Below are 55,962 nucleotides of genomic sequence, written 5' to 3'. Positions count from 1 at the left end.
AGATTCACCGAATCCGATTGCCGTCTTCGATAAAGAGAAGAAGGATGTCGTCTATGTCGGTGACGGTCAAGCTTCGAACTACGAAGGCAAAGATGTCAAAGGGAAAGTCGTTTTCGTCGTTCGGACGGGTGATTTTAACTATGGCATGATTCAAGCAGAAGCTCAAAAACAAGGCGCAGCAGGTGTCATCGTCCGTGGTAAAGTCGATCACGGGGATTACGTCAGCATGGCGCTCAATAACCCAACGATTCCACTCGTCACACTCAGCATCGAAGACGGAAACAACCTCGAAGCAAAAGCAAAAGAAGGCAAAGCAATCGCTGTCACGTTCGACGGAAAAGCAGTCTCAGCCGATAACCCGGTCGCAGGACAAATGTCTGACTTCACGTCATGGGGTGTCACACCAAGTCTTGACTTCAAGCCAGAAATCACGGCACCAGGTGGAAAAATCTACTCGACGCTCAACGATAACGAGTATGGCGTCATGAGTGGGACATCGATGGCGGCACCACACGTCGCTGGTGGAACGGCACTCGTCATGCAACGGATCGCGAAGGACTTCAAAGTCGACGGTGCGACACGCGTCAAACTCGCGAAGAACATCTTGATGAACACGTCGCGTCCACAACTCGATCAAGGAAAATACAATGCGCAGCTAAAAACAGGCAACTTCTACTCCCCACGTCGTGAGGGAGCTGGACTGATGGATCTTCGTGCTGCCATGAAGACGCCAGTCGTCGTCACAGAGACGAAGTCGGGTGAAGGTAAGGCATCCTTGAAGGAAGTCGGCGAGAAGTTCACGTTCACACTTGATTTGAAAAACTACAGCAGTGAAAAAGTGACGTATAAGTTAGCCGGAACGGTTCAATCGGATCTCGGCGCAGAAGGATCGAACTTCCTCGAAGCAAACGGAATCTTTAAAAAGGGAACGATCGGTACGGTGGACGCGAACAAGGGCACATATCCGATCTCATTCGCAGTTGGCTCGAAGAAAGCAAGCTCGGTCTCGATTAATCCGAAGAGTTCAACGAAAGTCAGTGTATCGGTCGATCTAAAGGATACAACGGACTGGGCAAACGAACTTCCGCTCGAACAAGTCTTTGAGAACGGCTACTTCGTCGAAGGATTCGTCCGTTTGATCGATACGAAGAGTAAGAATCCAGAATTGACGGTTCCTTACGTTGGCTTCAAAGGGAAATGGGATCAAGCGCCGATTCTAGACGCACCATTGTACGATGAAGACAACACGTTCTATGGTTTGACAGGTCTAGCGACAGAAGTGAAGGATAACTTCGAATTCCTCGGCGCAAACGCTGCTGGCGATGTCGTCGCGAACAAAGTATCGTTCTCACCAAACAACGATGGTAGCGCAGATGAAGCATTCCCGATCATCTCGTTCCTCCGTAATGCGAAAAAAGTCGAGTACTCGATTCTTGACCGTAACAAAGCAACGCTTCAGAAGCTCGATACGCAAACGGACGTCGTCAAGAACTACTACGATAGCGGTTCAGAGGACGGATACACACCAGTCACAAGCGCTGCTTGGGACGGAACGATCAACGGGAAACCGGTCAAGGATGGTCTTTACTACTACAAAGTCAAATCCGTGATCGATTATCCGAATGCAAAATGGCAGTCGAATCTCTTCCCAGTCTATATCGATACGAAAAAACCAGCTGCAACTGTGAAGTGGGATGCGTCGAAATCAACGCTCTCGTGGACAGCAGGTGACCAAGGAACAGGTGTCGCGTCATACGATATCCTCGTCAATGGTAAGAGTGTCTTGAAACAACCACTTGCAGCAACAGAAAAAGCGTACACGTTGACGGATCTTCCAGAGCGCGCGAAGATTGCCTTTGTTGTGAAGGATTATGCTGGAAACAGTGTGAAAAAAGACGTCAACACGACAGGTGTCGATAAAGCGGTACCGAACGTTCAAATCGATACACCAGTTGCACTTGGTCTTGCGACATCAAAAGTCATCAACATCGCGGGTCATGTCTCTGATGAATCAGGCATCAAATCGTTCAAGATCAACGGAAAATCCGTTAAATTAAGTTTCGATGCAGCCCAGCAAAACTATGCCTTCAGCCACGACGTGACGTACACGACGGATGGCGTCAAGTCATTCAAAGTCGAGGCGTACGATGGTAAAGGAAACCGTGTGGCGTTCAGTCGCCAAGTCATCATCGACACAGAATTACCGACGATTCGCGTCACTGCACCAAAAACCGTTTCAAGCAAAACAAAAACAGCCGAGATGAAGATCGTTCTTCGCGATAACTACAGCGAATTACGCTTTGACTTCAATGGTAGCGCGGAATACCGCCGGACGTTCAAAGAGCCGTACGAGATGAAAGCCTTCAAAAAGACAATCACGAAAAAAGTGACGCTCAAGAAGGGGAAAAACACGTACAACTTGAAACTGAAGGACCTCGGTGGACACGTTGTTACGAAAACAGTCGTCATCACGAAAAAATAAGTAACTATAGACTAAAGTCAGGCGGGTATCCGTCTGGCTTTTCTTGCGTGCCGAAGCGCCTTGAAGGGTTTATGAGACGAGAAGAGGGGGAAATTTAAGAACAGAAACAAGTCAGAGGGGGAACAACCATGAATCCGTTCACGACCTTAATCGCCTTCATCGTAGGGTGTCTCGTCTTATATCTTGGTATCCGTGACAAAAACGGCTGGCTGATCGGTGTCGCGATGATACCGCTCGCGATTGTTGCCTATAGCGTCATCTATCTGATCATCCAGGTCAGTGCGTAGTCTTCATGGAAGATGTCTTACCCTAAGCGGTAGGACACCTTTTTTTTGAAATTCGTACTACAGATGAAACCGATCCAGTAAAATGTAAGTATATAACAGTATAGAGAGGTGGATGACCATGGAACACGTACATACACAAACGGATGCCTTAGCGACGCTATACGAAGAGATGCACCAAAAGACACAGACCGGCATGTGGGTCATGCTTGCGGCATTCTTAGCGCTCAGTAACACACTCGAGAAACCGATCTACGCGATGATCGTCCCGTTATTGTATTTTGGCTACGACATGTTCGTACAACGCAAGCGGTTCGCGCTTGTTGCGGAATATACATCAGAGACTTCTGCAAGACGGCTTTATCACGTGCATGTGTTGATCGGTATCTTACAATACGGAGCACTCGCTGGTCTGATCGTTTGGGCAGTCGATCGCCCGAATACATCTTTCTTGATCGGTCTCGTCATCGTCGTCATTCCGTTCTACTGGATCTGCCGAAAAACGTTAGAGTTCGTCTCACGAAAGATTGATCCAACGTATATCACGGAAAAAGAAATTCACAAAGCCCGCTAAAGGAGAAGGTACTATGCAAACGGCTCGTGAAGAACGTCTACAAAAACTTGCGCTCGCGTACCGGGATGTCGAGTGGCTCGGCACACGCTGGTACTGGAACGTGCTTCTATTCATAACAGTTGGTATCTTGATCGAGTGGACCGATATCCCCTTGTTGATTTTGACGATTCCAGCCCTTTTTCTCGGCTCCGATTTTCGCTATCAACTAAAAAACGAAAAATTTTAGACGGCTATATCTCAAAAGCTCAGATCCGTCGACAATTTTTACTACGCATCGGTAGTCACGTCCTGCTGTACGCGATCTTGACGATCGTCATCATCCAGACGATCGAGGAACCGTTCTGGCAGATGCTTGTGGCAATTTTTGCGATTTTAACACCGCTTTACTTCATCAGCGAATGGATCATCCGACGCGACGGGGCGCGTGACCCGGATTATATCAGTGACGTTGAGGTAGCCCGCTTCGTCAGACAGAAAGGAACATCGAAGTGGAACACCTATTCGAGCGACAAGCACGTCTGAATGTAATGAAACGACCGGTGCGTATCGTCACCTATGTCTTTTTAATCCCTGGATTGATTGTCGCTGTACTTGCTTGGTTTTTACCAGCGGTTGAATCCGTTTTTGGACAAACCTTGTTTTTCTGTCTTTGCGGGATTGGAGTCGTTCGGGAAATCGTTCGGCTACGACTCATGAAGTCCTATTTAACGCAAAGTATCTATCAACAGACTGTTCGGAAGGTCGCTCGTCTGACGATCATCGGTTATGTCGTGGCGTGGCTCATCGCCTTCGTCATGCTGTCGATTCCAAATGTTCCCGGTTATTTATTCGTTCTCTTACTTGTCTGGAACGGCGGAGTCGGTCTTGGCGTCACTCGAATGAACCGGTTGGCCAAACAAATCGATCCAGCGTACGTGACGATGGGGGAAATCGAACGTGCATGGTGGAAACGGTAAAACAAAAATCCGCATCAATCAGTGAAAGTGAACTGCTCCCTGTCAAGTAGACAGGACAAATAATAAAAATCCTTCAAACGGCTTGCGCTCTGTATTCTAATGGAGCCAAGCCGTTTAATCGTTGTTGATATCGTTCTTCATTGTAGAAGTAAATATATTTCTGAATCGCGAGTCGGAGTTCGTCGAACTCCACAAACTTATGTAGATAATAACTTTCGCACTTCAACGCTCCCCCAAAAGACTCCATCGGACCGTTATCAATACATTTACCAACCCGAGACATACTTTGTGTGATGCCTGCCACGCGTGTCATGTGACGAAACGTATGCGACGTATATTGGAATCCTCGATCACTATGAAGCAAGGGACGACTTTCGGGTGCACCTTGAAGGGCGAGTTCGAGTGTATCGAATACGAGTTGATTATTGTTTGAGTGCCTAAGAACGAAGGCGCGGATGGATCCATCATATAGGTCCAGAATAGCGCTCAAATATGCCTTCTGAGAGGCGCCGTACTTCAATTCCGTGACATCCGTCACCCATTTTTGATTCAGCTCTGCTGCGTTGAAATCACGGTTCAGAATGTTCTCTGCGGTCTGTTGAGGACGATTACGAATATACAAAGGACGTTTCCGACGTATGACACAGTGAATACCAGCGACATGCATCAGGCGACGGACACGCTTTGCGTTAACGTTTCTTCCGAAACGACGTTTCAGGTTCAATGTCATTCGGCGATAGCCATAGATTCCTTTCACCGAAAGGTGGATCTCGTTCATCTCTTCGATGATTTTCATATTCTCAGTCTCACGTTTCTGCGGTATACCAATCCGACGTAACCACTTGTAATAGGCAGCGCGCGAGACACTTGCGAGGTGACATAGGACGATGATTGGATAACCGAATTGCTCGACCGATGATTGGATGGCTTCATATTTATCTTGAAGACGAATTTGACTTAACGTGACCTCCTCTCGATCTCCTCTAACTTTTTTAAGAAATCGTTCTCCATGCGTAGACGCTCATTTTCTTTCTCGAGTCGTTTCAGATCCAACGCCAAACGGTCTGTATCCGTCAATTCTTCTACTGGCTTCTGACGTCCGCGGCGGTCCATCAGTGCGTCGATTCCGTCCTTCTCGAACTTTCTTACCCAGCTATAAATTTGTTGGTACGAGATCCGATGGGTCTTCATGATGCTTTGATAGTCTTTTCTGTTCTGTATACAGTCCATGACTGCCTGGACACGCTCTTCGAATGTAGTGGTTCTACCTTTAGTCATAGTGGATCGCTCCTTCAATGGTTTCCCTTGAGTACTATGACTAGTATACTTCTCTATCCACTTCGCAAGTAGGCTTTTATCCGAGATATCAAACCGTGCCGTAGCGCTAATAAGCGATTCCTTTTGGTCGAGTACTGCACGTATAGCCTTCATTTTCAGTTCTTCCGGATAACGCGTCCACTCTGTTCGATTACGAAGTGCCATGGAGCCGCCCGTACGATATTTTGTCCTCCATCTATTTAAGGTGCTGACTGAAAGCTCGAAGAGCGAGGCAATCGATTTGATTGAGTCGATTCCATCCTCACACATCTTAATGATTCGTAGTTTTTCATCTGACGAAAACTTAGATTTAGTCATAGAAAAAGCTCCCTTCAAAAAAAAGTAGACAGTTTTTGTTATTTCAACTGTCTACTTTTTGGGGAGCATATCAGATTTTTGATTATTTCTTCAACAGTAGATAGATGAAGTACGGTGCTCCAATCAAGGCGACGACGATTCCAGCCGGTACACCGTCTGGTCCCGCGATGTTGCGCCCGATCGTATCAGCGAACGCAAGCAACCAGCCACCGAGCAAGAGGGCAATTGGCAGGAAGAATTGATGCCGTGGTCCGACGAGCGCGCGGGCGATATGCGGCGCCATCAGACCGATGAAGGAAATTCCACCGGTGACAGAGACGGCAGCAGCAGCGAGCGCGACGGCTGTCAACAAGAGTTGGATCCGTTCTTTTTCAATCGCGACGCCAACACCAATCGCGACAGGTTCATTCAAGGCAAGCAGATTGAGCTTATTCGCTTTATAGAACGTCAGCGGAATCAAGACGAGCAACCACGGCAAGAGCGAGTAGACGAAGATCCAGTCTGTTCCCCAGATGTTACCGGCGAGCCATTTGGCAATGAAGTCGACCTTTTCACGACGCGTCGATGAAATCAGGATGACCATGATTCCAGACAGCGCCATCGAGAAGCCGACGCCGGTTAAAATCAAGCGAATCGGTTGAAGTCCTTGCACACGGTCGTATGAGAACAGGTAGATCGCTGTCGCAGTGACGAGTGCACCGAGGAAAGCAGCGATTGGTAACAGATAGATGAATGATCCGACATCAGTCGGGAAGTACAGGAAGAACAAGGCGACAGCGACGCCAGCTCCCGTGTTGATGCCGATGATACCAGGGTCAGCGAGTTCATTGCGTGTGATTCCTTGTAAGATGGCGCCGGATAGGGCGAGCGCCATTCCTGCCATGACGGTGATGAGCAGTCGGGGCAAGCGGAGCGAATAGAGGACGAATTCCTCTTTGAACGATCCGTTTCCAAGTAACGTCGGCAATAGACGATCATACGACAGGGAAGCAGGTCCAAGACCGATGCTGACGACGAGTGTTGCGATCAATAGTGCCAGTAACGTCCAAAACGTCAGTTGCTGGCGACGGCGTAAACGAGATTCCATCATGAGAAAGCACGCCCTCCTTTTCGAACGATTAAGAGGAAGAATGGTAGCCCGAGCATCGAGACGATTGCGATGACCGGAGTCTCATAGGGTGCGTACAGCGTCCGTCCGATCGTATCGGCAAGCAACATGAACGTCGCACCGAAGATTGCGGTCATCGGCAGGATGAACCGATAGTCCGTCCCGACGATCGCACGGACGATATGCGGAATCATCAGCCCGATGAATGCCATGTTACCGACGAGTGCTACGGCAGCGCCAGCAAGCAGGATGACGACGACGTAGAGGACCGCTTTGATCCGCTGGATGTTCTGTCCGAGACCGAGTGCGACTTCTTCCGATAGACTGAGAATCGTCAATTGTCGTGAGAAAATGAACGCAATCACGATTCCAATTGCGATGACTGGCGCGATGACTTGCAGTTGTCCCCATGTCGACCCGACGAGTCCCCCAGACGTCCACTGTGAGACATCTTGGGCAATCTTGAAGTAGATACCGATCCCTTCCGCAATCGCGTATAGAAAAGCTGAGATCGCGGAACCGGCAAGGACGATCCGGAGCGGTGAGAAGCCGCCTTTTTTCGAAGCCCCGATTCCAAAGACAAGTGCTGCCCCGAGTGCTGCTCCGACGAAACACGCGATCATGATTCCGAAGTAGTCAACTTTCGGGAACAGGACGATGACGAGCGCAAGTGCCGCATTCGCCCCTGCCGTCAGACCAAGCAGACCGGGATCGGCGAGGGGATTGCGTGTCATCGCCTGCATGATGGCACCCGAGACACCGAGTGCCGCTCCGACGAGGATCGCTGCCAGTTCCCGTGGCAAGCGGATTTCCTGGACGATTTTTGCTTTTTCATTCAACGGTCCGAACGTCAAAGCGTTCCAGACTTCGCGCGTCGTCGTATCGGCGGCACCGAACGTCATCGCGATCCAGAACATCCCGAAAAAGAGGACGAGACCGAGTGTGATTTTAATGCCGAACGGAATTCGACCAGCTGACATGAATGTCGCCTCCATTTCTGATTCAGTGAGTGAGCCACAAAAAAAGGAAGGGATCCCGCAGGTTCCCTCCCTTATTCATTATGCGCCAAGGAAACTTTTCTTGAAGAACTCGAGTTGACGTTCGAGTGTGAGCGGATCGTTGAAGTAGAACTCCTTCGAATCGACTTCGAAGACACGATCGTTTTTGACGGCTGGAATGTTTTTGAACGTATCCGTTTTCGTGAATGAGTTGTCCGCTTCCGCACTCTTACTGAAGACGAGGTAGTCGCCTGCGTATTCAGGAAGGACTTCTGGTGACAACGCGTAGTATCCGTCTTTTAATGCCATCTTCGTGACTTTATCCGGCATTTTCAATTTCATTTCCTGATAGAGAATCTCTGTTCCACGACCCCAGTTATCGCCGAAGACGTAGAGTTGTTTATCGAAGCTTTCGATGACAGAAACAGTAGCATCTTCACCGATTTTTGCTTTGATGTCTTTACCGGCAGCAGCAGCGCGTGTTTTGAAGTCTTTGACCCAGTCGCGTGCTTCTTGCTCTTTGTTGAGCAATTTACCGATTTCGATATGTTGCGTCAAGTAGTCGACTTTTCCGTATGTGTACGTGACCGTCGGAGCAATCTTTTTAATTTTATCGAGGTTTTTCGTTGTTGAGTAGCCGATGATCAAATCGGGTTCGAGTTCGATGATTTTTTCAACGTTCTCTTCCGATACTTCCGTGACATCTTTGAGTTTGTCGAACTTCGGATTCGCTTTTGACCACGAATCGACACCAACGACAGGAACGTCGAGTGCCATGACGTTACCAGCGAACCCAGCGAGGACGACGACACGTTTTGGATTAGCCGGAACTTTGACGTCGCCATTCTCCGATTTATACGTGATCGTCTCGTTTTTCGACCCAGATGCTGCATCGTCCTTCTTCTCTGTATTGCCACACGCTGCGATGACGAGCGTGAGAATGAGTAAAACCGGTAAAAGTAGTTTCTTCATGATTTAATCTCCCTTAATTAAGTTGTAGGTGATACACATCGGCTTGTTCGTACGCGGATCGCGTCCGATTTCAGCATCGATATGGAATACTTCTTGTAAGACGTTTTTTGCGATGACTTCCTCACACGTCCCGGCTTTGACGACTTCGCCGTTTTTCATGGCGATGATATAGTCGGCGAACCGTGCCGCTTGATTCAAATCATGCAGGACCATGACGATCGTCCGTCCTTCGGTCCGGTTGAGATGCTCGAGCAGTTCGAGCACCTCGAGTTGGTGGGCGAGATCAAGATAAGTCGTCGGTTCATCGAGGAAGATGATATCCGTCTCTTGGGCGAGTGCCATTGCAATCCAGACCCGTTGACGTTGACCACCCGACAGCGCATCGACCGGACGGTGTTTGAATGCCATCGTATCCGTTGCTTCGAGTGCCCAATCGATGATCTCGTAATCGTGTTTCGTCAAGCGTCCGAATCCTTTTTGGTACGGGAAACGACCGTATGAGACGAGCTCTGCGACCGTCAGACCACTTGCGCTCTCTGGAGTTTGTGGCAGAATAGCCATTTTCCGGGCAAGTAGCTTCGTGCTTTCCTTGGCGATATCGAGACCATCGAGCAATGCACGTCCTGATTGATGAGGAATGATCCGTGTCATCGCTTTCAATAAAGTCGATTTGCCACATCCGTTCGCCCCAATGATCGTCGTGATTTGTCGATCGGGAATTTGGACGGACAAATCTTTGACGATGGGACGATCACCGTAGCCGATATTGATTTCTTCTGTTGCTAGACGTACCATACGCGACGACTCCTTCGTTGTTCTCTCCGTTTCAATGATAATGATTATCACTATCGTCTCATTAACCATACCAGTCCTATAAAAACGCTGTCAACATTTTTTCTTGTGTTCAAGAGATGTTCACGTTATCATGAGGGAGTGAGAATGATAATCAATCGTAATCAAAGACGAGGAGTGAGTGAGATGAGGGAACAGGAGTTGTTCGACGTAACGATCATCGGCGGAGGACCTGCAGGGTTATATTCGACGTTCTATAGTGGTCTTCGGGGCATGAAGACGAAATTGATCGAGTATCAAGCAGAACTCGGAGGAAAATTGCACGTCTATCCGGAAAAGATGATCTGGGACGTCGGCGGACAGCCACCGATCACTGGTGAAAAACTCATGGCTCAACTCGTCGAACAAGGACTGACGTTCCAACCGACTGTTCAATTGAATGAAAAGATCATCTCGATCGCAAAAGACGTCTTCGGCAACTTCGTCTTAGAAGCAGAATCGGGTCGGATCCATTATTCGAAGACGGTCATCGTCGCGGTAGGCGGCGGCATCCTCAATCCACAAAAATTAAAAGTCGAAGGTGCGGAACGCTTTGAAGTGTCGAACTTGAACTATACGGTCAAATCGATTGAACGCTTTAAAGGAAAGACCGTCATCGTCTCAGGTGGTGGAAACTCTGCGATCGACTGGGCGAACGAGCTCGAACCGGTCGCAAAAAAAGTCTACGTCACGTATCGCCGGGATTGTTTCTCGGGGCACGAGGCGCAAGTCGACCAGCTCGTCAAAAGTTCTGCTGTCTGTCTCCTTAATACGACGATTCACAAGCTGATTGCAAGTCCCGATCACCAGCGGATTGCATCGGTCGAATTGATCGACTGTCAAACAGACGAAATCGTCGAGATTCCAATTGATGAAGTCATTATCAATCATGGGTATGAACAGGATGCGGCACTGCTTGACGCGTGTGATCTCGATATCGCACGGGTCGATGACTTCTATATCGCGGGTAACGCGGCGAGCGAATCGAGTGTACCGGGTCTATATGCTGCCGGAGATATTCTTTCGCACGACGGGAAGGTCCACTTGATCTCAGGTGCCTTCCAAGATGCGGCGAACGCCGTCAACCGGGCGAAACGCTTCATCGAGCCGGAAGCGCCAAAAGTGGCGATGGTCTCGTCACACAACGAAGTCTTCAAAAAACGCAATCGGGCGTTGATTGAGGAACGCGTTAATCAACAATCTTGAATAATGTTTAAACGTCCAAAATGCTTGGAAACAAGCGGATTTTGGACGTTTTTTTGTATGAATTTCATTTTTGTACTATAACAGAACGATTTGACAACGTACTGTATTTAGGATAAAATTCTACTTATGTTCCACTACATGTAGGATACAAGTAAGACGGATGTATAAGGAGGAAGGGTATGACAACTACGAAACGTAAGCCAATTGGCCTTGCCTGGCAAATTTTAATCGGCTTGATTCTCGGGATCACAGTCGGTGGTGTATTTTATGGGAATCCCCATGTCGCGGAGTGGCTTAAGCCAATCGGTGACATCTTTATCCGAATGATGAAAATGATCGTCGTTCCGATCGTCTTCACGACGATCGTTCTCGGTGTCTCATCAGTCGGTAGTCCGAAAAGTCTCGGACGTCTTGGCGTCAAGACACTCGGTTACTTCACGATCGTGACGATGATCGCGATTTTCACGGGGCTGTTCGCAGCCAATCTCGTTGAACCGGGTGCTGGTATTAACATGTCGACACTCGATAAAACGGACATCTCGACGTATGTCGAAACGGAAGAGACGACACAAGACGCAGGACTCGTCGACAAGATCGTCAACATCGTCCCGACGAATATCTTGGACGCGATGGTCCGCGGTGACATGCTTGCAATCATTTTCTTCTCGGTCTTATTCGGACTCGGTGTCGGTTTTGCAGGAGAGAAGGGCCAACCGGTCGTTCGTTTCTTTGAAGGCGTCGCAGCAGCGATGTTCAATCTCGTCAATATCGTCATGAAATTCGCGCCGATTGGTGTCTTCGCCTTGATCGGTGTAACGGTCTCGACGTTCGGGATTGAATCGCTCGGTTCATTGTTTAAACTGATTGCGACATTATACGTCACAGCGCTTCTTTTCATGGTCATCGTCTTCGGTGCCATCGTGAAGTGGGTCGGCATTCGTGTTTCTGATTTCACGCGTATCTTCAAGGACGAGTTATTGCTGACGTATTCGACGGCGTCGTCTGAGACGGTACTGCCACGGATCATGGAAAAACTCGAGAAGATGGGTGTTCCGAAATCAATCGTTAGCTTCGTCGTACCGACGGGTTATTCGTTTAACCTTGATGGATCTGCGCTTTATCAAGCGCTCGCAGCCTTGTTCATCGCACAGATGTACGGGATTGATCTCTCGATCGGAACACAGCTGACGCTTGTCTTCTCTTAATGCTGACATCAAAAGGGATGGCTGCCGTTCCTGGCGTCTCCTTCGTCGTTTTACTCGCAACACTCGGTACGGTCGGTATCCCGGCAGAAGGACTTGCCTTCATCGCGGGGATTGACCGAATCATGGATATGATGCGCTCGGTCGTCAACGTCACAGGAAACACGCTCGCTTCACTCGTCATCGCGAAGTGGGAAGGTGTTCTGGACGAAGACCAACTCGAGACATTCATGTCGACCGAAGGTAAAAAAGACGACGTCCGCAGTGCATGATTGTCGTAAATATAAGGAAGGACTGAATCGTCAGTCCTTCCTTTTTTTCGTCCTTGAAAATAGATTAAAGTCGATTGTTTTTAAAGAAGACTTCTAATTTTTGATTATAGTTAAAATAATGTTGAATATTATTAATTATAAAGTTAATATTATTTATATAATCATAGGGGAGAGGCGATAGGATGGAAACGGTAGGAATCGTCATTGGTATTGTCGCAGTCTGTATCTTACAATTTTACTTAGCAAGGCGTGGGAGAGTCTGGAGTCTCATCATTCCAGCCATCATTATCGGCCTCGGAATTTACTGGTATTACGGAACAGGACCACACACATCGGATCGGGAGTCAGTGATCCGAATCGGTACGTGTGTGGGGTTGTCCATGATGATCTCAATGGCTGAGATGGGCGTCGACTCGCGCCGCAAGCAACTAAAGCGTGAAAAAGAACGAATGGAGATTCAAGATTTTTGACACTCCCACGATTAAAACCGTGGGATTCTGAAGTGCTTATGTGAGCGCAGTCCATTTCTGTTTTGCTCAAGCCTTCAGATAAGGGTGTGCCATCACCCCTCCTGAGACAGACCGTATAGGTTCTCAGGCTGGTGGACTGTTACCATCCACCACAGGTCGTTGCAGGTGTGTCCATCTGATGTTTTAGCGTCTTTTGCATGACGACAGGCATCGTTTTACCGGTCACATGTTTTCATGACCGAACCGTATACGATTTTCAAGGGGCGATGGACGCAGGTGTTTTAGAGACTTGTACTTGTCTATGGGATAGATATACCCGAACGTCGGATGGAAAAACATCCGAACTCACTTTCATCCCATGCCTAAAGGCTGGCTATGCCCGATATGGGCTTTCCCGTTTGTAAAATCTGTAAGAGAAGTGAGGGAACACGATGGAACGACAAGACGTGCCCGCTTGGGTACTGGCACTCGAACAGGAACATCTCGAGTTCATCCGGAAGTTCGTCTTGAGCTCTGGTTCGTTGAAGGATATGGCAACTGCCTATCAAGTATCCTACCCGACCGTCCGGGCGAAGTTGAACCAGTTGATCGAGCGGATTGATTCGGTGCAGCAGGAAGATGTCGAATTCGTCAATATGATCAAGAACTTGGTCTTAGATGAACGGTTGAGTCTCGATGTGGCGAAGACGATCATCGATTCCTACCGCAAGGGTCAAGCGAAAGAATAAACCAAAAAACGAGATTTCCGCCTGACGGAAATCTCGTTTTTTTATTGCTTGTCGTTCTTTTTGTCCTGTTCCTTCTTGATCATCTTCTTTGCTGCTGCGCGGAAGCGGAAGATCAAGTAGAGACGGTAGAAGTCGATCGCAGCGAACAACGTCAACAGGATCGTCCAGAAGTTAAAGACCGTTCCTGCCTCGACTGAATTGTTGTAAGCAAGGAACATGAAGAGAATACCGAATATGGCATAGAACACTGCCATGAAGTTCGAGCTTTGACGCATGAAAACACGACCTTTCGTAAATTAAGACATCGCGTAGATGGCGAGTACGACGATTCCGTTGTTAAAGACATGGATGGCGATCGGAGCAATGATCCGGCGCGTCTTGACGAAGACGAGCGAGAAGACGAAACTCATCGCGACATAGATTAAAAATTTGTTGTCTTGGTGAATCAGTCCGAACAAGGCACCCGTCAAGATGAAGCTGAAGAAGAAACCGAGCTTCGATGAGAGATTGCCGAACAGGATATGCCGGAACAAGAACTCTTCCATGATCGGTCCAAGCAAGACGACCATGACTTGCAGGAGTGGGATGACTTGGATCGCTTGGATGATCTGATCCGTATTTTGCGATTTCGCGACATTTTCGATCCCGCCTGCCATCCAGGCATCAATCAAATTGACGCTGATCAAGAGCGCATACAAGAGCACGATCCCGATTCCGATCCATTTCAACGTATCCATCGGATCGGTTTGACGTCCCTCTGCCTTCCACTTCTGCCAATCGGGACGCAGACAGTAGTAGGAGACGATGACGGCGACCGTAAAGCCGATCGCAAGCCACCAACCGGCGACGTCAGCAATGACGTTCTTCGGAAGGAAATACTGGAACGAACCCGGAACCAATTGGACGATCAGATAGATGATGATCGGGATGACATGACGCTTTTGCCACTTCTCCGCCATCAGGAAAGGCAGACTGATTGGATTTTTCATCGTACAGGACACAACTCCTTTGTAATGAAGGTACTGTCCCGATTGTAACAAACAAACGGTCTTGGCGCACGATTGACGATGATTCAAAGGTGTCGATTTCGGGAAAACGGATAAAGGTTCAGGCTTGAATTCAGAAGAGAAAGCGTATAAGATAAAAATATGTTAGCACTCAACTAAAGTGAGTGCTAAAAAACAGTCATTTTCAAGGAGGATGTTTCGCATGTTAAAACCACTTGGTGATCGCATCGTGATCGAAGTCGTTAAAAAAGAAGAAACAACACTCGGAGGAATCGTTCTTCCTGGGTCAGCGAAAGAAAAACCACAAGAGGGTAAAGTCGTCGCTGTCGGTACAGGCCGTGTGACAGAGCAAGGCGTACGTGTACCACTTGAAGTGAGTGTCGGAGATCACGTCATCTATGCACAATATGCCGGTTCGGAAGTCAAAGTCGACGGCAATGAATACTTAATTTTACGCGAAAGCGATATTTTGGCAGTAGCCGAGTAATTCAGTCAATCATCTATAAGGGGGATTTCAGTCATGGCAAAAGAGATTTTATTCAGTGAAGAAGCACGTCGGGCAATGCTCCGCGGGGTCGACGCATTAGCGGATGCAGTCAAAGTCACGATCGGACCAAAAGGACGCAACGTCGTCCTCGAGCGGAAGTTCGGTTCACCGCTCATCACGAATGATGGTGTAACGATCGCAAAAGAAATCGAACTCGAAGATCACTTCGAGAACATGGGTGCAAAACTCGTCGCAGAAGTTGCCTCGAAAACGAATGAGATCGCAGGGGATGGTACGACAACAGCGACAGTCCTAGCACAAGCGATGATTCGCGAAGGTCTTAAAAACGTCACAGCGGGCGCAAACCCGATGGTCATTCGTAAAGGAATCGAAAAAGCAGTCCGTCGTGCCGTTGAAGAGCTGCACACGATCGCTAAACCGATTGAGGGTAAAGAAGCAATCGCCCAAGTCGCAGCGATCTCAGCAGCAGACGAAGAAGTTGGTCAATTGATCGCAGAAGCGATGGAACGTGTCGGTCAAGATGGTGTCATCACGATCGAAGAATCACGCGGCTTCACGACAGAACTCGACGTCGTCGAAGGGATGCAGTTCGACCGTGGTTACGCGTCACCATACATGATCACGGATTCAGACAAGATGGAAGCGGTCCTTGAGAACCCATACATCCTCGTCACGGACAAAAAGATCTCAAACATCCAAGAGATTCTTCCGGTCCTCGAGCAAGTCGTTCAACAAAACAAACCACTCCTTATTATCGCAGAAGACGTTGAAGGCGAAGCACTTGCGACACTCGTCGTCAACAAACTCCGTGGTACGTTCAACGCGGTAGCAGTCAAAGCACCAGGCTTCGGTGACCGCCGGAAAGCGATGCTTGAGGATATCTCGATCGTCACAGGTGCAGAATTGATCACAGAAGACCTCGGTCTTGATCTGAAAGAAACACAAATCACGCAACTTGGTCGCGCGTCGAAAGTCGTCGTCTCAAAAGACAACACGACAATCGTCGAAGGTCACGGACACGGGGATTCGATCGAAGCACGTGTCGGTACGATCCGTGCGCAAATCGAAGAGACGACAAGCGACTTCGACCGTGAGAAATTACAAGAGCGTCTTGCGAAACTCGCAGGCGGCGTAGCAGTCGTCAAAGTCGGGGCAGCAACCGAGACAGAACTCAAAGAACGTAAGCTCCGGATTGAAGATGCGCTCAACGCGACACGCGCAGCCGTCGAAGAAGGAATCGTAGCAGGTGGGGGAACAGCTCTCATTCACGTCACGAAAGCCGTCGAATCGATTCTGTCGGTCTCAACAGGTGACGAAGCAACAGGTGTCAACATCGTTCTTCGTGCACTTGAAGCACCGCTTCGTCAAATCGCGGAAAACGCAGGTCAAGAAGGTTCGGTCATCGTCGAGCGTCTCAAGCATGAAGCGCCAGGAATGGGCTACAATGCGGCAACGGACGAGTATGTCGACATGATCGAGACAGGAATCGTCGATCCAGCGAAAGTAACGCGTTCAGCACTTCAAAACGCAGCGTCCGTTTCAGCGATGTTCTTGACGACGGAAGCCGTCATCGCCGATAAACCAGAACCAGCTGGATCTGCTCCTGCAATGCCTGATATGGGCGGCATGGGTGGAATGGGCGGAATGATGTAAGCTATTTCATCTGTAAGTACCGAATCCTAATAAATAGGGTTCGGTACTTTTTATTTACGATAGTATACTTAATAGTTGAAAGAATTACATAAGCACCACTCATCAGTTTAGAAATAAAGATAATGAAAGAGGAGACGTCAAGTGAATGAAATTTTAAAAGGCATAGTAACATCAGGTACGCTTATCGTCGCAATCGGTGCTCAAAACGCTTTTGTCCTTAAACAAGGCTTATTAAGGAATAATATTTTCTGGGTAGCGCTAGTTTGTTTTTTATGCGATGTGTTGTTGATGTGCATGGGCGTACTAGGGATTGGTACCGTCATTAAGAATAATACGTTTGCAAATGTTGGTCTTGCGAGTGTTGGAGGACTATTTCTACTCCTATACGGATTCAAATCTTTTCGTAGTGCATTTTCGTCATCACACACAATGGATGTTTCAACAGCTCCTAAAGTCATGACCATTCCCAAAACAATCTTACTCACATTAGCGATTACACTTTTAAATCCACATGTGTATTTAGATACGGTCGTCATCATCGGTGGTATAGCTGGGACTTTGACATTTGATCAAAAAGTCAATTTCTTGATCGGAGCTTTGATTGCCTCCTTTGTCTGGTTTTTTGGTTTAGGATACGGGGCGAGATGGTTAATGCCTGTATTTAAAAAACCGATGGCTTGGAAAGTATTAGATTTTGGAATCGGTTGTTTGATGTTTTGGCTCTCGTATCAATTGATTCAGTTTGCACTAGAAGCAATTTAAAAAGACTTGAAGATTAATAATGAAACACAAATAGACCAACAAGCTTGACTCCTCAAGAGACGTGAAAAAAGTCAGGCTTGTTGGCTTTTTAGAAAATTAGACACGATGCGATTACTTCAGCTCATTCTCTTCAATAATCTTATCCGATATCTTTAATTGTTCGCTCACATCTTTCACCTGATTGCGACAGAGCTTCATCTCGGTTTTTTTCTCAGTCGACACGTCATAACAGGTGCCTTCACCGGAGGCTTTCGTCAAATCCGCTTCATAGTAATAGTCCTTGTAGCGGAACGAACCATCGCGGAAGCCCGTCAGATTCGGTTTGTCGTCGACGAGGGATTGTCCCATCATATAGGACGTCTTGAGATTCAATAAGTCAATGATCGTTGGTGCGATATCAATTTGTCCGCCATTCTCTTTCATGATCCGACCGGTTTGCTGGTCGGGTTTTTTGATGAAGAGCGGGATGCGGCGCTCGAGTTCAAAGGCAGCAACCGGAGACGAGACATCCGCTTTTTTGCGCATCTCACTGTCTTCATTGACGAGTCCGCTATCGTGATCGCCATAAAAGATGACGAGGGATTGATCCCAAAGATCCCGTTGTTTCAATTCGTCAATCATCTTCCCGATACCGGTATCGACGTAATGGACAGTCTGATAATATCGTTTCAGCATTGGATCCTCATAACCGGACAGATCAAGCGTCTGGTCTTCCTTGTCGATCTCATACGGAGTATGACTCGTCAACGCAACTAAAAACGAGAAGAACGGTTCTTGCAGCGTCTCCATGTGATCAATCGATTCGAGGAAGAACTGCTGATCGTTCAGCGCCATTCCGATTTTCTTCTCTTTTGAATAATCCTTTTGGCTGAAGAAGTGCTTAAAACCGATGTTCTTGTAGACATCGTCACGATTCCAAAAACCTTTTTCGTAGGCATGCATCGCTGCCGTATCGTATCCGTTTTTCTCAAGTAATGCAGGGAGCGGCTCGAATTCATTCGTCGGGTATTGCGTATAGACGGAGCCTGATTTTAATGGATAAAGTGAGGTGTTCGTAATGAACTCGGCGTCCGAAGTTCGTCCTTCATGCGTCTGGTGGTAGAGCGACGAGAAGTAGAGCGATTCCTTTTTCAACTGATTCAGGTTCGGCGTCACTTCTTCGCCGTTGATGGTTTGGTCGATGACTGAAGCTTGGAACGACTCGAGCTGCACCAGAATGATATTCGGTGTTTGCTTCGGACCCGTCGGATTCGTCTGTTCCTTTTGATTGATGCGCTGTTGCTCCTGTGCCGTCAGTCCGTCACTCGGTCGTCCGGTCACGCCTTTGAACACATCCCACCCGTGATAACCCCAAAAGCCGAATAGGTAATAGTCACGCATATCGGAGATCGTTGCCGTCGGTTGACGATCTTCCGTTAGCGTCCGGTAGGTCAGCAGTGAGGCAGACAAAATGATGCCACTGACTGCAAGGATTCCAGACGTCCGGCGGCGTGCTTTTGCCGTCGTCACTTCCGGTCGTTTGCGGAAAATAAAGAGCAGTAGGACGAAAATCAAACTATCGGCGAACAAAAGGAAGTCTTGCGGTACGATCAAAGCGGTGAAGCCGCTACTGACGTCACTCATCTGCGTCATCTGTGAGAGGAGCGAGACAGAGAGGAAGTCCTCGAAGTAACGGTAGTACCACATGTCGGAAGCAAGTAGAAAACTGTGCGCCAGCAGTAGACCGAGCCAGACCCAGCGGCGTTTATTCCACGGGATCAGTAACGTCCAGCTCGACAGGATCAGCATACCGGCAAGGTTCATCAGTGTTAAATGGAGCGAAAGGTCAGTTTTTGTAAAATAACTAAACAGCATGAACTTCAGCATGCCGAGTAACAGATAAAGGGTGTAGCGAATTGCCATGGTCAGTACTCCTTACGTGTGTCGTCACACAGTCTTTACCCTAAACATTTGATGGTGGAACGCTCAGATGTGGACAGCCATGTGAGCTCGTTCCATGATGTAGTCGAAAATAGGTCTATATTTTCTCTTGAATTCAAACAATTGACGTTAATTTGCTTGGAAAGCGGGAATAGAAAGCGTGTACGTTCATTGTCCGTCACTGTCTTTTAAAAAAGGAGCGAAGTCATGTCAAACGTGAAACTAGCGGTCATCTATTACAGCGCAACCGGAACGAACCATCAACTTGCCTCATGGGCAAAAGAAGCGGGAGAAGCAGCAGGAGCAGAAGTCCGCCTTGCGAAAATTAAGGAGACAGCACCAGCAGAAGCGATCGCTTCGAACCCGTTGTGGCAAAAGCATGCGGATGCCACACGTGATATTGAAGAAGCGACACCAGATCTACTCGACTGGGCAGATGCAATCATCTTCAGTGTCCCAACACGTTACGGTCATGTTCCGGGTCAATTCCAACAGTTCCTCGACACGACAGGCGGACTGTGGGCACAAGGCAAACTCGTCAATAAAGTCGTCAGTGCGATGTCGTCGGCACAGAATCCGCATGGCGGTCAGGAAGCGACTGTTCTCGCAGTCTATACGACGATGTTCCACTGGGGTGCGATCGTTGCGGCACCAGGTTATTCGGATCCTGTCTTGTTCGCAGCCGGCGGAAATCCATATGGTACATCAGTCACTGTCGACCAAGACGGCAACATGGTCGAATCGGTCGAACCGGCTGTACGCCATCAAGCGAAACGGACGGTTGAAGTGGCAAGCCGTCTCAACTCATAACATTACCTAACTCAAAAAGCGCCGGAATGCTGATTCGCATTCCGGCGCTTTTTCGTATGCATCATGTCGTTTGCGTAAGCGGTAGTTCGACCGTGAATGTCGATCCTTGTCCTTCAATCGATTCGACGTGAATCTCTCCGTCGTGTCCTCGGGCAATTTCGCGACAGATCGAGAGTCCAAGTCCGGTACCACCGATTTGGCGGGTATCCGAGTTGTCGACGCGATAGAATTTTTGGAATAGATTACTCATTGCGGAAGCAGGGATCCCGATTCCGTTATCTTGAATCGCAACCGTGACGCGTGTCTCTTGTCGCGTCAGCTGAATCTGGATCGTCCCACCAGCCGGTGAGTATTTGATTGCATTGTTGATCAAGTTACTGAACAGTTGGCGAATCTTCTTCGCATCTCCTTCGACGATCAACGGTTCGACGTTTCGTGAAATCTGAATCGCGTGTGATGACGACGACAGGCTGTGCAACTGTTTCAAATCGCGAATCATCGCAACGATATCGAATGGCGCCATCTCGTATTCCTGACGGTTCGCTTCCATTCGTTGCAAGTCGAGGAAGTCGTTGATCAACAGCGATAAACGTTCTGTTTCCGAGTGGACAGCCTCTAAATACTTCTTCTGGCGTTTCGGAGGTAAATCTCGTTGGATCATCAGTTCAGTAAAGCCATAGATCGACGAGAGCGGTGTCCGGAGTTCATGAGAAATCGTCGAGACGAGTTCGTTTTTGATCCGGTCAATTTCGACTTCGTTCGTCACGTCACGTAAAACGAGCAGAATGCCGCGGAACTGTCCGCCATAATGGATACTCTCTGAGTATGTCTTGATGAAGCGGCGCTCGTGATCAATCGAGAAGGTGATCCCTTCGCCGATTTCCCGCTGAACGAATGTCTTTTTCAAGTAACGTTCGAATTCCGGTAGTTGATCCACGCGATGTTTGAGTTGAACGACAGACGGTGTGATGTTCATCAGTCCGTTCTCATCGATGCTCTCATCAATTGGATGATCAAACAGATCGAGGAGCGGTCGGTTGATCAACTGAATGTCACCGTCTGGTTCGATATACACGATCGATTCACGAATCGAGTTCAGCAGTCGCGCCGTTTTCTCTCGTTCGCGTTCAATCTCATCAAACGTCCGCATCCGTAGGAGCGACAATGCCAGTTGTCGCGCAAAGGCAGCTAATTCTTCCTGCTCGTAACGATCAAACGGAGCTTGATCACGAGATAAGAAAATATAGGCGATGATCTCGTTTTGACTCGGATCCAGAACCGGTGTGACGGCGCGTGCGACTTCGTGTTCGAATTGTGTATGCGGTCGTTTATCCTGTCGTGCTTCACGTAGTAAAGGTTCGATCGTCGGCATCCAGTCTTCGGTCGCGAGATTCGTCTTTGGATAAAAGACGATGTCGATCACTTTCGTACCATCCTTGAAAATCAAGGCACCTTGCGTCGCATTCGTAATCTCGACCATCTTTTGGATGACCGCAGGGTAAGCGCTGATGCTATCACGTGATGCGAGTGTTTCCGTCAATTGGTTCCGTAGACGCAAGTGGGATTCGTTCCGTTGCGTCAATTTCAAGGCATCTTCCAAATTGACGTTCGTTGACATCAATTGGTGTTTGTTTTCGATCAACGCGGTCGCCATTTGATGGAATGATTTACTCAGTTCTCCAATTTCATCGGCACGGTTGAGTGGAATCAATGGTAACGTATGTTCACCACTCGCAAGCAGTTTACTTTCCTTGCTGAGGAGATGAATTTGTCGCGTCGTCCGTTCGATGAACGGGCGGACGATCAACAAGATGACAAGGAACAGAACGAGTAGATTGACGAGCCAGATCCACTCCGCATACTTCGTCTGCGTGACGAGTTGCTCTTTCGCACCGAGTTCTTTCGCGCGGAGACTACTTCGGTAGCTTGTGAATGTACTCTCCATCGTGTTGACGCTTTTACGCATCGTCTCACTGTTCGAGGCATTCATCTTGAATTTCCGATTGGGATCGCGTGGTGCTTCAGGCATCATCGCCTTCAGACTCGGCATCTGCAAAAACGTTTCGTCGATCGTCCCAGCTTGTTTCGCTTGGACGTATTTAATCAAGCTTGGCATCACGAAGTTCGCGTAGGAATTATAGAGCGACCGAATATCCGACGCATAGACTTCATCGGCTTTGTACAGACGATTTTTCTCGAACCAAGCGGTCTGTTGTTCAAGTGACGCTTTTTTCTCATCGATGACGTCAAGTACCGCGTCATCTCCGAAGACGATATAACCGCGCATTTCGTACTGGAGGGACTGCCAATCATCCCAAAGTTTTGTCGCCCGGTCTTCGCGCACACTAATCGCATCGAGTTCTTGTTTCGCCTGTGCGACCTGATGATTCGTATAAAAATAGGCGGTGATGGATGAGATGGATAGGGCAATGAGAATCAGGTAAAACGAAGACATGATCTGTCGGCTGATCTTTTGATTGAACCATTTTCGCATATGGATTATGGATGCTCCTTTGTGTATGTGTGGAAAGCGTCGATTAGATGTATTACGTTGGAATATTTGTTACCGTAATCGTACATTTTTTAGACGGATAAATATAGTCATAATGCTTAAAATATCTTCAAAGTAAGAGATTCATGTTCACAAAGAACGACAAAAAACAGGATGGGAGTCTAGTCCCGTCCTGTTTTAATTCATTTAATGATGTTCGACGACGATTTTCCCAATCGTTTTTCCGCTCTCGACGAGACGATGTGCTTCTTTTAGATTTTCGGCGTTCATGCCGATCAATGTCTGTGTCACAGTCGTCTCGAGCGTATGCTCTTCAATCCAAGCTGCGACTTGTGTTAGGATTTCATGTTGACGAATCATGTCCTCTGTCTTAAACAGCGGACGGGTGAACATGAACTCCCAGACGAACGTTGCACTCTTTTGTTGAAGTGCACTCAAATCGAGTTTTTGGTCTGTCTCGACGATGCTGCAGATTTTCCCTTGCGGTGCAATCACATCGACCATCGTCTCGAAATGTTGGTCTGTCGCATTCAAGCAGAAAATGTAGTCGACGTACTGATAACCGAGTGCTTCGAGCTGTGGACGGAATGCCTCATGGTGATTGATCGTATGATGTGCACCGTGTTCTTTCGCCCAATCAATCGTCTCGTCGCGTGACGCCGTTCCGATGACGGTCAATCCAGCATGATTCGCGAGTTGCGTCGCGATTGAACCGACACCCCCAGCGGCTCCGATAATGAGGATCGTCTTCTCGAGGTTCGACTTAGCATCAAACGTCAATCCGAGACGATCAGTCAATGCTTCATAGGCAGTCAGCGTCGTTAATGGCAGAGCAGCTGCTTCGCTAAAGGTCAACCGTTCCGGTTTTTTAGCGACGATGCGTTCATCGACGAGTTGGAAGTCACTGTTTGAACCGGGGCGCTGGATTGCACCGGCGTAATAAACTTCATCACCGACTTGGAAGAGGGAGGCATCATCGCCGACTTCAACGACGACTCCGGCTGCATCGTAACCGATAACCTTCGGGGCGTCTTCGTCTTTCCCGTGAGCACGGACTTTCGTATCGACCGGGTTGACGGAGACAGCTTTGATCTCAACTAAGAGATCGTGTCCCGTTGCTTCCGGGCGTGGTAGTTCCAGGTCAATCAGACTTTCGTGTTCCGTCAGTGGTAAGTGTCGGTGGAAACCGACGGCGGACATATTCGACATCGACAATCATCCTTTCCAGATAGGAATCGTTTCTCTCCATCTGTTCCACGCTCGCTTCGTCTTAAAACCAGTTGCGAAACTTTGAAAACGGATTCCCCTTCTGTCGTCAACGAAAGAATGCTGGATAGATATGGTAGCATATGAGAGTAGCTATCAATTTCGAGAAGGAGCGATTTTGTATGTATGACGTCATCTCTCTACCGGCAGGACCGACTCAAGTCACGATTGAACGTTACCTCGTCCATGCCCACCCGCACCCCCGTCCGTATAGACCCGCGCGTTTGATTGCCTTACGTCAAAGTGGTGGCGTCATGCATCGACTGTATCGCACGGAGCGGGAAATCGTGCTCTCTCCGCACGAGGCACTCGCCCCACAAGTCCAGCGGCTCTCGTTCTCGCAACAGGAGCGTGTCCTAGCGTATATCGAAGAACGTCGCGCGAGCTTCGGTTTTGATGAAGGGGAGGAATACAAATTTTACTTACTCGAAGTGGCATACGAGCTCCGTCATCTGCCACGAACGGATCGACCGATTCGGGCGCATACGTACTATCAACTGGATGAGCTGTTGTCGGGTCGACCGCTCGTTTTGCGTGCTAGAAGTCAAGAGCGCTCCACATGAGACAGAAAAACGGAACATGAAAAAGCAGTCCGCCTTTCCTTACGTTCATCGCGAGGAGGGCGGACTGTTTATTAAAGTGCTGGCGTTGGCGTCGGTGTGACACCGGTCTTTTTATAAGCTTGATCGATGGCAGTCCGGATTTTCTTGACGGAGCTACCTTTTTGATAAGCGACAATTGACTGTGCTGCGATATCGAGACACGTGCCGCACGTGATGCCGTGCGTCGTCCAGGTCGTGGAACTAGCAGTCTGCTCTTCGATGAAGCAGTCATAGTTGCTTGTATGACCAGCAGATTCACCGCAACCACAATAACAAGGCATCTTCTTCAAGAGATCAGGATGTTTAGCGACGGAGCGGTAAATCGTCTGGATCGACTCATCCTGTTCGTTCAGAAAAGCGGGTAACGTGTCTGGTCCCGCGGTCTTCTCGAGTTGATCACCAACACCGTGGCTGGCATGGTCAGCATGATCTCCGTGATTCGTTTGTTCTGTCTTCGGAGCACCCGTTTGATCAGCTGTTCCGCATGCAGCGAGCAACAGGCTGATACTGAGGGGAAAGGCGTAACGATATAGTCGTGTTTGCATAATGTGCCTCTCTTTCATCGTCTTGCCTTCATTATAAGGAAAGACGTATCCAGAAGGCGTGACGATTTGTTGACGCTTACTTGGCGAGTGCTTCCGTGATCGTCTCGATGTTTGCTTGCATCATGCTGTAGTAGGTGTCGCCATCCTTACCCGGTGCACCGAGTGAGTCAGTGAAGAGAGTACCACCGATCGGAACACCAGTCTCCCTTGAGACGGTTTCCATGCTCCGCCGATCGACGCTCGTTTCGACGAACAGGACAGGGATATCTTGCTCCTTGATCGTATCGACGATCCGGCGGACTTGAGCCGGAGTCCCTTGATTATCTGAGTTGATCTCCCAAATATAATCCGCTTTGACGTCATAGGCAGTTCCGAAGTATTTGAAGGCTCCTTCGCTCGTGACGAGATGACGTTCTGCTTTCGGAATAGCGGCAAACTGCTTTTTCGCTTCCTGATCAAGCGTCTGCAATTTTTTGATATAGGCATCGGCATTTTTTTCGTAGTCGGCTTTGTGCTTCGGATCTTCCTTGATTAATGCCTGCTTGACGTTTTCGACGTAGCGAATCCCATTGCTTATATCGAGCCACGCATGCGGATCAGTCTCCGATTCTTTGCCCTTCGTCGTCAGGTATTTCGGTTCGACGCCTTTGCTTAAACGATAGACTGGCGCGTCAGACGCGTCTTTGCCAGTCGTTGCCCGGAGTTTATCGAACCACGCACCGCCGGCTTCCAGGTTCAACCCGTTGTAGAAGACGACGTCAGCATCTGCCATCGCTTGTACGTCTGCCGGAAGTGGATCATACTCGTGCGGGTTTGCCCCGATCTTGACCATGCTGTGGACATCGACATGTTCACCACCGACCTCACGTGCGAGGTCAGCGAGAATCGAATACGTCGCAACGACCTTCAGCTTCCCGTTATCTTCTGCTGGTGTCGAACAAGCAGCAAGTAAGACCGTGCTGAGGAGGACGAACAGAAAAAGTTTTACTTTCATACAGTAGACTCCTTTCGTTTCCGGTGACGCATCAGACCGTGACGTGGTGAGAAGACGAAGACGAGTGCGAACAACGTCGTCGCGACGAGGACGATCGACGCACCGGAAGATAGATTATAGGTGAAGCTGAAATACAGTCCGACGATGGCGGACAGCGTACCGAATCCTGCCGCTAGGAACAGCATCCGTGAGAGGCGGTTCGTCAGTAAATACGCGGTCGCTGCTGGTGTGATCAGCATCGCGACGACGAGGATGATGCCGACGGTCTGAAGTGAAGCGACGGTGACGAGTGTTAGTAACGTCATCAGTCCGTAATGAATCCAACGCGTCGATAGTCCATAGGCTTGCGCCATCGTCGGATCAAACGAGCTGATCAGCAACTCTTTGTAGAACAAGAAGATTCCACCGAGGACGATCAATCCGATGATGACGGTCATCCACATGTCGCTCGGACGGACCGCGAGGACGTTACCAAACAGAATGTGATAGAGATCACTACTGCTACGCAAGAACGAGATCAGGATGATCCCGAGGGCGAAGGCGGATGTGAACATGATTCCGATTGCCGTATCGTTCTTGATGCGACTGTTCTGGCTAACGAAACCGATTCCGAGCGCTGTCACGAGACCCGTCACGACAGCACCGATCAGGAAGTTGATCCCGAGTAGGTAGGAAATCGCAACACCGGGTAAAACGGCGTGCGAGATTGCATCCCCCATCAACGACATCCCGCGAAGGATGATGAAACAGCCGATCACACCACAGATGATGCCGACCATGATGGCGGTGATCATCGCTTTTTGTAAGAACTCATACTGAAGTAATGCCTCGATGAACGTCATCCTTGTCCCTCCTTGCGTCGTTCGAATAGGGGTAAGCCATACGCTGGTTCGAGCCATTCCGGCGTCAAGATATCAGCCGGTGGACCGACAGCGATCAATTGTTTGTTCAACAGCATCAATGTGTCGAAGTAGTCCTCTGCTTTATGCAAATCATGGTGGACGACGACGATCGTCCGTCCTTCGGCTCGGAGGGTCCGTAAGAGTTCGATGATCATCTGCTCACTCGCAACATCGATGCCGACGAACGGTTCGTCCAGCAATAGTAGCTCTGCTTCTTGGGCAAGGGCACGCGCCAGAAAGACCCGTTGTTGCTGTCCGCCTGACAGTTCACCGATTTGGCGTTCGGCATGATCAGACATACCGACGCGCTCGAGACACTCCATGGCGAACACTTTTTGTGCTTTCGATGGTCGTTTGAATAAGCTGAGCTTCGGATAACAGCCCATCAGCACGACGTCCTGCACACGAACCGGGAAGTCCCAATCAATTGCACTTCGTTGCGGTACGTAAGCGACGCGTGACCGAACGTCTTCGAGTGATTGGTCAAGCACGCGTAACTGCTCGATGCGAGCCGGGATCAAACCGAGGACGGCTTTTAAGAATGTGGATTTACCAGCGCCGTTCGGTCCGATGATGCCAATCAACGAAGCGACCGGGAGACGAACGGACACTCCGTCGAGTGCATGGGTATCAAAATAAGAGACAGTGAGACGATCAACGTCAAGGGCGTACATGAATAATCACTCCTTTGATTTTGTGGTATATAGAAGGAAAGTTTCCTTAGGGCAAAAAATAAGATAAAAATTTTAACTCCAATCACTGGAAAAGATTCGGTCTACAAATAATGTTTCCTTAAGGCAAACTTTAAAGCCATAGGAAACAGATGTCAACTGTTTTTCGATATCGATCGCGAATCAACTCGTGCTAAGATGAAAAGGCAGAATACAGGGGGTGAGGAGATTGCGTCAGACAGCAGAACAACAATGGAAGTGGCTATTGCTCGATGCTCTCGCGAAAGAAAAACGGGAGCAAGCACAGCAAATCATCGAAGAGGTCTATCCGTATGATATCGCGCAAGTGTATGAAGAGTTGGGCGAAGACGATCAGGCACGACTCCTCGACTATCTGGATCACGAGCGATTGGCGGATGTACTTGAGGAGCTCGAAGGGGAGCAACGTCTCGCCGTCTTACGTCGTTTAGACGTCGAGCGTGCCGGGCACGTCCTCGATTTAATGGAGAACGATGATGTCGCGGATGTACTTGAGGAACTGGGACCGGAAGAGACCGACCGCTTGCTTGGCAGCATGCGGACGGACGAGGCTCTGATCGTCCGCAATCTCTTGACGTATCCACCGGAAACGGCAGGGCGCTTGATGACGAACCGGTTCATCTGGGTCGGAGAAGATTTCACGGTCGGTGAGACGGTCGAGAAGATGCGCGACTACATCGAATACTCGGAGACGATCAACTACGTCTACGTCGTCAATCAACTCAGTGAACTCGTTGGTGTCATCTCATACCGGGATGTCATCTTAGCTGAAAATACGGAACGGATCAGTGACGTCATGGAGACGAAGGTGATTCGGGTCGCGGCGGAGACCGATCAGGAAGAAGTCGCGCAACTGTTCGAACGCTATGATCTTGTCTCGTTACCCGTCGTCGAGGGCGACATTCTCGTCGGACTGATCACGGTCGATGATGCGCTTGACGTCTTACGGGAAGAAGCGAACGAAGACATCGAGAAACTCTCGGCGTCCGGTAAATCAATTGATTTCGAGACGAAGCCGTGGATTGCTGCGACCCGTCGTTTACCGTGGCTCGTCTTGCTACTGTTCATCGGGCTCGTCTCCGGATCAATCATCAGTCAGTTCGAAGAGACGCTCTCAAAAGTCGTCGCGCTCGCCTTCTTCATGCCGATGATCGCTGGAATGACCGGAAACACCGGCACCCAATCACTGGCGGTCGTCGTTCGGGGATTGATCACTCGTGAAGTCGATAAGCGGGTCGCGACTCGGTTGATTCTGAGAGAACTTTGGGTCGGTCTAATCATTGGTGTCATTTGTGGTATCTTAATCGCGATCATTGCCTACGTCTGGCAAGGTAGTGCCGTCTTAGGTCTTGTCGTCGGAAGTTCGCTCGTCATTACGTTGATTTTCGGAACGTTAGCTGGAACGATCATTCCGCTCATCTTACATCGCTTAAAGATTGACCCGGCGATTGCATCCGGACCACTGATCACGACCTTAAACGATATCTTATCACTCCTTGTCTACTTCGGAATCGCGACCGCATTCATTAGTCGCTTGATGTAAAAAAACCGAACCGATTTCCTTCTTCTTGGCGAAGGCGAATCAGTTCGGTTTTTTTCATGCGTGATCATCTGTCGTGCGAATCCAAACGGCGAGTGGACCAACGTCGTCAAAGCCAGCTTCGAGCGCCGTGATCAAATGATCACCATATTCATACCCGACAAGCGGTTGACCGGGGAAGTGTGCTGAACTCAAGCGCGCAACGTCATCCCACAATCGTTCGTCAAGATAATCAGAACTGACGTATGTTAAACCAGTCGTCATCTGGTTCGAATAGGCGATGCAACTCGCTTGTTGGGCTTCGGAATAGAAGAACCGGACGTCGGGGTGTTGCCAGAGGGTATCTGGTAATTCCGCTGTCGCTTGGATGGCTTGGAAGCGGGCGAACTGAACCGGATCCGTCACGACGGACCAATCAACAGGAAGGGCACGACGATCAAGTATGGCAGGTCGTGTCATCCATTCCGCTGTAAACAGATGACTGAGGCCGGCACTCGAGAAATCATAGCTCGCCGTGCAGTCCTTGATGCTGTAAATATCTGTAGCTCCAATTCGCTGATGAGGCAGTCGGACCATCAGTTCTGGATAATAGCTTGGTACGATGCCTTGAGCAAGCCAGGTCGCCTCGGTTTCCGTCACCTGACAGCCCGCTAACTCACAGACGAGGCGACACCAATCAAAATTATTTTGGATGGCAGCTTGGCGCATAAGTCGTTCCCCCTATTCATCGTCCGGTTGTTTAATCAGAACGTAAGATAACGTGGCGATCAGTGTTAAAAATAGCCCACAGCCAATCGTGATGTACGCCATCGTAAAGACCTTACCGAGCGTCGTCGTCGGAACGAACGTCGGATGCCCGACGGTACTTAGTGTCGTGATACAAACGTAAAGTGCATCAACGATTGAAAGATTTTCTTCGGTGCTGTAGAAGATTGTACCGGAGACGAGCGTTAACAAGCAGAGAATCAATAGTCCCCGGAAATAAGACAGATGAAAGGCGCGGCGCAATCCCTTGAATAAGCGTGAAAAAATCGTCAGTACAGAAATCATGGAATCTCTCCTTTAGGATCGTTGCGTCGAGTCTATCGTATCATGAATGAAATAATCGTTCTTTCCGTCATGTTTGACGCGGTACATCGCTTGGTCAGCATGTTGAATCAACGTATCGAGGTCAACACCATGATCCGGTGAGTAACTGAGTCCGATGCTCGTTCGGATTTCAATGACTTCTTCAGCAAATCGATAAGGATTGTCGTGCAAGTAGATTAAGAGGTCTGTCGCATATGCATGTAGCGTAGCAACGGTCGGTTGACGATAGAGTAAGAAAAACTCATCTCCACCGACACGGGCAGCAAAACCATATTGTTCCGCATGTTTTTCAAGAAGGCGAGCGATATGGATCAAAAAAGCATCACCGATCTGATGACCGTACGTATCGTTGATTGCTTTGAATCCATCGAGATCGACGACGGTGATCGCCACGTGATCATGCTCGAGCAACTCTTGCGCCGCTCGTTCGTAAAAGCTCCGGCGATTGGCGATTTTCGTCAACGGATCATGATAGGCGAAGAAACGAATCGTCTGTTCTGCTTCCTTGAAGGACTGAATATCGCGGATCAACAGCATCCCGTGCAGTTCCTGTTCGATGAAGACGAAATCAGCGTCCATGACGACGTAGCGTTCTTGCTGTTGTGCTGTTAAAATCTTCGTCTCGAATTCGTTGAACTTACGTTGCGATAAAAAATGCGTCATGTAGTGTAACATCCAATCCGCTTGTTTTTTCTCCGGTAAGTAAGTCGAAAACGTGCACGCCGTCAGCTCATCTGTTTCGAATAGCTGATGAGCAGCAGGATTAGCACTCTCGATTCGTCCTTCCCGGTCGAGTAAGAGGATGGCAGATGGATTCAAGTTATAAAGCGTCGCGAAGCGCTTCTGGTAGGACGCGAGATAATCAAACCGACGCATCGCGATCGCAAGAGCTCCTGCCCAGAATAGACCGCCATACATATAAGCATACGGTGGCATGATACCGTAGAACGACCAGTAGCCGAAGACGATATCCCACGCGAGAACGAGAACGGCGACACTCAGCAAGACGTTGATGATGCCGCGACGGGCATCGTTCAACTGTGTCCGAGCGTACACGAGCAGACCGATGACGAGAAGATGGAAGACGTTTCCGACCGTCATCGTCACTAGGTATTGTGTGTTGAATTCAGGATAGATGAACTGTCCGACCTGCGTGAATTGCTGACTGTTGATGACGTTCGTCTGGAATACGTATGTCGTCAGCACGACGCCCATCGGCAGATAGAAAATCCACGGATAGAGCAGTCGTGGCATCCGTTTCCATAAATTCGAGACGCGAAAGATGAAATGGAGCGATGTACTGAAAACGATTAGACCGGCATTCCCAAACCAGTAGGTCACGAACGCCGGACTCGACTCGATCGGAGAAGCGTTCCGGAAAAATTCACCGAGGAACAACATCCCGTAAGCGAACGTGAATAAGCTGAGCAGCCGGTGTTGTGGACGTGATGGATTGCGTAAGAAAATATCGACCGCCATATAGAACATGATGAAGGTCGGAATCAAGTAAACAATCGTAAACAGAAATAAGGATGGCATGGCGTTCCGCCCTTCTAGATGATTTTAGGTAGATAGTCTCAGTATAGTAGGCGCGCATTCACAAGGCGGAATGAATTTTTAAAAGAAGGGGAATCAGTCGAGATTTAATGTCAGCCGTCGTATTTTGGCGATCCCTTCGAGACCTGACGGATCATGATGCGTCTTATGGGCGACGAAATGTTCATCGGCTTCCGTCGTCCGGATCCGTAACGGACGTTCGTCGCGATGGACAACCTCGAAGATCACCTCAGCCAGAGTTTCTGCCGATTGGCGATTGGCATGTCGCGTCCGGTACGTCTGCAAATAAGCCGTAATGATCGGTTTGAAGTCATCTTCGTGTAAGCCACCTGTCTGTTCGAGTTGATCGAGAACATTCGCTGTAAAGTTCGTTTCGACAGCCGCTGGTTCAATCAAGGTGACGTCGATATTGAAGTACGGTTTATAGTAAGTGGCAAGACTTTCAAACAGCCCTTCAATCGCAAACTTACTGGCACAATACAGTTCGTTCATCGGTTGACCGACGAGTCCACTGACGCTTGATGTCGCCAGTAAGTGACTACCACCCGGTGCTTGTTTGAGTAAAGGGAGGCAGGCTTCAATCGTCCGGATGACACCGAAGACATTCGTTTCGAAGAGTTGCTTGATTTCATAACTCGTCGCTTGTCCCAGTGCACGCAATAAACCATGACCGGCATTACAGAACACGACGTCAAGATGATTGACTTCCTGTTCAATCTGCCGGACTGCTGCTTTAACGCTTGTTTCATCGGTCACATCGAGCGGTAAGAAGGTGAGTGTCGGTAACGATACAGTCATCTCTTCCGGACTCCTGACACCCGCGTAGACGAACCAGCCGGCTTCTGCAAACCGACGCGCCGTCGCAAGACCGATACCGGAAGAGGCGCCCGTGATCAACATCGTTTGCATACAGATTCCTCCGTTCTAAAAAGTAGTTGTCTCTATTATTTACCCGAATTCAGTAGAACTATTTGCGTTAAAATTGCGTATTTTAATGAAAAAACTTAAAATAAAGAAAAAAGGAGGCATGGATCGATGGGGCAAATGGAACGATTGCAACAGATGCGGGAATGGATCAAGACGAGTCCGGAAATTTCGCTCGATCAGCTGATGCAGGAATATCAGATTTCACGAGATACTGCACGGCGTGATGTCATTCTGCTCGAACAAGAAGGGGAAATCATCCGTGTCAAAAACGGATTGGTCCGTGCTGGTGGAACGCTCGCCTACGAACAGCGGACAGAAAAACCGGAAAAACGACGGATTGGACAACGCGCGGCACGTCACGTCCAAACAAACGATCGATTGTTGCTTGACGCTGCAACGACGGTATCTGAGATGGCGCGCGCACTTCCGCCGTATCCGCTACAAGTCATCACGAACTCACTCGATATCGCAGACTATGTCGGAGCTCGAACGGATATTGAACTGTACGTTACAGGTGGTCGTTTTGATCGACACGCACGGAGTCTGAGCGGGATCAAGACGGCGGACGACATCTTGAATTATCAAGTCGACAGTGTCTTTCTCGGAGCGTGTGGATTAACGGAAGAAGGACTTTTTGCGGAACAACTCGAAGAAGCGGTCGTAAAGAAGGCGATGATTCGAAGTGCGACCCGTGTCATCGTCCTCGCAGATCATACGAAATTCAATAAACGCTTTTTGCATAAGGTCTGTGACTGGGAACACATCGATGTCCTCGTCACGGATCAAGCACCAGACGCCTCGTGGCAAGAACGACTAGATCATTATCATGTCGATCTCGACGTGACAGAGGAGGAAACAACATGAACCCGATTCAAACGACGCTCGTCGGATTCGGCTTTTCAGCGGTGACGTTCCACGTCCCGTTCTTACAAGCGTTATCGGCATTTGAAGTGACACAAGTCGTCTCAAGTCGACCGAACCAAGTAGCGCAACATTTCAGTGAAGCGAAGGTCATCGCAACACTTGCTGAGGCGTTGCAGGACGACAGCACGGAACTCGTCATCATCACGACACCAACGGCACTGCATTTCGAAATGGCGAAACAAGCGATTGAAGCAAAGAAACACGTCTTACTCGAAAAGCCAGCAGTCGTGACGATTGCAGAAGCGTTCGCGCTACAAGATTTAGCGAAGCAGCATGGCGTTCAAGTCGCAGTCTATCAAAATCGTCGCTTTGACGGTGACTTCCTGACACTCGAACAGCTGATGGAGATGAACGAGATTGGTGACTGGCAAGTCATCGAGTCGCGCTTCGATCGCTATCGTCCGGTCGTTCGCGAACGTTGGCGGGAACAAGCGGGTGATGGAGCTGGCATCCTGTTTGATCTCGGCTCACACTTACTCGATCAAGCACTTGCCTTGTTCGGAGAACCGGATGCGTTGGTAGGAGATGTCTATCTACAACGCGACGGAGCGATCGTCGATGACGGATTCCACGTCACGTTGCACTACGGAACGCGTCGTGTCATTCTCCGTTCGACGTCCTTCATTCAAGGACCAACACCACGCTTCGAGTTCCATGCAACGCGTGGCAGTTACATCAAATACGGAATGGATCCGCAGGAAGGACGGCTTACGAAAGGATATCCTGTTGATCCACAACTCGGAGAAGATGAAGTGGATTCCTATGGCTACCTCCAGATCGCGGATCAGCCCGTCGAACGTCTCGCGACACTTCCGGGCAGTTATGCCACGTTTTACGAACAATTGGCGGAAGGACTTCGCGGAGGACAAGTGCCTGTCAATTTACGCGATGCTGAAAAAACGATGCGCTTGATTGAAGCGGTACGCGTCAGTAGTGATGAAGGACGACGCCTCGTGCGAAAGGAATGGGACGAATGGAAGAATTGAAGGTATTGCTGGCTGAAGAGGAAGAACTCGTCTTGACGTCACTGACGAATACGGAAGCGATTGGAATGGGGCATGAATTGATCGGTCGGGCGATGAAAGAGAATCTTTCGATTGCCGTTGAGATCAAACGAAACGGACAACGCTTATATTACGCGGCGCTCGATGGTACGGCACCGGATCAGGAAGAATGGATTCGCCGGAAATCGAACGTCGTCTTACGGCATGGCTACAGTTCGCTCTACATGCGTCGTTATAATGAAAGTAAGCATCGCTCGTATCATACGATGTATGCTGTTTCTCCAGCCGATTATGCGGATGCAGGTGGGTCGTTCCCGATTCGGATTGAAGGAGTCGGTGTCGTTGGTACGATCACCGTTTCCGGTCTATCTCAGGAAGCGGATCATCATCTCGCGACGGAAGCGTTGCGCTTACTTAAGAGGCAACAGCTGGGGCAGTGAAGTACTGGACTTGATAAGACGTCCTCACGATTTCCTACCCGCTTTCCTCAGGCGAGACACAAGCCAGTGCCGGCTGTCACAGACAGCCGAATCGGGTCTTGTTTGTCTCTGACAGCACGATGAATCGTGCTTTTTCCTGTAGGAGTCGTGTGGGAATGTGAGGACTGTTCTAAGTAGATAGGCAACACCTTGGTAAAAAAGCGTTAAACCTATCCTCACACAGTAAGTTATGATTTTACGTGGAAATCGGAAAGAACGAGAGGTCATACAAAATAATGAGTAAACGATTCATACTTAAATCAAAACAACACCTAAGTGGTGGTATTATCAAAATTGTCGTAGACACTGAAACAGGTGTAAATTATTTAATGACAAGTGGACTTGGTTTGAACGGAATGACACCGCTATTAGACAAAGAAGGTAAAGTCGTTATCGATAAGCCGATCAATTGAAGAAAAAGTGCATTTATTTGTCCCGAATCGTATTCCTGTTACAAGTACTCGCTCAAGGGGTCTTAGCTATTTCACTTTTCACGTTCATCAACTGATTTAAAAAATCCGAAACACTGAAGTAGCATCACTTCGGCATTTCGGATTTTTTTTGTTCTATTTTGATGGACCATGAGAAACAGTCGGACTCACGTTGTTCACGCGACTTCTACAGGAAAAAGCGCACGATCTTGAGCTGTCAGAGACAAACAAGACCCGAATCGACTGTCCATGACAGTCGAGACTGGCTTGTGTCTCGCCTGAGAAAAGCGCGTGAACGAATCGTGAGGACAATCGTCATGATGCCATCGAATCAGATGAAGCCGACATATCTTTGCGTGTGTTGCCGCGATAGACGAAGTAAAGCGCAGCAAGCATCGCAAGCAGACCGAGCATACGTTTTCCGTCGAGCGGGACGACGACGCCACCGAACGCGCCGATGTGGTCAATGACCATACCTGCTGCGAGTTGACCGATGACGGTCGCGATACTAGCTGCCGTGACACCGATTTGCGGGACAGCAAGAATCGTTAGGAATAGATAACTGACACCGAATAGGACGGCACTGAGTTGCCAACGTGGTGCTTCGAGCAAGAGTAAGACGTTTCCTTGACCAAAGAACAAAATGGCGAGTGCGAGAATCAGCATTCCGGTGAAGAATGTCAGGAACGTACTTTCCAGAGCCCCTGCCTTTTGACTGAAGGCACCGTTGATCGATGACTGCGCGCTCAGCATCACACCGCTAAGTAATGTAAAACCGAGTAATAGAATATTCATGAGCGAACCTCCTTAAAAGATGAGAAATAGAGCGACGAGCATCAAAGCTGAAGCCGTCAGCTTGTCACGATTGATTGGACGTTTCGGACTACCGAGCCAGCCGTAATGTTCGATGACCATGCTGGCAATCATCTGTCCGATGATGACACTGATCATCGCGAGACCGACACCGACGAGCGGGATGCTGATGATCAAGATCGTTAAGTAGATGCTACCGAGCAGACCACCGAGCAAGGTCCATTTCGGTGCGCGGAATGTATAGCCGAGTGAGCCTTTTCCGAAGAAGAGGACGATCAGTCCGATGATGATCGTACCGGCGAAGAAATTATAAAAGCTACTTTCGAGTTTTCCGACGAAGTTCCCGAGCTCACCATAGATGGCTCCTTCGACACTTAAAGCGATACCCGCAAGTAACGCGAGTACGTAATACACGATTTTCAACAGAATTCATCCTTTCACGAATCTAAATATCGAGAAATGTCGATATGTAAGGCGAGGAGAACGGATCAAAGTTCTCCTTTGAGGTACGTTGCGAGCTCTTGGATTTTTTCTTCATTTCGCCGGTAATACGTCCATTTGCCGTGACGTTCGGATTCGAGCAATCCGACTTTTTGCAACATCGCAAGATATTGGGAGACGGTCGATTGAGATAAGTTCGCCTTCTCTTGGATATCTCCGACGCAAATGCCTCCCTTGTCCGACAGATTCGTCGCGAGATGGGCCGACGGCTTATTGAAATGAGTCTCGGGATCCTTGAGCCAGCGTAAGATATCAAGACGTACCTCGTTCGATAATGCCTTGAATAGATCCACTTGATTTGTCATATGCTTAAACTAATCGATAATTCCCGATATGTCAATTCAAGGCACTTATGGTTGAACAAAGGCATGCTTGAGAAGACGATGTGTCACTTTGGTTGCCGTATAAGGCTCAAAGCCGAATCGTTCATAAAAGATACCGGCGTCATCCGTGTAAAGCCAAAGCTCGGAATACGTCAACAGCGCTTCCGGTACGATTTTTTCAAGCAGTTGTGTGCCGACGCCGTGATGTCGCATTTCCGGTAAGACATAGACATGACGGATGCGACCGACATCATCTGTACCGGTTTGTTTCATATAACCACCGCAGGCGATGACGTGTCCGGAAAGGGATAGGGCGACGAACAATGCTTCGCCGTCCTCTTGGAACGTCTCGTCCCGTCGTTCACGCAGCATCCGTTCAATGAAGGGATAGCCTTCTTGTGTACTCTTTGATAAGATCGGTAACCAGTTGAAGTCATCAAAATCGTTGACCCGTTCGATTGTCATCTCCATCTGTCATTCCTCCTTCTTCTCCCTTGGATATTCCTTTTTCGGGAGTGGGAAAAACACGAATCGAGAATCAATTCGAGCTTTTTTTAAATAGAGACTGGATTTTTAAAAGACGTTTTGCGTATAATGAGAAGTAATGGATTGAACGCAAATGAAAGGAAGTGGCCGTCACAATGAGCCTCAGCCGTTTAAGTAAAGAAGAGATTACTGATCTTTCGCTGATCGAATTCGTCAACGAAATGTTGCAAGAAGCTGGCGAACAGCCAATCACCTTCGATGACATCACGTCAGAAATCGAAAAGTATCATACGTTTACAGATGAAGAAGACAAGTTCGAGAAACTTGCTCAACTCTATACAGACATGAACATCGACGGAAACTTCGTCAACGTCGGAGCAAACCGTTGGTCACTCCGCGCTTGGTATCCGTTCGATAAGTCGGATGAGGATCTCGTCATCGAAGCGCGTCAACGTGGAGAACTCGATGAGTTTGAAGAAGAGTTCAACTATGATGCAGAAGAAGATGAGTTCGAGACGATTGAAGATGATCTCGATACATTCGCGAAGACAGCGGACTATGATTCAGCTGACGACAGCGAAGACGATGATACGTTCAAAAAAGTCGCAGCCATCGATGATCTCGATGACGATCTCGACGAAGAAGACTTAGAAGACTTCGAAGAAGAAGAAGAAGTCTAAGCACGATCAACCACAACTGTACAGCTGCTATTTCCCTATAGAAATGGCAGTTTTTTCGTTGACGGCTGACGAACGAGCACGGAAATTTTTCTTTGAAAAATTAGGCTTGACGAAGTTTTCCGAATGACGTAAGTTAGTCATGGGCTTCTTTAAGCAACGTGCTTATTTCAGCAAAAGTGTCTCCTATTCCAATGGGGGCACTTTTGCTTTTTTGTTTTTACCACCTCTGTATTGTTGAGATGTGAATTAGAGAAGGGAGCAATATTTAACATGACAAAGTATATTTTCGTAACAGGTGGCGTCGTATCGTCACTCGGTAAAGGGATCACCGCTGCATCGCTCGCTCGTCTCTTGAAAAACCGTGGTCTTAACGTCACGATCCAAAAATTCGACCCGTACATCAATATCGACCCGGGTACAATGAGCCCGTACCAACACGGGGAAGTATTCGTCACGGATGACGGCGCGGAGACAGACCTTGACCTTGGTCACTACGAGCGCTTCATCGATATCAACTTGAGCCAGAACGCAAACGTCACGTCTGGTCGTATCTACTCGACGATCCTCAAGAAGGAACGCCGCGGGGATTACAACGGTGGAACGGTCCAAGTCATTCCACACATCACGAACGAAATCAAAGATCGTGTCTTCCGTGCGGGCAAAGAAACGGGCGCTGACGTCGTCATCACAGAGATTGGTGGAACAGTAGGGGATATCGAATCGCTTCCGTTCATCGAAGCCATTCGTCAGGTGAAAAACGATATCGGGAAAGAAAACGTCATGTACGTCCACTGTACGCTCGTTCCGTATCTTGCAGCGGCAGGTGAGCTCAAGACGAAACCGACACAACACAGTGTCAAAGAACTCCGTAGCTACGGTATTCAACCAGACATCATCGTCTTACGTGCGGAGCACCCAGTCCCACAAGAGATGAAAGATAAAATCGCTCTCTTCTGTGACACACGTCCGGAAGCAGTCATCGAAGCACAAGATGCATCGACACTCTACGAAGTACCACTCAACTTGCAACGTCAAGGCATGGACCAACTCGTCTGTGATTACTTCAAGTTCGATACACCAGCTGCTGATATGACGGCTTGGAAACAACTCGTCCACACAGTGACGCACCTCGAGAAGACGACGAAGATCGCACTCGTCGGGAAATACGTCGAATTGCGTGATGCGTACATCTCGGTCGCAGAAGCATTGAAACACGCTGGATTCGCCTTCAACAGTGACATCGAAATCGACTGGATCAACGCAGAAGACGTGACGCGTGAAAACGTCAACGAATTGCTTGGTTCAGCAGACGGTATCCTCGTTCCTGGTGGATTTGGAGAACGCGGTATCGAAGGGAAAATCGAAGCAACACGTTTCGCACGTGAGAACAACGTACCGTTCTTCGGTATCTGTCTCGGGATGCAACTCGCGACAGTCGAATTCGCACGTAACGTCCTCAATCTTGAAGGCGCACACTCAGCGGAAATCGACCCAACGACACCATACCCGATCATCGACTTGTTGCCGGAACAAAAAGACATCGAGGATCTCGGTGGTACGCTCCGTCTCGGACTTTACCCATGTAAACTCGAAGATGGAACGAAAGCACGTGCCGCGTACTCAAGCGAGCTCGTCTACGAACGTCACCGTCATCGTTATGAGTTCGGTAACGAGTTCCGTGAGCAGTTCGAAGCGAACGGCATGGTCTTCTCAGGTACGAGCCCAGACGGTCGTCTCGTTGAGATCATCGAAATTCCAGAACACAAATGGTTCGTCGCATGTCAGTTCCACCCAGAATTGATCTCGCGTCCAGAACGTCCACAAGCACTCTTCCATGACTTCATCCAAGCTTCACTTGGTGAATAAGTCGTGTTCCAATAAACCTGTCTTCTTCAAGGAGACGGGTTTATTTTCATTTATCCCTATCGAAAAAAACCATATCTGCTATAATGGTAGCGGATTCATTCCTACGAATTTTAGATAGAGGGGGGAATATCATTGATTCCGAAGTATAAACATGTCGCTGAACAAATCGAGATCGAGATCAATGAGCACGTCTATCAACATACGAATAAACTGTTGACGGAAGACGAATACGCCCAAAAATTCGATGTCAGCCGGAACACGATCCGGAAGGCGATTGAGATTCTCGTCAATAAAGGGTACGTTTACCAAGTACAAGGGAGTGGCGTCTTCGTCCGCGATCATTATAAGAGTGATTACGTCAATCTTGAAAAACTACAAGGATTGACGAGTGACTTCAGTGGACGGAAGGTCGAGACACGCGTCCTTGCCTTCGAACAGACGAAAGCAGACGAAGAAGTCGCGGAACGCATGAAATGTCCGGTCGGTACACCGGTCTATTACGTCAAACGACTACGTCTCGTCGATGATCATCCGTTTTCGATCGAAGCGTCCTATTTCCGGAAAAATCTCGTCATGTATCTCGATGAGAACATCATTCAAAAATCGATCTATACGTATTTACGCAACGATCAAAATCTGTCGATTGGATTTGCGGATCGCGTCATCTATGCCGATTACTTGAATAGCAGTGACGCCGAGTTGCTTGGATTAAAAGAGAACGATCCATCCTTACTCGTCGACAATACGGTCTATTTGACGAATGGGAAAATCTTCGACGTCTCGCGAGCGACGCATCATTTCCGCCACGTGAAGATGCTGAAGGTCTCGAATATTAAATAAAAAGGAAACACACGAAGCGAATTTCGTGTGTTTTTTTTTATTTAATTTTTTTAAAAAGAAAGGGTTTACACGTTATGAAAGCGCATGCTATTATCGAACTGTATAATTTGTACCTATGAATTTAAGTTATCCATACAACAAAGGAGAGACAGCATGACTTCTGAAACAATTGAAATTACCCCGGAAGATATTTTTGGATTGATTGCCTTGTCGGGCGACGCCAAAGCAAGCTACCACCAAGCAATGTTACTGATGCAAGAAGGCAAAGTTGAAGAGGCACAAGCTGCCGTTACAGAAGGTGACGCGACACTCAAGGATGCCCATAGCATTCAGACGAAATTCGTCACACTCGAAGCACAAGGCAAGACAGCAACCGTCGGCGTCCTGATGGTACACGCGCAGGATCACCTCATGAACACGATCCTCGTCAAGGAAATGCTCGGATATATGATGAACATGCAAAACGAAATCAACCAATTGAAGGGAATGGATCAAAAATGATGAAAATCGGACTCTTTTGTGCGGCAGGTATGTCGACGAGTATGTTAGTAGAAAAAATGAAAGCGGTTGCCTTGGAGCGCGGCTTAGAAGCAGACATCGCAGCATACCCGGAATCAGAGATGGAAACATACGTCAACGAACTCGACGTCGCTCTCCTCGGACCACAGGTGAAATACCTTCTCGCAAAAGGAAAACAGATCTGTGAACCAAAAGGTGTACCGATCGATGTCATCAACACGATCGATTACGGCATGATGAACGGAACGAAAGTACTCGACCAAGCAATCAAACTCGCAAACAAATAAGAGGTGAAGACGATGAAAATGCCAAAAGATTTTCTATTCGGCGCTGCTTCTGCTTCTTATCAAGTAGAGGGTGCTTGGAACGTAGACGGAAAAGGCTTCTCGAACTGGGATGTCTTCTCGAAGATTCCTGGAAAGACGTTTGAAGCGACGAACGGGGATGTCGCAATCGATCATTACCACCGTTACAAAGAAGATATCGGTCTGATGGCAGAGATGGGTCTTGAATCGTATCGCTTCTCGATCTCATGGCCACGCATCTTCCCGAACGGCACAGGTGAAGTGAATGAAAAAGGACTTGAGTTCTATAACAACGTGATCGATGAGTGCCTTAAGCATGGGATCGTCCCGTTCGTGACACTCTATCACTGGGATTTACCACAAGTCCTTGAAGAACAGGGCGGCTGGCGAAGTCCTGAAACAGCAGACGCCTTCGTGCGTTTTGCGAAGACCTGTTTCGAAGCGTTCGGCGATCGTGTCCGCAACTGGATCACCTTCAACGAGACGGTCATCTTCTGTTCGCTCGGCTACTTGACGGGCGCACACCCACCCGGCATCACAGGCGATGCAAAAGCGTACTTCCAAACGACACACAACGTTTTCGTCGCTCACGCTCGCGCCGTCGAAGCGTTCAAGGAAGCGGGATATGAAGGAGAAATCGGCATCACGCACGTCTTCAACCCAGCGTTCAGCATCGATGAAGCGCCAGAGAACAAACAAGCTGAAGTCCATGCGAATGAATACGCGACACACTGGTTCTATGATCCGATTTTAAAAGGTGAATACCCAGCGTATGTCGTGAAGGATTTAGAAAAGCAGGGCTTGTTACCGGAATGGACAGAAGAAGAGCTCGATCTCTTGAAACGGACAGCACCGCTGAACGACTTCATCGGACTGAACTACTATTGTCCACAACGTGTCATGAAGAATGATTCGGCGCTCGTCATGGCAGGTGGTCGCGAAAACTCAACCGGACGTCCTGGGAACCCATCGTTCGATGGCGTCTATAAGACAGTCTTGATGGACGATAAAGTCTACACGAAGTGGGGCTGGGAAATCGCACCGGATGCCTTCCTTGAAGGAATGCGGATGCTCCAAGCACGATACGGCGATATCAAAATCTACATCACAGAGAACGGTCTCGGTGACGAGGATCCGATCGTCGGCGAAGAAATCATGGATACACCACGAATCGAGTACATCGAAAGTCACCTTCGCGCCGTCAAGCGTGCTGTCGAAGAGGGCATCAATGTCTCTGGTTATTATGCATGGTCCGTCATCGATCTACTCAGCTGGTTGAACGGATATAAAAAGCAGTACGGATTCATCTATGTCGATCATGCGAATGATCTGGCACGGAAGAAGAAACAGTCGTTCCATTGGTACCAGGAAATCATCGCGACACGTGCTGCTGAACTATAAGGAGGAGTCGGAATGAACCGATTAGAAACCGTATTTGAAAAAGTCACTCCTGCCTTCGCAAGATTCGCGAACGCCAAGCCTGTCCTTGCGATTAAGGACGGCTTCATCTTAACGATGCCGATGACGATCATCGGCTCGTTATTCCTACTGATTCTCGCGTTACCAATCCCAGGCTGGGAGAAGTTCATGACGGGCCTATTCGGTGCCGACTGGACATTACCGTTGACACAGGTCGTCGGTGCGACGTTTGATATTCTCGCATTGATTGGTGTCTTCGGTATTGCCTACTCGTACGTTAAAAACGAGAAGATCGAAGGGGTTCCAGCCGGGATTCTCGGAATCATCGCCTTCTTGATCATCACACAATCATCCGTTCTGTCGAAGTCAGGGGAAGTCGTCACGGGTGTCGTACCGAAAGTATGGACGGGCGGACAAGGGGTCCTTGCCTCGATCGTCGTCGGACTCGTCGTCGGTTTCATCTACTCGCAATTTATCAAGCGGGGCATCCGGATCAAGATGCCAGACGGTGTACCACCGGGCGTTTCGAATTCGTTCTCGGCCCTCATTCCGGGACTTGCGATCATCACGTTGTCTGTCGTCACGTTTGCCGTCTTCCAAGCGTTCGCTGACCGGACGTTCACGGAAGTTGTCTACGACGTCTTGCAAGCACCGATTCAAAACTTGACGGATACGCTCGCAGGAGCGGTCTTGATCATGATCTTGATGTCGGTCATGTGGTGGTGCGGGATTCACGGTGCAGCGATCATCATGGGAATCATGGGACCGTTGCTGACAGCAAATGCTTTGCAAAACCAAGCGATCATCGACTCCGGGAAAGAACTTGTCGTCGGTGACAACGCGAAGGTCGTTACGATTCAGTTCCTAGATGTCTTTACGAAACTCGGCGGAACAGGAATTACGGTCGGCTTCATCATCGCGACGTTGATCGTCGCCCGCTCGGCTCACTTGAAGCAGCTCGGGAAGCTGTCACTTGCGCCAAGTTTGTTCAACATCAACGAACCGGTCATCTTCGGGATGCCGATCGTCTTCAACCCGATCATGTTCGTTCCGTTCGTCATCGTACCAGCGATTGCATCCTTCATGGTCTACTTCTCGATCCTCTGGGGTTGGGTCGAACCATTTAATGCGCTTCAAGTACCATGGACGACACCACCCGTCATCTCTGGTTTCTTGATCAGCGGCTGGCAGGGCGCCTTGCTCCAGCTGGCGACGATTGCGATGTCGGTCGCGATCTATCTACCGTTCGTCCGCATGCAGGATCAGCTGTCTTACGGTGAAGAACTAAAAGCACAAGAAGAACATGCTTCGGCATGATCAAAAAAAAGGAAGCGCGAATGGCGCTTCCTTTTTGTATAACGGTCATTAACGGTTTCGCTTTGATTCAATGAAGATCGTAAGCTTAGTCAGACGCGAACACGTATCTAGTGAACTTATATTTATATTATAGAAGAAAAACGTCAATCCCACTCTTCCGTCATCTCTTGTAGTTGCGTCAAGATATGCGTCAGGAGAAACGCGCAAAGGGCAAGACTCGGCAGTCCGTGGCGTGAACCGTCCTCTGCGGGAAGCAGTCCTTTATTGAACTTCAATGCGAGCGGAGCAATCGAACGCTCGAGCGTTTCCGTCACGTCACTGAGTGTGACGATCGCATAAGGTGTATGCCATGCGTCGTAACGGGCAAGAGAAGCGAGGAGATCCGAGCGTTCCGTATCCGGCGTGAAGATCAAGACACGATCGACAGCGTGCAAGGTCTTTCGATCCTTGATCTTCGTAACGCGTTTCATCTGGTCCGGTCCTTCTGATAGCATCGGATAGAGTCCTTCACATTCACCATAGGCGTCGACGTAGACCGTACCTTCCCCGACAAGCGCCTGTGCAAGTAAGCGGACGACATCGAATAGTTCTTCTTCCTGTTTTGCGAGCGTTTGCAATTTTCCGTTGAATTGTGTAGCTAAGATTTTCATCATTTTTCTTCATCCTTTCTATGTTTCTCTCAAGGACAGTATAAAGCAAGTTTTGCTTTAGTGTAGAATGGAAATAACTAGAGGGGGAGTGGCAGAGATGAAAGGCAGATTGTTGATCGTCGAGGATGAGCCGGGAATCCGGAACTTACTTGCACAATTGTTCCGGGCAGAAGGGTATGAAACGGACGTCGCCGTCGATGGAGAGGAAGCGATCGTCTACTTACAAGAAGCGGCATACGATTTATTGTTGATGGATGTCAACATGCCGGGACGGACCGGGATTGAGGTCTTGCGTCATCAGGACCGAATCGGACGACGTGTCCGGACGATCCTAATGACGGCACTCGGTGAAAAAGAAGCGATGGAAGAAGCGAAACGATTAGGGGTCGTTGCCTTCTTCGGGAAGCCATTTGACATCTTTGAATTAAAAAAAGAAGTGACTGTGCAAATTTCTCACGATGTAAGCGGTTAATCTTTCACGTCGCCGTCACAAACCAAAAAACCGAGCGAAATGCTGTACGTTCCGATGAATCAGTATGTTATAATCAGTCTGAAATTGCACGAGTTCGTGTAAACAGCGATCAAAACAGAGGAGGATGTCATTATGCCATTAGTATCTATGACAGACATGTTAAACAAAGCTCTCGAAGGTAAGTATGCAGTAGGTCAATTCAACATCAACAACCTCGAGTGGACACAAGCGATTCTCGGTGCGGCTCAAGAAGAGCAGTCACCAGTCATCCTTGGAGTATCTGAAGGTGCAGCACGCCACATGGGCGGATTCTACACTGTCGTGAAAATGGTTGAAGGTCTCGTACACGACATGAAAATCACAGTTCCAGTTGCAATCCACCTCGACCACGGTTCGAGCGTTGAAAAATGTAAAGAAGCGATCGACGCTGGATTTACATCTGTCATGATCGATGATTCGCACAGCCCGATCGACACAAACATCGAAACAACTAAAGCAGTCGTTGAATACGCTCATTCTAAAGGCGTTTCAGTAGAAGCGGAAGTTGGTACAGTTGGCGGACAAGAAGACGACGTCATCGGTGATGTCATGTACGCGAAACTTGACGAGTGTGTACGCATCGTCAAAGAAACTGGAATCGACACGCTTGCTCCTGCACTCGGTTCTGTTCACGGACCATACAAAGGTGAACCAAACCTCGGATTCAAAGAGATGGAAGAAATCCGTGACGCTACAAACCTTCCACTCGTTCTTCACGGTGGAACTGGAATTCCGACACACGATATCGAAAAAGCGATCTCACTCGGAACTTCAAAAATCAACGTTAACACAGAGAACCAAATCTCATTCGCGAAAGTCGTTCGTGAAGTGTTAGCTGAGAAACCAGAAGCATATGACCCACGCGTATTCATCGCACCAGGTCGTGAAGCAATCAAACAAACTGTCATCGGTAAGATGCGTGAGTTCGGTTCAAGCAACAAAGCTTAATCGACTCCTCTTTAAAGTGCGGTAGACTTCGGTCTACCGTGCTTTTTTCATATCATGTGAACGTGTATTCAATGGAAAACAGTAGGACTTCTCGTGAAAAAAACCTATAATAGAGTCGTAAGCGATTTCAAGGGATGAAAGGGGAACGAGAAAGATGAGATTTTTCATTGACACAGCAAACGTAGAGGACATCAAGAAAGCACATAAAATGGGGATTTTAGATGGTGTCACGACGAATCCGTCACTCGTCGCTAAGGAAGGCGTCGATTTCCATACACGACTTCGTGAGATTTGTGAAATCGTCGGGGACGTCTCTGTCAGCGCCGAAGTCATCGCGCTTGATGCAGAAGGAATGATTCGTGAAGGGAAGGAACTTGCCCAGATCGCACCGAACATTACGGTTAAGGTGCCAATGACTCCGGCCGGACTCGAAGCGGTCGCAGCACTTTCAAAAGAAAAGATCACGACAAACGTCACATTGATCTTCAACCCGAACCAAGCATTACTCGCAGCACGTGCTGGTGCGACATATGTATCACCATTCCTCGGTCGTCTAGACGATATCGGACAAGATGGAATGGGACTCGTCGAGACGATTGCTCAAATTTTCGTCGTCCATGATATTCCGACACAAATTATCGCGGCATCGGTCCGGAATCCGGTACACGTGACGAACGCTGCTCTTGCGGGCGCAGACATCGCGACGATTCCATTCTCGGTCATCGAGTCACTCACACACCACCCACTCACGACGCAAGGAATCGAAAAATTCCTCGCAGACTGGGAAAAAACGCAGCAATAATCGTAGCGAAGAGAAAGGTTGATGGAACGTGGACATTTTGCATATCGTAGGGCAACAACGCCTAGAAGGAACCGTATCAATCAGTGGTTCGAAGCAAAGCGCCATCCCGTGTCTTGCTGCAGCCCTCCTGACGGATCAGACGGTCGTTCTTGAAGGCATGCCGGAGATTGGCGACGTCGCGACGATGATCGAGATTTTGGAGACGCTCGGCGCGGTCGTGACACGTCAAGGCGATATGGTGACGATTGATCCAAGTCGGGTCGAATCGATGCCGTTGACGGGTGCGGAGACGCGCAAGTTACGCGGATCGATCTACCTCATGAGCGTTCTGGCAGCCAGATTCAAACAAGGAGTCGTCGGTCTGCCTGGAGGTTATGCCATCGGACCACGACCGATTGATTTACACATCAAAGCACTAGAGCGTCTCGGTGTTTCTGTACGTAACGAGCAAGGCGTCCATTACATGCGCGTCGATCGTCTCGTCGGCAACCGGATTTACCTCGATCTCCCGTCTTTCGGAGCGACGATCAGTGCGTTACTCGTCGCTGTCTTCGCTGAAGGAACCACTGTCATCGAAAATGCTGCCTATGACCCAGAAGTCATCGACGTCAGTACGATGTTGACGAACATGGGGGCAAGCGTCAAAGGGGCAGGAACGGACGAGATTCGAATCAAGGGCGTATCGCAACTAAGTGGTTGCCGGCATACCTTGATTCCGGACCGGATGGAAGCAGGGACATTCTTGACGATGGGGGCGGCACTTGGACGCGTCACCGTCGACAACGTCATTCCGCTTCATCTCGAGAGCGTCATCCAAAAACTCGAGCGGTACGGTGCGTTGATCGAAGCAACGGATGATTCCGTCACGGCGACGTTTCAGGAGGCGAAGCCGGTCGATATTCGTGTCTTCCACTACGGTGGATTCCCAAGCGATCTACAACCTGTCATCTCGGCAGCATTGTTGCAAGCAAAAGGAGCGAGTATCGTCGTCGATAAATTGTATCCGCAACGTTTCCGACATGTACAGGAGCTACGGCGCTTGAACGCTCGGATCACGCATGAAGACGCCTCAATCATCATTCGTGGTGGAGAAACCTTACTTGGTACGGAAATCGAGGCACCGGACCCACGCGGTGGCGCAGCACTTGTCTTGGCGGGACTTCTCGCTTCAGGGGAGACGACGTTGCACCACGCAGAAGTGCTTGACCAGAGTTACGAACGATTTGATCAGAAGTTGAAGGAACTAGGCGCCCTCGTATGGCGTGAAACGATTTGACCGATTTGTAACAAGGGAGAGGGGACATACACATGGAGAGAAGTCTATCAATGGAACTTGTACGCGTCACGGAGGCAGCAGCGCTTGCCTCTGCGCGTTGGATGGGAAAAGGATTGAAGAATGAAGCGGATGACGCGGCAACAAGCGCAATGCGTGACGTCTTCGATACGATTCCGATGAAAGGAACCGTCGTTATCGGGGAAGGCGAGATGGATGAAGCACCAATGCTTTACATTGGAGAAAAGCTAGGAAATGGGTATGGACCACGACTCGACGTCGCTGTCGATCCGCTTGAAGGAACGAACATCGTCGCAAAAGGAACATGGGGCGCACTTGCTGTCCTCGCTGTCGCGGATGCAGGCGATTTGCTTCACGCACCGGATATGTACATGGATAAGATCGCAGTCGGTCCGGAAGCGGCAGGGCATATCAGTCTGGATGCGACGATCGAAGAAAACATCGCGGCAGTCGCGAAGGCGAAGAACAAGGAAATCGAAGACGTCGTCGTCTCGATCCTTGATCGTGAACGTCATGAAGAGATCATTCAACGAATTCGGGCAACAGGGGCGCGGATTCGCTTGATTGGTGACGGTGACGTCGCTGCTGCGATCAATACGGCATTCCCGCACACAGGGATCGATATCTTACTCGGTTCAGGTGGTGCACCGGAAGGCGTTCTTGCTGCCGTTGCCTTGAAATGTCTCGGTGGTGAGCTCCAAGGACGCTTGTTACCAGCAGACGAGGCAGAAGTCGAGCGGTGCAAGAAGATGGGCATTGAAGATCCATCGAAGATCCTCATGATGGACGACCTCGTTGCCGGAGATGACTGTATCTTTGCTGCGACAGGCGTCACGGACAGTGAATTGATGAAAGGTGTTCAGTTCACGGCGCAAGGCGGTCAGACACACTCTGTCGTCATGCGCGCGAAATCTGGAACGGTTCGCTTTGTCGAGGGTATCCACTCGTTCAAGAAGAAACCGAAGCTTGTCATTAAGTAAAACAGACCGACTCCCCAAAGAGAACGTCTGGATCCACACATGAAAAGAGTTGGCGTTCCGGATCATCTCCGGAATGCCAACTCTTTTTTGGTGATGTTTAAAACTGATAACGTTCATATCCTCACTTTCCTCAGGCGGGAGGTAAGCCGCGACATCTCGCAACTTATGCGAAATGCCGGGTCTTACCTTACCCTGACGGAAACGTTGAACCCGTTCCCTTTTCCTGTAGGAGTTGAGGATGAACGTCATGAATATTGAAATAATGAACATTATAACTATCACCGCGGACGCTGGACTTCTCCTGCTTGTCGGGTGACGTACCGACGCGGTAGAAAACGTGTCGAAAAGATATACCAGGCATTCCCGAAGCCAGGAACGATGAACGTTTTCCCCTTCATATAGCCGCGGTAGGCAATACGCGCAACCGTCGGAGCATCCATGACTCCCGGTCGCAAGAACAGCCGAGATTGTTCAAGGTTTGCTGCTGATTCGAAACCGGTATGTGTCGCGCCCGGACAGACGACGCTGACTTGAATCCCGTCTGCTGCAAGCTCTTCCGTTAATCCTTCCGAGAAATGAAGGACGTAGGCTTTCGTCGCGTAGTAGACACTCAGCCATGGACCACCTTCAAATGCAGCCGTTGAAGCGAGATGGACGATCCGTCCTTTGATTCCCTGTTCTTTCATGCGAGAGGCATAGACCTTCGTTACGTGTGTTAATGCTTCGATGTTCAAAGCAATCATTCGAGACTCGTCTTCAAACGAGGTCTCAAGGAAGGAACCGAAGACGCCGATTCCAGCATTGTTGATGACGCAGTCGACCGGAATGTGTTCCGTTGCCCGAAACAGTGCAAGACGATGCGTCCGCTTCGTTAAGTCATACGGAAAGACGGTTGCCGTTCCACCGAGTCGCTCGACATGGAACTTCGTTTCGAAGAGTGCTGTCGCATCGCGTCCGACGAGCAGGACGTGATCCCCTTGTCGTGCATGCAGATAAGCGAATTCACGACCAAGACCTCTTGAAGCACCTGTGATTAAGACATGCATCCTATTTCCTCCTTATGAATGAGATGAAAAAAAGCGATCGAGCCAATGCTCAACCGCTTTGAGATGATGAATTATAGGTAAGATCCTGCGCCGACAAGGCGTGAACCCCAGTACCCTGATTTGAAGCTTGAGTATTTAACGCCACCTGTTTCTGAGTTGACCATGCTTGACTTGCTTGTTGCGATCCCAACGTGCTGAATGCCGCTACCGTGTGAGAAGAAGACAAGATCTCCTGGTTGTACTTTTGAAACACTGACTTTCTTAGAAGAAGAATATTGTGAAGAAGACGTACGTGGCAATGTTTTACCAGCCGCTTTCTTGTACACGTAGCTTGTGAAACCAGAGCAGTCGAATCCACGAGTCGTCGTTCCGCCCCATACATAAGGTGTACCTTTATGTTTTGCTGCTTCGCTCAGGATTTTCGTCCGTTTAGAAGAAGAGCTCGTTGATTTTTTAGCGCTAGAAGATGATTTGTATGTCTTTGTGTACTGTGAGTAGACATAGCGTGTTTTACCGCCGTATGAGATTTTTGTCCAGCTGCCTGATTTGCCTTTGTATGTAAAGACTTGACCAGCGTTGACTTTCCCGACGATGCTTGCTTTCGTAGAAGGTGCTGTCCGAACACGAAGACCGTTGTCCGTGATCTTGACTTTCGTGACTGTCGCTGCTTCAACTTTACCTGTACCCACTGATGTAAAACCTGAAACCACTAAGGCTGCCGTCGCGATCGATGCTAGAAAACGTTTCATGTTAAGAATTCCTCCGTTTAATGTAGTGTGTTGCGTCCGTAAGTTATATGATGAAATCATTAAGTGTGTGATTAAGCAGTCTACCTTACAACTGTGTAAGAATTTTGTCTGCAGGAATATCTTAGCACGAGCACACTTGAAAACGTTTTTTCAGTTAGAAGACAAAACAGATGTTTTTGTAACATAACTGAAATAATATCTTTGAATATTACAAAGTAAGAAACGCAAAGGATTGTTGACGACGAATCAAAAAAAATATGATACCTTTAGTTCACGAATAAAATTACATACCTCCTGCTGTATGTATGGAAGTATGCTGAATGCAGTTGAATTTATAAAGAATAGGTGAAGAACATGCCAACAACTGATAAAAAAGATAAACCAGAACGTTCCTATACACTGGCTCAATTGAGTCAACTGACATTAAAAGAACTCTATGAAATCGCAAAGACAAAAAATGTCCCACAATACCGGGAAGCTCGTAAACGCGAGTTGATGTTCAAGATTCTAAAAGCACAGGCTGAATCGACTGGTCTTTATTTCCTCGAAGGGGTACTCGAAGTCATCCCTGGCAATCCACAAATGCAAAACGATGGTGGCTTTGGCTTCCTTCGTCCTATCAATTATTCCCAATCCTCTGAAGATATTTATATCGCAGCATCTCAAATCCGACGCTTTAATCTACGTAATGGTGATGTCGTCACAGGTAAAGTCCGTCCACCGAAGGAAAACGAACGGTTCCAAGGATTACTTAGCGTGGAAGCCGTTAACGGTGAAGCACCGGATACAGCCCGTAATCGTCTGTTCTTCCCGGCATTGACACCGATTTATCCGGATCGTTTGATGCGTCTAGAGACAGAGCCGCGCCATTTATCCGTTCGTGTCATGGATATGATTGCACCGGTTGGGTTTGGTCAACGTGGTTTGATCGTCGCACCACCAAAAGCAGGGAAGACATCACTCCTCAAAGAAATCGCGAACTCGATTCAAGAGAATCATCCGGATGTCGAACTGATTATTCTCTTGATTGATGAGCGACCTGAGGAAGTCACGGACATCGAGCGTTCAGTTCCGGGAGCAGATGTCGTCAGTTCGACGTTTGACGAAACACCAGACAATCACGTCCGGATTTCTGAGCTGGTCCTCGAGCGGGCGATGCGACTCGTCGAACACAAGAAGGATGTCGTCATCTTGATGGATTCGATCACGCGTCTGACACGGGCCTATAACTTAACGGTGCCGCAAAGCGGACGAACGCTCTCAGGCGGGATCGACCCAGCTGCATTCCATAAACCAAAACGGTTCTTTGGTGCGGCGCGAAACATCGAGCACGGTGGTAGTTTAACGATTCTTGCGACGGCGCTTGTCGAGACGGGATCGCGCATGGATGACGTCATCTATGAAGAATTCAAAGGAACTGGCAACATGGAACTGCATCTTGATCGGAAGTTGTCAGAGCGTCGAATCTTCCCAGCGATTGACATCCGAAAATCGGGTACGCGGAAGGAAGAACTGTTGCTTCCAAAAGAGCAGCTCGATGCGCTCTGGACGATTCGCCGGACGATGAACGAGTCGAACGAGTTCGTCGATACGTTCCTGCGTAAGATTCGTGACACGAAAAACAATGAAGAATTTTTCGTTGAACTCGAGAAAGAAAAGAAGAAGGCGGTCCGACGCGCACCAGCAAAACCGCGTACCGTCAAGAAGGAAACACCGACCGAAAAATAACTATTGCGACGCATAAAAAAATCGTTTAGTATAGGAAGGTAACTTACTCTGGCTCAGCAAATGAACCAGGGCGGAAGGAGAGAAATCAACCATGAAACAAGGAATTCACCCTAACTACAACAAAGTAGTATTTATGGATTCAACGACTGAGTACAAATTCTTAAGCGGTTCTACTCGTTCTTCGAACGAAACAATCACTTGGGAAGATGGTAACGAGTACCCACTCATCCGTGTGGATGTGTCTTCAGACTCGCACCCATTCTACACAGGTCGTCAAAAGTTCAACGCGGCAGATGGTCGTGTCGATCGCTTCAACAAAAAATACGGCCGCAAGTAATTACTTGTCGGTTCTTAAAAAACAGCCTGCCTCCATTACGGAAGCAGGCTGTTTTTGTATAGACTGAATTGTGAACGGTAAGCGAGATACGTCTTCAAGACGAACGAGAAGGCGATTCCACCGGCGATTCCAGTTAAATACGGCATGACTTCCGGATGTGCCAAGATATAATCCATGACTTTGTGGAACGAGAGATGACGACCGACGAAGTAGCCGGCACCTAAGAACACGCTGATCCAAATCAACGCACCTGTATACGCGTAACTTGCAAACACGCGAAATGGCATTTTCGAGACACCTGCAAAAAAGGCAGAGAGTTGGCGGAGACCGGGTATGTAGTAACCGATGATCAAGACCGATTTTCCGTAACGACGAAATCCGGCTTCAGCGGAAAGAATATGTTTTTCTGAGATGCGCATTTTCGGTCCGACACGATGCAGTAGTGGCATACCGAGTTTTAATCCGAGTAAATAGCTGATCGTCATCCCGATGCAACTACCGGCGTAAGCGGCGAGAATCGTACCGACGAGTGGTAGATTGCCTTGATGCATCCAAAAACCGGACAGGACGAGTAGGGTCTCATCAGGAACCGGCAATCCCACGATACCACCTGCGAGAAGGACGGAGAGACCAAGGGCACCATATTGGTGCAGGATGTCATGTAAGAGATGATGAATCGGGGACACCTTCTTTCGTGAGAGTCTTCTTCTTCAGTGTACAGGAAATAGGGGACGGTTGGAATGAAAGGACAAAAATTCTAGGTAAAGAAAAAATGAATTTTGATTTCCGGAAGTCAACCCTTTTTCTCGATACCGTTTCGGGCTATACTCGTTAAAGTGACTATTTTTAGAGGACGGTGTCGGACGATGATGCATGTAATAAATCAGTACGGCTGGATCGAAGTAATTTGTGGCAGTATGTTTTCCGGGAAATCGGAAGAGTTGATTCGTCGTGTTAGACGGGCGCAGTACGGCAAACTGCCCGTTCAAGTATTCAAGCCGGCAATCGACGACCGGTACCATGAAGAGCATGTCGTCTCTCATATCGGCAACTCCGTCGTGGCGATTCCGATGGCGACGAGTCGCGATCTCTACGCAGCAGTAGCGGAGGAAACACAAATCGTCGGAATCGATGAAGTTCAATTCTTTGATGATGAGATCGTACAAGTCATCGAAGCACTCGCACAAGACGGAAAACGCGTCATTTGTGCAGGCCTTGATCAAGATTTCCGGGCAGAGCCATTCGGCAAGATGCCGGAATTACTGGCGCGCGCAGAATTCGTGACGAAGCTGCAAGCCATCTGTCTGTCGTGTGGTGATCCGGCTTCTCGGACACAACGGTTGATTGATGGAAAACCAGCGAACTATGATGATCCGATCATCCTAGTCGGTGCTTCAGAATCGTATGAACCACGGTGCCGGCATTGCCATGAGGTGCCTGGAAAACCGAAGCCGCTCCAATCGGTGCAGCACCAAGAAAATTAAACAAAAAAGACGAACCGGTCGAGGTCGTCCTTTGATGTAGCAGCTATTCGTTTCCAGAGGGGAGAGAATAGCTGTTTTTTTATTATCCTGTTTCCTGCGAGAACCGGCTTGAACGTTCGATAAAGCGGATCGTCTCACGAACGATTAAATCCTGATCATGATCGAGTGTCGCGACGTGATACGAGTTGAGCAAACAGTAGCTTCGTTTATCATTCGTTCCGATGTGCTGATGCAGATAATCCGAGCTCGACGGCGGAACGACGTGATCCGTCGCCGAGTAAAGAATCAAGGTTGGAAGAAAGATCGATCCAAGGCGTCCTTTCGTCTCATCCATCAGACGAACGAGTTCGAACGCACAACGGCTCGGAACGAGGTCATAGATGATTTCGAAAGCAGACCGCTTGATGTCCGGTGCCCCTTCCGGTAAGTATTGCGGACCGTCATCAAACGAAAGTGCTTCGTAAGAAGGAACGGAAAGAGCAGCATTGATCGTAATGATGCCGG

General features: G+C 48.8%; 62 protein-coding genes and 2 pseudogenes (2 of these 64 cut by a window edge). 35 read left to right on the top strand and 29 right to left on the bottom strand.

All coding sequences use genetic code 11. From position 1 onward, the window contains the following. The 6 genes from P401_RS0112945 to P401_RS0112925 all read left to right on the top strand — a co-directional run. A protein-coding gene (locus P401_RS0112945; RefSeq protein ID WP_029342823.1) for a S8 family serine peptidase crosses the window boundary here: on the top strand, positions 1-2,482 show its 3' portion. The gene continues 1,265 nt to the left of window position 1, outside the view; only the last 2,482 of its 3,747 coding nucleotides appear in the window; the start codon falls outside the window, past its left edge; its stop codon occupies positions 2,480-2,482. A gap of 128 nt (positions 2,483-2,610) precedes the next feature. Further along, complete coding sequence (locus tag P401_RS18705) at positions 2,611-2,769, top strand: hypothetical protein (protein WP_014971497.1); 159 nt, start codon at positions 2,611-2,613, stop codon at positions 2,767-2,769. Positions 2,770-2,887: 118 nt separating this feature from the next. Continuing rightward, positions 2,888-3,340 carry a hypothetical protein gene (locus tag P401_RS0112935; protein ID WP_029342822.1) on the top strand — a complete coding sequence of 151 codons (453 nt, stop codon included), beginning with the start codon at positions 2,888-2,890 and terminating at the stop codon, positions 3,338-3,340. A gap of 13 nt (positions 3,341-3,353) precedes the next feature. Continuing rightward, complete coding sequence (locus P401_RS18115; RefSeq protein WP_051656313.1) at positions 3,354-3,566, top strand: hypothetical protein; 213 nt, start codon at positions 3,354-3,356, stop codon at positions 3,564-3,566. Between the two features lie 77 nt (positions 3,567-3,643). Further along, a complete protein-coding gene (locus P401_RS18110) occupies positions 3,644-3,862 on the top strand; it encodes a hypothetical protein (protein WP_051656312.1) in 219 nt (72 codons plus the stop codon). Continuing rightward, positions 3,829-4,296, top strand: coding sequence for a hypothetical protein (locus tag P401_RS0112925; RefSeq protein ID WP_029342821.1), 468 nt, complete (start codon positions 3,829-3,831; stop codon positions 4,294-4,296). Before P401_RS18110 ends, P401_RS0112925 begins: the two co-directional genes overlap by 34 nt. 73 nt (positions 4,297-4,369) lie before the next feature. Here the strand turns inward: P401_RS0112925 and P401_RS18925 are convergent, their stop codons facing one another. The 7 genes and pseudogenes from P401_RS18925 to P401_RS0112895 form a co-directional block, all read right to left on the bottom strand. Continuing rightward, a complete protein-coding gene (locus tag P401_RS18925; RefSeq protein ID WP_231925714.1) occupies positions 4,370-5,248 on the bottom strand; it encodes an IS3 family transposase in 879 nt (292 codons plus the stop codon). Positions 5,249-5,253: 5 nt separating this feature from the next. Further along, positions 5,254-5,574, bottom strand: coding sequence for a helix-turn-helix domain-containing protein (locus P401_RS18920; protein WP_231925713.1), 321 nt, complete (start codon positions 5,572-5,574; stop codon positions 5,254-5,256). A 246-nt stretch (positions 5,575-5,820) separates the two neighbouring features. After that, a pseudogene (locus P401_RS18915) lies at positions 5,821-5,883 on the bottom strand (hypothetical protein); the annotation flags it as partial. Between the two features lie 130 nt (positions 5,884-6,013). Further along, the gene (locus tag P401_RS0112910) at positions 6,014-7,018 is read right to left on the bottom strand and encodes a FecCD family ABC transporter permease (protein WP_029342818.1); all 1,005 of its coding nucleotides are present in this window, start codon (positions 7,016-7,018) and stop codon (positions 6,014-6,016) included. Continuing rightward, the gene (locus tag P401_RS0112905) at positions 7,018-8,019 is read right to left on the bottom strand and encodes a FecCD family ABC transporter permease (RefSeq protein ID WP_029342817.1); all 1,002 of its coding nucleotides are present in this window, start codon (positions 8,017-8,019) and stop codon (positions 7,018-7,020) included. Before P401_RS0112905 ends, P401_RS0112910 begins: the two co-directional genes overlap by 1 nt. Before the next feature lie 78 nt (positions 8,020-8,097). Continuing rightward, positions 8,098-9,009, bottom strand: coding sequence for an iron-hydroxamate ABC transporter substrate-binding protein (locus P401_RS0112900; RefSeq protein WP_029342816.1), 912 nt, complete (start codon positions 9,007-9,009; stop codon positions 8,098-8,100). Between the two features lie 3 nt (positions 9,010-9,012). Beyond that, positions 9,013-9,804, bottom strand: a complete 792-nt coding sequence (locus P401_RS0112895; RefSeq protein WP_029342815.1) for an ABC transporter ATP-binding protein — start codon at positions 9,802-9,804, stop codon at positions 9,013-9,015. A gap of 183 nt (positions 9,805-9,987) precedes the next feature. On the opposite strand from P401_RS0112895, the gene P401_RS0112890 reads away from it, so the two are divergent. From P401_RS0112890 to P401_RS0112875, 4 genes and pseudogenes are all read left to right on the top strand, one after another. Further along, on the top strand, positions 9,988-11,046 hold the full coding sequence (locus tag P401_RS0112890; RefSeq protein ID WP_029342814.1) for an NAD(P)/FAD-dependent oxidoreductase: 1,059 nt from the start codon (positions 9,988-9,990) through the stop codon (positions 11,044-11,046). 179 nt (positions 11,047-11,225) lie between these two features. Beyond that, positions 11,226-12,520: pseudogene (locus P401_RS17805) on the top strand (cation:dicarboxylate symporter family transporter). Positions 12,521-12,702: 182 nt separating this feature from the next. Beyond that, positions 12,703-12,990: a hypothetical protein gene (locus P401_RS0112880; protein WP_029342813.1), complete on the top strand. Its 288-nt coding sequence runs from the start codon at positions 12,703-12,705 to the stop codon at positions 12,988-12,990. 431 nt (positions 12,991-13,421) lie between these two features. Continuing rightward, positions 13,422-13,718 (top strand): DUF2089 family protein, encoded by a 297-nt coding sequence (locus tag P401_RS0112875; protein ID WP_023469590.1) that lies wholly within the window; start codon positions 13,422-13,424, stop codon positions 13,716-13,718. 41 nt (positions 13,719-13,759) lie between these two features. Here the strand turns inward: P401_RS0112875 and P401_RS0112870 are convergent, their stop codons facing one another. Together P401_RS0112870 and P401_RS0112865 are read right to left on the bottom strand one after the other, a co-directional pair. After that, a complete protein-coding gene (locus P401_RS0112870) occupies positions 13,760-13,993 on the bottom strand; it encodes a DUF4305 domain-containing protein (protein WP_023469589.1) in 234 nt (77 codons plus the stop codon). A gap of 21 nt (positions 13,994-14,014) precedes the next feature. Beyond that, positions 14,015-14,707, bottom strand: a complete 693-nt coding sequence (locus P401_RS0112865) for a CPBP family intramembrane glutamic endopeptidase (RefSeq protein ID WP_029342812.1) — start codon at positions 14,705-14,707, stop codon at positions 14,015-14,017. A gap of 220 nt (positions 14,708-14,927) precedes the next feature. Here P401_RS0112865 and groES point away from each other — a divergent pair, with 220 nt between their 5' ends. From groES to P401_RS0112850, 3 genes are all read left to right on the top strand, one after another. Continuing rightward, positions 14,928-15,212, top strand: coding sequence for a co-chaperone GroES (gene groES, locus P401_RS0112860; RefSeq protein ID WP_023469587.1), 285 nt, complete (start codon positions 14,928-14,930; stop codon positions 15,210-15,212). Between the two features lie 33 nt (positions 15,213-15,245). Then, the gene (groL, locus tag P401_RS0112855; protein WP_029342811.1) at positions 15,246-16,886 is read left to right on the top strand and encodes a chaperonin GroEL; all 1,641 of its coding nucleotides are present in this window, start codon (positions 15,246-15,248) and stop codon (positions 16,884-16,886) included. 141 nt (positions 16,887-17,027) lie between these two features. Next, positions 17,028-17,648, top strand: a complete 621-nt coding sequence (locus tag P401_RS0112850; RefSeq protein ID WP_029342810.1) for a LysE/ArgO family amino acid transporter — start codon at positions 17,028-17,030, stop codon at positions 17,646-17,648. A 111-nt stretch (positions 17,649-17,759) separates the two neighbouring features. Here P401_RS0112850 and P401_RS0112845 read toward each other — a convergent pair whose 3' ends face one another. Continuing rightward, a complete protein-coding gene (locus P401_RS0112845; RefSeq protein ID WP_029342809.1) occupies positions 17,760-19,550 on the bottom strand; it encodes an LTA synthase family protein in 1,791 nt (596 codons plus the stop codon). A gap of 225 nt (positions 19,551-19,775) precedes the next feature. Here P401_RS0112845 and wrbA point away from each other — a divergent pair, with 225 nt between their 5' ends. Further along, on the top strand, positions 19,776-20,378 hold the full coding sequence (gene wrbA, locus P401_RS0112840) for an NAD(P)H:quinone oxidoreductase (protein ID WP_023469582.1): 603 nt from the start codon (positions 19,776-19,778) through the stop codon (positions 20,376-20,378). Positions 20,379-20,439: 61 nt separating this feature from the next. On the opposite strand, the gene P401_RS0112835 is transcribed toward wrbA, so the two are convergent. Continuing rightward, entirely contained in the window at positions 20,440-22,872 is a 2,433-nt protein-coding gene (locus tag P401_RS0112835) for a HAMP domain-containing sensor histidine kinase (protein WP_029342808.1), read from the bottom strand. 204 nt (positions 22,873-23,076) lie between these two features. Then, the gene (locus P401_RS0112830) at positions 23,077-24,099 is read right to left on the bottom strand and encodes a zinc-binding alcohol dehydrogenase family protein (protein WP_029342807.1); all 1,023 of its coding nucleotides are present in this window, start codon (positions 24,097-24,099) and stop codon (positions 23,077-23,079) included. 179 nt (positions 24,100-24,278) lie between these two features. Here P401_RS0112830 and P401_RS0112825 point away from each other — a divergent pair, with 179 nt between their 5' ends. Then, positions 24,279-24,719, top strand: coding sequence for a hypothetical protein (locus tag P401_RS0112825; protein ID WP_023469579.1), 441 nt, complete (start codon positions 24,279-24,281; stop codon positions 24,717-24,719). Positions 24,720-24,790: 71 nt separating this feature from the next. Here the strand turns inward: P401_RS0112825 and P401_RS0112820 are convergent, their stop codons facing one another. The 4 genes from P401_RS0112820 to P401_RS0112805 form a co-directional block, all read right to left on the bottom strand. Continuing rightward, positions 24,791-25,303, bottom strand: coding sequence for a PCYCGC motif-containing (lipo)protein (locus P401_RS0112820; protein WP_029342806.1), 513 nt, complete (start codon positions 25,301-25,303; stop codon positions 24,791-24,793). 76 nt (positions 25,304-25,379) lie between these two features. Continuing rightward, positions 25,380-26,297, bottom strand: coding sequence for a metal ABC transporter substrate-binding protein (locus P401_RS0112815; protein ID WP_029342805.1), 918 nt, complete (start codon positions 26,295-26,297; stop codon positions 25,380-25,382). Next, positions 26,294-27,139, bottom strand: a complete 846-nt coding sequence (locus P401_RS0112810) for a metal ABC transporter permease (protein ID WP_029342804.1) — start codon at positions 27,137-27,139, stop codon at positions 26,294-26,296. Before P401_RS0112810 ends, P401_RS0112815 begins: the two co-directional genes overlap by 4 nt. Further along, on the bottom strand, positions 27,136-27,873 hold the full coding sequence (locus P401_RS0112805) for a metal ABC transporter ATP-binding protein (RefSeq protein WP_029342803.1): 738 nt from the start codon (positions 27,871-27,873) through the stop codon (positions 27,136-27,138). Before P401_RS0112805 ends, P401_RS0112810 begins: the two co-directional genes overlap by 4 nt. Before the next feature lie 226 nt (positions 27,874-28,099). Here P401_RS0112805 and mgtE point away from each other — a divergent pair, with 226 nt between their 5' ends. Continuing rightward, the gene (gene mgtE / locus P401_RS0112800) at positions 28,100-29,452 is read left to right on the top strand and encodes a magnesium transporter (protein ID WP_029342802.1); all 1,353 of its coding nucleotides are present in this window, start codon (positions 28,100-28,102) and stop codon (positions 29,450-29,452) included. 54 nt (positions 29,453-29,506) lie between these two features. Here mgtE and P401_RS0112795 read toward each other — a convergent pair whose 3' ends face one another. The 4 genes from P401_RS0112795 to P401_RS0112780 form a co-directional block, all read right to left on the bottom strand. After that, the gene (locus P401_RS0112795) at positions 29,507-30,157 is read right to left on the bottom strand and encodes a hypothetical protein (protein ID WP_029342801.1); all 651 of its coding nucleotides are present in this window, start codon (positions 30,155-30,157) and stop codon (positions 29,507-29,509) included. A 12-nt stretch (positions 30,158-30,169) separates the two neighbouring features. Next, positions 30,170-30,499: a potassium channel family protein gene (locus P401_RS0112790; protein WP_029342800.1), complete on the bottom strand. Its 330-nt coding sequence runs from the start codon at positions 30,497-30,499 to the stop codon at positions 30,170-30,172. 12 nt (positions 30,500-30,511) lie between these two features. Next, positions 30,512-32,077, bottom strand: a complete 1,566-nt coding sequence (locus P401_RS0112785; protein WP_029342799.1) for a sensor domain-containing diguanylate cyclase — start codon at positions 32,075-32,077, stop codon at positions 30,512-30,514. A gap of 93 nt (positions 32,078-32,170) precedes the next feature. Continuing rightward, positions 32,171-33,004 (bottom strand): SDR family oxidoreductase, encoded by an 834-nt coding sequence (locus tag P401_RS0112780; RefSeq protein ID WP_029342798.1) that lies wholly within the window; start codon positions 33,002-33,004, stop codon positions 32,171-32,173. A gap of 126 nt (positions 33,005-33,130) precedes the next feature. Here P401_RS0112780 and P401_RS0112775 point away from each other — a divergent pair, with 126 nt between their 5' ends. From P401_RS0112775 to P401_RS18700, 4 genes are all read left to right on the top strand, one after another. Beyond that, the gene (locus P401_RS0112775) at positions 33,131-33,886 is read left to right on the top strand and encodes a DeoR/GlpR family DNA-binding transcription regulator (RefSeq protein WP_029342797.1); all 756 of its coding nucleotides are present in this window, start codon (positions 33,131-33,133) and stop codon (positions 33,884-33,886) included. Continuing rightward, a complete protein-coding gene (locus tag P401_RS0112770) occupies positions 33,883-34,932 on the top strand; it encodes a Gfo/Idh/MocA family oxidoreductase (protein WP_029342796.1) in 1,050 nt (349 codons plus the stop codon). Before P401_RS0112775 ends, P401_RS0112770 begins: the two co-directional genes overlap by 4 nt. Next, positions 34,920-35,390 carry a heme-degrading domain-containing protein gene (locus tag P401_RS0112765; protein WP_029342795.1) on the top strand — a complete coding sequence of 157 codons (471 nt, stop codon included), beginning with the start codon at positions 34,920-34,922 and terminating at the stop codon, positions 35,388-35,390. The genes P401_RS0112770 and P401_RS0112765 overlap by 13 nt, the downstream gene beginning before the upstream one ends. A gap of 275 nt (positions 35,391-35,665) precedes the next feature. Beyond that, on the top strand, positions 35,666-35,842 hold the full coding sequence (locus P401_RS18700; RefSeq protein ID WP_169738099.1) for a DUF6440 family protein: 177 nt from the start codon (positions 35,666-35,668) through the stop codon (positions 35,840-35,842). Positions 35,843-36,175: 333 nt separating this feature from the next. On the opposite strand, the gene P401_RS0112755 is transcribed toward P401_RS18700, so the two are convergent. From P401_RS0112755 to P401_RS0112740, 4 genes are all read right to left on the bottom strand, one after another. Continuing rightward, a complete protein-coding gene (locus P401_RS0112755; protein WP_029342794.1) occupies positions 36,176-36,655 on the bottom strand; it encodes a DMT family transporter in 480 nt (159 codons plus the stop codon). A gap of 12 nt (positions 36,656-36,667) precedes the next feature. Next, complete coding sequence (locus tag P401_RS0112750) at positions 36,668-37,096, bottom strand: DMT family transporter (RefSeq protein WP_023469565.1); 429 nt, start codon at positions 37,094-37,096, stop codon at positions 36,668-36,670. 65 nt (positions 37,097-37,161) lie between these two features. Next, positions 37,162-37,479: an ArsR/SmtB family transcription factor gene (locus P401_RS0112745; protein ID WP_029342793.1), complete on the bottom strand. Its 318-nt coding sequence runs from the start codon at positions 37,477-37,479 to the stop codon at positions 37,162-37,164. A 45-nt stretch (positions 37,480-37,524) separates the two neighbouring features. Next, positions 37,525-37,968, bottom strand: coding sequence for a GNAT family N-acetyltransferase (locus P401_RS0112740; protein WP_029342792.1), 444 nt, complete (start codon positions 37,966-37,968; stop codon positions 37,525-37,527). 170 nt (positions 37,969-38,138) lie between these two features. Here P401_RS0112740 and rpoE point away from each other — a divergent pair, with 170 nt between their 5' ends. The 7 genes from rpoE to P401_RS0112705 all read left to right on the top strand — a co-directional run bounded on the left by rpoE (position 38,139) and on the right by P401_RS0112705 (position 44,929). Next, positions 38,139-38,663 (top strand): DNA-directed RNA polymerase subunit delta, encoded by a 525-nt coding sequence (gene rpoE, locus P401_RS0112735; protein WP_023469562.1) that lies wholly within the window; start codon positions 38,139-38,141, stop codon positions 38,661-38,663. 270 nt (positions 38,664-38,933) lie between these two features. Beyond that, the gene (locus P401_RS0112730) at positions 38,934-40,529 is read left to right on the top strand and encodes a CTP synthase (RefSeq protein ID WP_029342791.1); all 1,596 of its coding nucleotides are present in this window, start codon (positions 38,934-38,936) and stop codon (positions 40,527-40,529) included. A gap of 132 nt (positions 40,530-40,661) precedes the next feature. After that, positions 40,662-41,369: a GntR family transcriptional regulator gene (locus P401_RS0112725; protein WP_029342790.1), complete on the top strand. Its 708-nt coding sequence runs from the start codon at positions 40,662-40,664 to the stop codon at positions 41,367-41,369. A 153-nt stretch (positions 41,370-41,522) separates the two neighbouring features. Further along, the gene (locus tag P401_RS0112720; RefSeq protein WP_029342789.1) at positions 41,523-41,870 is read left to right on the top strand and encodes a PTS lactose/cellobiose transporter subunit IIA; all 348 of its coding nucleotides are present in this window, start codon (positions 41,523-41,525) and stop codon (positions 41,868-41,870) included. Beyond that, complete coding sequence (locus tag P401_RS0112715) at positions 41,867-42,175, top strand: PTS sugar transporter subunit IIB (RefSeq protein WP_029342788.1); 309 nt, start codon at positions 41,867-41,869, stop codon at positions 42,173-42,175. The genes P401_RS0112720 and P401_RS0112715 overlap by 4 nt, the downstream gene beginning before the upstream one ends. Before the next feature lie 12 nt (positions 42,176-42,187). After that, positions 42,188-43,594, top strand: a complete 1,407-nt coding sequence (locus tag P401_RS0112710) for a GH1 family beta-glucosidase (RefSeq protein ID WP_029342787.1) — start codon at positions 42,188-42,190, stop codon at positions 43,592-43,594. Between the two features lie 12 nt (positions 43,595-43,606). After that, positions 43,607-44,929 carry a PTS sugar transporter subunit IIC gene (locus P401_RS0112705; protein ID WP_029342786.1) on the top strand — a complete coding sequence of 441 codons (1,323 nt, stop codon included), beginning with the start codon at positions 43,607-43,609 and terminating at the stop codon, positions 44,927-44,929. A 143-nt stretch (positions 44,930-45,072) separates the two neighbouring features. On the opposite strand, the gene P401_RS0112700 is transcribed toward P401_RS0112705, so the two are convergent. After that, a complete protein-coding gene (locus tag P401_RS0112700; protein WP_029342785.1) occupies positions 45,073-45,582 on the bottom strand; it encodes a DUF2529 family protein in 510 nt (169 codons plus the stop codon). Positions 45,583-45,676: 94 nt separating this feature from the next. On the opposite strand from P401_RS0112700, the gene P401_RS0112695 reads away from it, so the two are divergent. The 5 genes from P401_RS0112695 (at position 45,677) to glpX (ending at position 50,114) form a co-directional block, all read left to right on the top strand. After that, the gene (locus P401_RS0112695) at positions 45,677-46,051 is read left to right on the top strand and encodes a response regulator (protein WP_029342784.1); all 375 of its coding nucleotides are present in this window, start codon (positions 45,677-45,679) and stop codon (positions 46,049-46,051) included. Positions 46,052-46,183: 132 nt separating this feature from the next. Beyond that, positions 46,184-47,038 carry a class II fructose-1,6-bisphosphate aldolase gene (gene fba, locus P401_RS0112690; protein WP_023469553.1) on the top strand — a complete coding sequence of 285 codons (855 nt, stop codon included), beginning with the start codon at positions 46,184-46,186 and terminating at the stop codon, positions 47,036-47,038. Positions 47,039-47,192: 154 nt separating this feature from the next. After that, the gene (gene fsa, locus P401_RS0112685; RefSeq protein WP_023469552.1) at positions 47,193-47,840 is read left to right on the top strand and encodes a fructose-6-phosphate aldolase; all 648 of its coding nucleotides are present in this window, start codon (positions 47,193-47,195) and stop codon (positions 47,838-47,840) included. Positions 47,841-47,868: 28 nt separating this feature from the next. Continuing rightward, positions 47,869-49,116 (top strand): UDP-N-acetylglucosamine 1-carboxyvinyltransferase, encoded by a 1,248-nt coding sequence (gene murA, locus P401_RS0112680; RefSeq protein ID WP_029342783.1) that lies wholly within the window; start codon positions 47,869-47,871, stop codon positions 49,114-49,116. Positions 49,117-49,148: 32 nt separating this feature from the next. Beyond that, positions 49,149-50,114 (top strand): class II fructose-bisphosphatase, encoded by a 966-nt coding sequence (gene glpX / locus P401_RS0112675; protein WP_029342782.1) that lies wholly within the window; start codon positions 49,149-49,151, stop codon positions 50,112-50,114. Positions 50,115-50,392: 278 nt separating this feature from the next. On the opposite strand, the gene P401_RS0112670 is transcribed toward glpX, so the two are convergent. Continuing rightward, positions 50,393-51,160, bottom strand: a complete 768-nt coding sequence (locus P401_RS0112670; protein WP_029342781.1) for an SDR family NAD(P)-dependent oxidoreductase — start codon at positions 51,158-51,160, stop codon at positions 50,393-50,395. 71 nt (positions 51,161-51,231) lie between these two features. Further along, a complete protein-coding gene (locus P401_RS0112665) occupies positions 51,232-51,909 on the bottom strand; it encodes a C40 family peptidase (RefSeq protein ID WP_029342780.1) in 678 nt (225 codons plus the stop codon). 354 nt (positions 51,910-52,263) lie between these two features. On the opposite strand from P401_RS0112665, the gene rho reads away from it, so the two are divergent. Together rho and P401_RS0112655 are read left to right on the top strand one after the other, a co-directional pair. Then, the gene (gene rho / locus P401_RS0112660) at positions 52,264-53,637 is read left to right on the top strand and encodes a transcription termination factor Rho (protein WP_029342779.1); all 1,374 of its coding nucleotides are present in this window, start codon (positions 52,264-52,266) and stop codon (positions 53,635-53,637) included. A gap of 91 nt (positions 53,638-53,728) precedes the next feature. Then, positions 53,729-53,974 carry a type B 50S ribosomal protein L31 gene (locus P401_RS0112655; RefSeq protein WP_023469546.1) on the top strand — a complete coding sequence of 82 codons (246 nt, stop codon included), beginning with the start codon at positions 53,729-53,731 and terminating at the stop codon, positions 53,972-53,974. A 35-nt stretch (positions 53,975-54,009) separates the two neighbouring features. On the opposite strand, the gene P401_RS0112650 is transcribed toward P401_RS0112655, so the two are convergent. After that, the gene (locus tag P401_RS0112650) at positions 54,010-54,660 is read right to left on the bottom strand and encodes a DedA family protein (protein ID WP_029342778.1); all 651 of its coding nucleotides are present in this window, start codon (positions 54,658-54,660) and stop codon (positions 54,010-54,012) included. A gap of 183 nt (positions 54,661-54,843) precedes the next feature. Here P401_RS0112650 and P401_RS0112645 point away from each other — a divergent pair, with 183 nt between their 5' ends. Then, on the top strand, positions 54,844-55,458 hold the full coding sequence (locus P401_RS0112645) for a thymidine kinase (protein WP_029342777.1): 615 nt from the start codon (positions 54,844-54,846) through the stop codon (positions 55,456-55,458). 82 nt (positions 55,459-55,540) lie between these two features. Here P401_RS0112645 and P401_RS0112640 read toward each other — a convergent pair whose 3' ends face one another. Continuing rightward, on the bottom strand, positions 55,541-55,962 hold the 3' portion of the coding sequence (locus tag P401_RS0112640; RefSeq protein ID WP_029342776.1) for an alpha/beta hydrolase. The gene runs 337 nt beyond the window's last position; the window shows 422 of its 759 coding nt (coding positions 338-759); its start codon lies beyond the right edge, outside the window; the stop codon is at positions 55,541-55,543.

Source organism: Exiguobacterium acetylicum DSM 20416 (assembly GCF_000702605.1).
Lineage (GTDB): Bacteria > Bacillota > Bacilli > Exiguobacteriales > Exiguobacteriaceae > Exiguobacterium_A > Exiguobacterium_A acetylicum.
The sequence above is the reverse complement of the archived record's forward strand: the minus strand, read 5'-3'. Positions and strand labels throughout refer to the sequence as shown.

Excerpts from the sequence above, each read along its gene's own strand:
- P401_RS0112820 (WP_029342806.1), bottom strand. The coding sequence starts at position 25,303 with ATGCAAACACGACTATATCGTTACGCCTTTCCCCTCAGTATCAGCCTG.
- P401_RS18115 (WP_051656313.1), top strand. The coding sequence starts at position 3,354 with ATGCAAACGGCTCGTGAAGAACGTCTACAAAAACTTGCGCTCGCGTAC.
- P401_RS0112790 (WP_029342800.1), bottom strand. The coding sequence starts at position 30,499 with ATGATTTCTGTACTGACGATTTTTTCACGCTTATTCAAGGGATTGCGC.
- P401_RS18920 (WP_231925713.1), bottom strand. The coding sequence starts at position 5,574 with ATGACTAAAGGTAGAACCACTACATTCGAAGAGCGTGTCCAGGCAGTC.
- P401_RS0112780 (WP_029342798.1), bottom strand. The coding sequence starts at position 33,004 with ATGCAAACGATGTTGATCACGGGCGCCTCTTCCGGTATCGGTCTTGCG.
- P401_RS0112645 (WP_029342777.1), top strand. The coding sequence starts at position 54,844 with ATGCATGTAATAAATCAGTACGGCTGGATCGAAGTAATTTGTGGCAGT.
- P401_RS0112815 (WP_029342805.1), bottom strand. The coding sequence starts at position 26,297 with ATGAAAGTAAAACTTTTTCTGTTCGTCCTCCTCAGCACGGTCTTACTT.
- wrbA (WP_023469582.1), top strand. The coding sequence starts at position 19,776 with ATGTCAAACGTGAAACTAGCGGTCATCTATTACAGCGCAACCGGAACG.
- P401_RS0112795 (WP_029342801.1), bottom strand. The coding sequence starts at position 30,157 with ATGCGCCAAGCTGCCATCCAAAATAATTTTGATTGGTGTCGCCTCGTC.
- P401_RS0112910 (WP_029342818.1), bottom strand. The coding sequence starts at position 7,018 with ATGGAATCTCGTTTACGCCGTCGCCAGCAACTGACGTTTTGGACGTTA.
- P401_RS0112830 (WP_029342807.1), bottom strand. The coding sequence starts at position 24,099 with ATGTCGAATATGTCCGCCGTCGGTTTCCACCGACACTTACCACTGACG.
- P401_RS0112825 (WP_023469579.1), top strand. The coding sequence starts at position 24,279 with ATGTATGACGTCATCTCTCTACCGGCAGGACCGACTCAAGTCACGATT.
- P401_RS0112905 (WP_029342817.1), bottom strand. The coding sequence starts at position 8,019 with ATGTCAGCTGGTCGAATTCCGTTCGGCATTAAAATCACACTCGGTCTC.
- P401_RS18705 (WP_014971497.1), top strand. The coding sequence starts at position 2,611 with ATGAATCCGTTCACGACCTTAATCGCCTTCATCGTAGGGTGTCTCGTC.
- P401_RS0112765 (WP_029342795.1), top strand. The coding sequence starts at position 34,920 with ATGGAAGAATTGAAGGTATTGCTGGCTGAAGAGGAAGAACTCGTCTTG.
- groES (WP_023469587.1), top strand. The coding sequence starts at position 14,928 with ATGTTAAAACCACTTGGTGATCGCATCGTGATCGAAGTCGTTAAAAAA.
- P401_RS0112890 (WP_029342814.1), top strand. The coding sequence starts at position 9,988 with ATGAGGGAACAGGAGTTGTTCGACGTAACGATCATCGGCGGAGGACCT.
- P401_RS0112900 (WP_029342816.1), bottom strand. The coding sequence starts at position 9,009 with ATGAAGAAACTACTTTTACCGGTTTTACTCATTCTCACGCTCGTCATC.
- P401_RS0112865 (WP_029342812.1), bottom strand. The coding sequence starts at position 14,707 with ATGAAAAATCCAATCAGTCTGCCTTTCCTGATGGCGGAGAAGTGGCAA.
- P401_RS0112880 (WP_029342813.1), top strand. The coding sequence starts at position 12,703 with ATGGAAACGGTAGGAATCGTCATTGGTATTGTCGCAGTCTGTATCTTA.
- P401_RS0112775 (WP_029342797.1), top strand. The coding sequence starts at position 33,131 with ATGGGGCAAATGGAACGATTGCAACAGATGCGGGAATGGATCAAGACG.
- P401_RS0112655 (WP_023469546.1), top strand. The coding sequence starts at position 53,729 with ATGAAACAAGGAATTCACCCTAACTACAACAAAGTAGTATTTATGGAT.
- P401_RS0112870 (WP_023469589.1), bottom strand. The coding sequence starts at position 13,993 with ATGCGTCAAAGCTCGAACTTCATGGCAGTGTTCTATGCCATATTCGGT.
- P401_RS0112845 (WP_029342809.1), bottom strand. The coding sequence starts at position 19,550 with ATGGCAATTCGCTACACCCTTTATCTGTTACTCGGCATGCTGAAGTTC.
- P401_RS0112785 (WP_029342799.1), bottom strand. The coding sequence starts at position 32,077 with ATGCCATCCTTATTTCTGTTTACGATTGTTTACTTGATTCCGACCTTC.
- P401_RS0112895 (WP_029342815.1), bottom strand. The coding sequence starts at position 9,804 with ATGGTACGTCTAGCAACAGAAGAAATCAATATCGGCTACGGTGATCGT.
- P401_RS0112810 (WP_029342804.1), bottom strand. The coding sequence starts at position 27,139 with ATGACGTTCATCGAGGCATTACTTCAGTATGAGTTCTTACAAAAAGCG.
- glpX (WP_029342782.1), top strand. The coding sequence starts at position 49,149 with ATGGAGAGAAGTCTATCAATGGAACTTGTACGCGTCACGGAGGCAGCA.
- P401_RS0112740 (WP_029342792.1), bottom strand. The coding sequence starts at position 37,968 with ATGGAGATGACAATCGAACGGGTCAACGATTTTGATGACTTCAACTGG.
- P401_RS0112745 (WP_029342793.1), bottom strand. The coding sequence starts at position 37,479 with ATGACAAATCAAGTGGATCTATTCAAGGCATTATCGAACGAGGTACGT.
- P401_RS18700 (WP_169738099.1), top strand. The coding sequence starts at position 35,666 with ATGAGTAAACGATTCATACTTAAATCAAAACAACACCTAAGTGGTGGT.
- P401_RS0112935 (WP_029342822.1), top strand. The coding sequence starts at position 2,888 with ATGGAACACGTACATACACAAACGGATGCCTTAGCGACGCTATACGAA.
- P401_RS0112720 (WP_029342789.1), top strand. The coding sequence starts at position 41,523 with ATGACTTCTGAAACAATTGAAATTACCCCGGAAGATATTTTTGGATTG.
- P401_RS0112805 (WP_029342803.1), bottom strand. The coding sequence starts at position 27,873 with ATGTACGCCCTTGACGTTGATCGTCTCACTGTCTCTTATTTTGATACC.
- P401_RS0112835 (WP_029342808.1), bottom strand. The coding sequence starts at position 22,872 with ATGCGAAAATGGTTCAATCAAAAGATCAGCCGACAGATCATGTCTTCG.
- P401_RS0112875 (WP_023469590.1), top strand. The coding sequence starts at position 13,422 with ATGGAACGACAAGACGTGCCCGCTTGGGTACTGGCACTCGAACAGGAA.
- rpoE (WP_023469562.1), top strand. The coding sequence starts at position 38,139 with ATGAGCCTCAGCCGTTTAAGTAAAGAAGAGATTACTGATCTTTCGCTG.
- fba (WP_023469553.1), top strand. The coding sequence starts at position 46,184 with ATGCCATTAGTATCTATGACAGACATGTTAAACAAAGCTCTCGAAGGT.
- P401_RS0112700 (WP_029342785.1), bottom strand. The coding sequence starts at position 45,582 with ATGATGAAAATCTTAGCTACACAATTCAACGGAAAATTGCAAACGCTC.
- P401_RS0112670 (WP_029342781.1), bottom strand. The coding sequence starts at position 51,160 with ATGCATGTCTTAATCACAGGTGCTTCAAGAGGTCTTGGTCGTGAATTC.
- P401_RS0112665 (WP_029342780.1), bottom strand. The coding sequence starts at position 51,909 with ATGAAACGTTTTCTAGCATCGATCGCGACGGCAGCCTTAGTGGTTTCA.
- rho (WP_029342779.1), top strand. The coding sequence starts at position 52,264 with ATGCCAACAACTGATAAAAAAGATAAACCAGAACGTTCCTATACACTG.
- P401_RS0112715 (WP_029342788.1), top strand. The coding sequence starts at position 41,867 with ATGATGAAAATCGGACTCTTTTGTGCGGCAGGTATGTCGACGAGTATG.
- P401_RS0112710 (WP_029342787.1), top strand. The coding sequence starts at position 42,188 with ATGAAAATGCCAAAAGATTTTCTATTCGGCGCTGCTTCTGCTTCTTAT.
- fsa (WP_023469552.1), top strand. The coding sequence starts at position 47,193 with ATGAGATTTTTCATTGACACAGCAAACGTAGAGGACATCAAGAAAGCA.
- P401_RS0112695 (WP_029342784.1), top strand. The coding sequence starts at position 45,677 with ATGAAAGGCAGATTGTTGATCGTCGAGGATGAGCCGGGAATCCGGAAC.
- groL (WP_029342811.1), top strand. The coding sequence starts at position 15,246 with ATGGCAAAAGAGATTTTATTCAGTGAAGAAGCACGTCGGGCAATGCTC.
- P401_RS0112730 (WP_029342791.1), top strand. The coding sequence starts at position 38,934 with ATGACAAAGTATATTTTCGTAACAGGTGGCGTCGTATCGTCACTCGGT.
- P401_RS0112770 (WP_029342796.1), top strand. The coding sequence starts at position 33,883 with ATGAACCCGATTCAAACGACGCTCGTCGGATTCGGCTTTTCAGCGGTG.
- P401_RS0112755 (WP_029342794.1), bottom strand. The coding sequence starts at position 36,655 with ATGAATATTCTATTACTCGGTTTTACATTACTTAGCGGTGTGATGCTG.
- P401_RS0112705 (WP_029342786.1), top strand. The coding sequence starts at position 43,607 with ATGAACCGATTAGAAACCGTATTTGAAAAAGTCACTCCTGCCTTCGCA.